Genomic DNA, 56,070 nt, shown 5'->3' on the forward strand with positions numbered 1-56,070 from the left:
ACCGCATGTATGCCCTGGCCCTGCGCATCTCGCCCGAGCAGCTGCGCGCGGTCGCCAGCCAGCTCTATGCCGAAATGCTTCGCGGTGGCTACACCCAGGTCTGCGAGTTCCATTACCTGCACCACCCCGCGCAAGGCCAGCACTTCGAAGACGAATTGGCGATGGCCTGGGCCTTGGCCGAGGCGGCCGAGGACGTCGGCATCGGCCTGACGCTGCTGCCGGTCGTCTACACGCGCAGCGGTTTCGGTGTGAATGCGTCGAACACGGACCTGAGACCCGACCAGCACCGCTTTGCCGCCGATGCCGACTGGGTCTGGCGCGCCAGCCAGCGCGTCTTGGCCGCCGGCCTGCCGCGCGTGAATGCCGGCGTGGCCTTGCATTCGCTGCGCGGCGCCTCGCCGCGCGACATCGCCCGCCTGCGGGATCTGGCCGGCGCGGCCGACCTGCCCATCCACATCCACGTGGCCGAGCAGACGGCCGAGGTGGCCGACTGCCTCGCTGCGACCGGCCGCCGCCCCATCCAGTGGTTGGCGGACGAGGGTCATCTGGATCCGCGCTGGCAGCTGGTCCATGCCACCCATGCTGAACCGGCCGAGATCGAGTCCGTCGCCCGCAGCGGCGCCGGCATCGTCATCTGCCCCGGCACCGAAGCCAACCTGGGTGACGGCCTGGCCGACCTGCCGCGCTGGCTGGCGGGTGGGGTGCCGCTGACGGTGGGCTCGGACAGCCAGGTCACGCGCGGCTGGGTGGAGGAGCTGCGCTGGCTGGAGTACGGCCAGCGCCTGACCTTGCGCCAGCGCAATGTCGCGTCGGCGCCGGACAGCCAGCCGTCCAGCGCGGCCAGGCTCTTCGATGCTGCCGTCCAAGGTGGCGCCCGCGCTGCCGGTTTCGCGGCCTGGGGCCTGACGCCCGGCGCCCGCGCCGACGCCCTGGTGCTGAATCGCGACGCCGATGCGCTGCGTGGCCTGCCCGACGAAGCCTTGCTGGATGCTGTCGTCTTTGGCAGCAACGGCTCGCCCTGGCAGTCGGTCTGGGTGGCCGGCCGGGCCCGGCCGTGGCGGGCCCCCACCCGGGTGGGGGATGCCTTCGAGGCAGCCATGCGTGAGCTGTGGTCGCCTGACGCCACCCCGGGGGCTTGAGCCCCTTGGCGGCCGCCTGACAAAGGACTAGGCTCGCGCCACGACCTCTAATAAATCACGCCGCTGTGATCATTCCTGGGTCGACAGGCTGCGGCTGCGAGGGACGACGGTGCCGCCCGTTGCGGCTTGCGTTCGTGGTGAGGAGTGGCGATGAAGCTCAGCAATTTCACGATCAAGGCGCGGCTCTATGCACTGGCGGGCCTCGCCATCGCGGCGATGCTGGTGATCGGCCTGCACGGGCTGTGGAGCCTGTCGCTGGCCAAGGCGAAGTTCGTTCACTACCTCGACAACGACGTCGAGTCTCTGACTCAACTGGCCCACATACGCGCCGGCGTCGGCAACCTGCGGCGCTACGAGAAGGACTTGCTCATCAACCTTGCGGACGCCAAGGCCGTCGAGCGCTACCGCAAGGAATGGGGCGAAACCTATGAGAAGGTTTCTACCAGTCTGAACAAGGTCGCCAAGCTGGACATCGCGCCCGACGTCAAGCAGATGCCGGCCGAGCTCATCAAGCTGTTGCAGGACTACCGCAGCGGCTTCAACGGCATTGCCGAGCGCGTGGCCAAGGGCGAATTCAGCGACACCGCGGCGGCCAATCAGGCGATGGAGCCGATCAAGGGCACGGTGCGGTCGATGGACAAGTCGCTCGCCGAGATGACCGAGAAGGTCGACAAGCATTCGGCCGAGGAGGTTGCGGTGCTCGACCAGCAGGAGAAGGCCATCCGCATGGACCTGACGCTGGTCATCATTGGCGGTGTGCTGGTCATCGGCACCTACACCTTCTTCAACATCCGCTCCATCCTGGAGCCCCTGGCCCGCGCCATCCTCAGCGCCCAGCGCATTGCCGGTCGTGACCTGAGCCAGCCCGTGCGGGCCGAGGGCCGCGATGAGACCGCCGCGCTGATGCGCGGCGTGCAAGGCATGCAGGACTCGCTGGCCGAGGTTGTCACCGGCGTGCGCAGCAGCACCGACAGCATCGCCACCGCCTCACGCGAGGTGGCCATCGGCAGCCAGGATCTCAGCAACCGCACGGAGCAGGCCGCGTCCAACCTGCAGGAGACGGCCTCGGCAATGGAGGAGTTGACGGCCAGCGTCACGCACAACGCCGAATCCGCGCGCCAGGCCAACAGGCTGGCCACGGACGCCGCCGAGGTGGCGCGCCGCGGCGGCGCGGTGGTGGACGAGGTCGTGCAGACCATGGGCCGCATCAGTGCGTCGTCAACCAAGATCGGCGACATCATTTCCGTCATTGATGGCATCGCCTTCCAGACCAATATCCTGGCGCTGAACGCGGCSGTGGAAGCSGCGCGKGCSGGCGAGCAGGGCCGYGGSTTTGCCGTKGTYGCYRGCGARGTGCGCACGCTGGCCCAGCGYTCGGCCGRGGCCGCCAAGGAGATCAAGGGCTTGATCCTCAGCAGCGGCGAGAGCGTGGACAGCGGCACCGCGCTGGTGGCCCGCGCGGGCCAGACCATGCACGAGATCATTGACGCCATCGCGCGGGTCAGCTCCATCGTGTCAGAGATCAGCCTCGCCACCGGCGAACAGAGCACCGGCATCGGCCAGATCGGCCAGGCCATCGCCAGCCTCGACCAGATGACGCAGCAAAACGCCGCGCTTGTCGAAGAATCCGCCGCGGCGGCCGCCAGCCTGCAGCAGCAGGCCGACGACTTATCTCAATCAGTGGCCGTGTTCAAGCTGAGCTGACGGCGCCTTCTTTTCCTTCCGGCTGCGCCTTTTTCTTTCGGCTGACGCGCTGAATGAAGTCGTCCACCACCTCGTAGAGCACCGGGATCACCAGCAGGCTCAGGAAGGTGCTGGTGATCAGTCCGCCGATGACGACGATGGCCATCGGCGCGCGAAAGCTCGGGTCGGTGCCGAAGCCCAGCGCGATGGGCATCATGCCTGCGCCCATGGCCAGCGTCGTCATGACGATGGGCCGGGCGCGCTTGTGGCAGGCATCCAGCAGCGCCTCCAGGCGCGTCAGCCCCTGCTCGCGCTGGGCGACGATGGCGTATTCCACCAGCAGGATGGAGTTCTTCGTCGCGATGCCCATCAGCATGATCATGCCGATCATGGCCGGCATGGACAGGTCGGTGCCGGTCACGAACAGCGCCAGGATGGCACCCGGGATGGACAGCACCAGGGCGCCCAGGATGGTCACCGGCTGCACCCAGGCGTGGAAGAGCAGCACCAGCACGACGTAGATGCAGGCGACACCCGTGCCCATGGCCAGCGCAAAGCCCTGGCCGAGCTCGGCAAAGGCCTCGGCGTCGCCGATCTCGGCCTTGCTGACGCCCGGCGGCAGGTTGGCGATGCTGGGCAGGGCCGCGGCGGCCGCTTGCACTTCGCTGAGCGGCATGCCATTCAGCTCGATCTCGAAGTTGACGTTGCGCAGGCGGTCGAAGCGGTCGATCTGGGCCGGCCCGCTGGTCAGCGTCAGCTCGGCGACCTGCTGCAATGGCACGGGGCCATGCGTGCCCGGCACGGTCAGCTGGCCGAGCAGGGCCAGGTCGGCGCGGGCCGCGTCGGGCAGGCGCACGACGATGGGCACCTGGCGCTGGCTGAGGTTGAGCTTGGGCAGGAACTGGTCGTAGTCGCCGGCCGTGGCGATGCGCAGCGTGTCGGCAATCGCCGCGGTGGACACGCCCAGGTCGGCCGCGCGCGCCGCGTCGGGGCGCACGATGAGCTCGGGGCGTTGCAGGCTGGAGCTGCTCGTCACCTGGCCGATGCCGGGCAGGGCGCGCAGCTCCTTCTCGACCTTGGCCGCATGGGCCGCCAGCGCTTCGCCGTCCTCGCCGGCCAGTACGAGCTGGTATTTGTCGTTGGAGCCGCCGAAGGTCACCTTGATGCGGGCGCCGGCGATGTTCTCCAGCTTCTCGCGCAGCTCGCGCTCGATCTGCTGCTTGCTGATGCCGCGGCGCTCGTGGCGCGCCGTCAGGTTCAGCGTGAGGGTTGCCTTGCGGACCTCCGCCGCACCGCTCATCGCGAACGGGTCGCCCCCTGCGCTACCGCCGCCCACGGCCGTGTAGACCAGCCTGACCTGCTTGTGCGCGGCCGCGGCGGCGCGCGCCTGCTCGGCTATTGCCGCAGTCTGCTCATACGTGCTGCCCGGCGGCAGCTCGATGCTGATCTGGGTCTGGCTCAGGTCGTCCGGCGGGATGAAGGCGCCGGGGATGGCGCCCATGAACAGCGGCGTGCAGGCGGCCACGCCGAAGACCGCGGCGATGGCCAGGGTCTTGCCCTTGTGCGTGAAGGCCCAGCGCGCCCAGCCCAGGTAGGTCGCCATCCAGAACGGTTCCTTGTGAGCCTTCTTGGGCGCCTTCAGGATGTAGGCGGCCATCATCGGCGTCAGCATGCGGGCGACGACCAGCGAGAAGAACACGGCGATAGAGGCCGTCCAGCCGAACTGCACGAAGAATTTGCCGACCACGCCGCTCATGAAGGCGGTGGGCAGGAAGACGGCGATCAGCGTGAAGGTGGTGGCGATGACGGCGAGGCCGATCTCGTCCGCCGCCTCGCGAGCGGCTTCCAGCGGCGTCTTGCCCATCGTCAGATGGCGCATGATGTTCTCGATCTCGACGATGGCATCGTCCACCAGCACGCCGATGACGAGGGACAGCGACAGCAGCGTCACGACGTTCAGCGTGAAGCCCATCCAGTACATGATGAGGAAGGCCGGAATGGCCGACAGCGGCAGCGCCACGGCGCTCACAAACGTGGCGCGCCAGTCGCGCAGGAACAGGAAGACCACCAGCACGGCCAGCGCCGCGCCTTCCAGCAGCAGCTTCATGCTGCCGTCGTAGTTCTCGATGACGGGGTCGACGAAGTTGAAGGCCTCGGTGACGGTGATGTCGGGGTGGGCGGCCTTGAGTTCTTCCAGCGCGGCGCGGATGCGCTCGGCCACGTCGACCTCACCGGCCCCCTTGGCGCGCACGATCTCGAAGCCGACGACGGACTTGCCGTTCAGGAAGGCGCCGGCGCGTTTCTCGCCCAGGGTGTCGGTCACGGCAGCGACCTGGTCCAGCCGCACGTGGCGGCCGTCCGGCAGCGGGATGCTCAGCGCGGCCAGCTCGGCGGCCGTCTGCACGGTGGCGATGGTGCGCAGCGACTGCTCGGAGCCGCCCAGCGTCGCACGGCCGCCGGGAGCCTCCTGCTGCACCTGCTTCAACTGGCGCGACACATCGGCGGCGCTGACGCGCAGGGCCAGCAGGCGGCTGGGGTCGATCTCCACGCGCAGCTCGCGGCTGACGCCACCGACGCGGGCCACCGAGCCCACGCCGCGCACCGACAGCATGCGCTTGGTCACCTGGTTGTCGACGAACCAGGACAGGGCCTCGTCGTCCATGCGGTTGCTTGAGACCGTGTAGGTCAGGATGGGCATGCCCGACAGATTCATCTTGGTGATGACCGGGTCGCGCAAATCGGCCGGCAGGTCGGCGCGCACCTTGGCGACGGCGTCGCGGGTGTCGTCCAGGGCTTCCTGCAGCGGCTTCTCGAGGCGGTACTCGACGGTGACGGTGGCGATGCCGTCCTGCACCTTGGTGTAGATGTGCTTGACGCCTTGGGCCGTGGCGACCGAGTTCTCGATCTTGCGGGCGACCTCGGTTTCCATCTGCGCGGGTGCTGCGCCTGGCAGCGAGGCGCTGACGACGATGGTGGGCAGTTCGATGTCGGGGAACTGCTGGATCTTCATCTGCTTGAAGCCGTAGAGGCCGGCCGCCGTCAGCATGATRAAGAACATGATGGCCGGCACCGGGTTGGCGATGGACCAGCGGGAGACGTTGAACATGGTGGCGTCTCCTTACTGCGCCACGCGAACCGTGTCACCGTCTGCGAGGAAGCCCACGCCCGACTCGACGACGGCAGCTCCTGCGGCGAGACCTGACTTCACCTCGACGCGGTTGCCTTCGCGGCGGCCGAGCTGCACCTTCTGCTCGCGCACCTTGCTGCCGTCGAGGCGGAAGACATAGCTGAAGCCGTCGCGCAGCAGCACGGCTGTCTGCGGCAGCGTCAGTCCCTGGCTCTCGCCGAGCACGAAGTCGCCGCGGGCGAACAGGCCGGCACGCAAGGCCTCGCCGGCCTTCAGGTCCACATAGACCAGGCCGTTGCGCGTCTGCGGGTCGATCTGCGGTGCGACGCGGCGGATGCGACCTTCCAGCGCCGGTGCGCCGCTGGGCTGCACACGCACCGTCTGGCCGACCTTGAGCTGCGCCAGCTCGGCGCCGGGCACCTCGGCGCGCCACTCCAGGCGGCCCTGGCGTTGCAGGCGGAACAGCTCCTGCCCCGGCTGCACCAGGGCGCCCGGCGTGGCGACGCGAGCGCTGATGACGCCGTCGTCAGGCGCGGTGATCTGCGTGTACGACAGGCGCAGCTGGTCGGCCTGCACGCGGGCCTTGGCCGCGGCGACGCGCGCCTGCGCGGCGGCATCGGCGGCCAGGGCCTGGTCGATGGCCTGGGGCGACAGCGCCTCGCTGCCCTGCAGCGTCTTGACGCGCTCGGCCGTCTGATGCGCCTCACGGGCTGAGGCCTCGGCCTCCAGCAGCGCGGCCTTGCTGGCGGCGAGATCCGTCTCCAGCGTGCCGGGGCTCAGGCGGGCGAGCAGCTGGCCCTTCTTGACGCGGTCGCCCACGTCGACCAGCAGCGCGGCCAGGCGCTGGCCGCCGATCTCGGCGCCGATGATGGCCTCCTGCCAGGCGGCGATGGAGCCCGTGCCGGCGAGGGTCTGAGGCCAGGTGCCGGCCTGGGCGACGACGCGCTTGACGGTCAGCGCCGCCTTGGGCGCCGCGCTGGCGGCGTCAGCGGCGAATACGGGGCTGGACAGGGCGGCGACGAAGGCGGCCGCGAGGGCGACGGTCAGTGCGGCGGTCAGGAAAGGAATGCGGATCTTCATGGCGTTCAGCGCGCGGAGGCGGTGTTCGAGTTCGTCGTAGGGGCGTCGGGTGTCCAACCGCCTCCGAGGCTGCGGTACAGGCGAATCCAGGCCAGCGCGTGCTCGGCGCGCACGCTGAGCACGGCGTCGTAGGCGGCCAGCGCGTTGCGGAAGGTGGTGTTGCGCTGCACGCCGCTCTGCAGGCCGGCCTGGGCCTGGGAGAAGGAACGCAGGGCGATGCCCTCCCATTCACGCTTGACGGCGTCCACCTCGCGCTCGCGCTCGGCGCCGGCGGCCACGCGTTGCAGGGCCTCCTCCACCTCGGCGACGGCCATCTGCCAACGGGCTTGCAGGGCCGCGGCAGCTTCGTCGGCGGCGGCCTGGGCGCCTTCGGCACGGGCCTTGCGCTGGCCGCCGTCAAACAGCGGCAGGCTCAGGGACGGGCCGACGGCCCACATCGAAGCGCTGCTGCTGGCACCGCCGACGCGCAGCCGCGACTCGCCGGCCAAGGCGCCGAGGCTGAGCTGCGGCCAGCGCTGGGCCTCGACGCTGCGCTGCTGCTGGGTGGCGGCCAGCCAGCGCTGGTGGGCGGCGGCGACGTCGGGGCGCTGGGCCACCAACTGGGCGGGCAGGGCGCTGACGTCAAAGCCCGGCGCCTTGGGCTGGCTGCGGCGCAGCTCGAACTTTTCGTCGGCGATGGCCGGCGGTGCCAGCTCCTTGGCCAGGGCCTGGGCCTGCTCGCCGCACAGCAGGGCCAGGCTCTGCAGCGCGATCTGGGCCTCGGCCCGCCACTGGCTGCGAGCGGCGGAGGCCGCGGCGCGTTCGGTGTTCAGGATGGCCGCGTCGCTGGCGCTCATCAGGCCGGCCTTCTGCTGCTCGCGCGCCCAGCCGGCAATCTGTTCGGCAAACCGGGTGTCCAGCGCCGTGGATTCCTCGTGGCCCTGGGCCAGGCGCAGTTGCACATAGGCCTGGGCCACGTCCGCGGCCAGGCTGACGCGTGCGGCATGCCAGTCCGACGTCGCGGCCTGGGCCTGCAGGTTCTCGGCCGCCGCGGCGGCGCGCTGGCCGCCGAAGAGGTCGATCTCCCAGCTCGCGTTGAACTGGGCGCTGCCCTGGCTGCTGATGCCGGGGACGGCGTTGAGGTTGCGACCGCGCTGGGCCTGGGCATTGGCCGTCAGCTGCGGCAGCAGGGCGGCACGGGCCTGGGTGGCGCTGGCCTCGGCCTGGCGGCGGCGGGCGGCGGCCTGGGCCAGCGTCGGGCTGCCGCTCTCGGCGCGCTCGATGAGGCGGGCCAGCTGCGGGTCCTCGAAGGCCGCCCACCATTGGGTCAGTGCCGCCGTACTGCCGCCGTGGGGCAGCGGCGAGCGCCAGGCGGCGGGGACGGCCGTGGCGGCCGGCGGCGTCGCGGTGGGCGCCGTCATGCAGGCGCTCAGCAGGGCCAGCAGAGGGGCGGCGAGGATTTTTCTTGGGGGGATCATTTCAGTTGTCCATTGCGTGTTCGCGGTACCTGAAGAGGGGGTATTCCGGGCCGAGCGCTGGGCCGCTCCCGAGCCGGCCCGCGCTGGCGATGTGCTCGCGGCTCAACGCCGCGGGCATCGCCGTCCCCACGGGGGCTGAGGCCGGACACGGCGAGTCCTGTGGACTCGCCGTGCCTGCCGAAGCGCTGCGGCCTCTGGCCGCAGCGCGGTCCCGGTCAGACGCACCGCGTTCAGCGGTGTGCGGCTGGACGAGGGGCTTCATGTTTGGTGCGTTCGTAGGCGACCAGGGCGCAGCCCCAGTCGGCGAGGCGGGCGCAGGTGTGCTCGAGCAGGGGGTCGTCGGCCAGCAGTTCGGGGTGGAAGGCGTCCAGCATGGGTCGGGTCATGGAGTAGTCGTGAGCCATGGCCTGCAGGCCCATGGCGAGCTGGTGGATGGCGGCCGTCGGCGCGTCCAGGCCGGCGTGGCGCGCCAGCAGGCGGGCGAAGCGGTCGAAGATGGGCCCGACTTCCTGCGCCACCGTCTGCATGAAGATGGGGCTGGGCGCCTGCATCTCGCGGAAGAACATCTGGGCGCTGCAGGCGCCATCGTCGAACAGGAAGGGCTGCAGGAAGCGGCGGATGGCCTCGTGCAGGTCCAGCCCCGGGTCATCGAAACCGGTGAGCTGTTGCTGCAACTCTTGCACCGGCAGGCGCAGCACCTCGCGGTAGAGACCGTCCTTGTCAACGAAGTGATAGTGGATGGCACCCGGGTTGACGCCCGCGGCGGCGCAGATCTCCCGCGTCGGCACGGCGTCGAAGCCGCGTTCGCCGAACAGGCGCATGGCCTCCCGCAGCAGGCGCTCGCGCGGCGGCAAGGGTGCGGACGAGGAGGGATTCACAGCACGCATGGGGCTGGACTGTAAGGCCAACCAAGCGCTTGCTTGGTCGCGTTTTGTATCGTTTCTTATCGACTGGCGACTGACGGCGCGCCAAGCAAGGCATCAGATGGGCTCCGCCGGCAGGGGGTGCTTCCGGCACGGGAACGGTCTTTGCCGGCCTGCACAGGCGGCGTCGGCCGCGCCGCGCTGCCAGGTGATGGCAGCGTGAACCGCTTCATCAACCTTGGAGAGTTCATCATGAGCAGGAAATTCAACCCCTTGTCGACGACCGTTGCGCTGGCGACGGCCGCCCTGGTGATTGGTGTCGCCGGCTGCGCGTCCACGCGCTCCAGCGATGAAACCGCCGGCCTGTCGCGCGACGCCGATACGACCCCGACCCTGGCCGAGGCCACGCCCACCAATCCGCTGGACACGACGAGCCAGCCCAATCCGGTGGACACGACAACGACAGTAGCGATGCCCGCCGAGACCCCGGCTCCTGCGGCGCCTGTGGCCAGCATCGAGCCGCAGCCTGCCACGACAACGACTAGCGAGGCCTCGCCACCGATCTCGCCGGCGACGGATGTCAGCGCCGCACCGCCCATGCCGGCTCAGACRCAGCCCAGCACGCCCGCCTACCCAAGCAGCACCGACACCACGACGTCGAGCACGACCACGACGACCACGACCGACACATCGACCAGCAGCAACGCCGATCAGGCGCTGGCACCGCGCCGCGACCGCCACTGAGGCGGAACGTGCTTAGGGTGCGAGCGCTTGGGTGAGCGCTTGCGCCGGCCTCAGCGAGCCGACATCGATGCCGCGCCAGTTGCGCAATTGCAAGTGGCTGTAGCTGCGTAACAGCTCGTCTTCGATCTTCAGCAGGCCTTGGGCGACCGCGGCAAAAGCCGCTTCGGCCGCGCGGGCGGCCCCGTCGTCGATCTTCAGCGCGATGCCCAGGCCCAGTTCCGGCAGCGCCGCGCAGTAGACGCCCTCGGCGCCGATCTTGCAGAAGACGCGCTCGCCGAAGGCCTGCATGACGCGGGTGTCGAAGCGGTCCGTGCCGCCCACCATGAAGGGCGCTATCGCAGCGGCCTGGCGCAGCCTGCGCGCGGCCCGGGCGTTCGCGTCGGACAGTCCCTGGCCGGTGCCACAACGCGCGAAGGCCAGCGCCAATGAACGCAGTGGCAGCGCAAAGGTCGGGATGGAGCAGCCGTCGATGCCGCGCGGTGCTTGCTCGACGTCCACGCCCGTTGCGGCTGACAAGGCGGAAGACACCTCGCGCATCACGGGATGTTCAGCCGCGACATAGCCGCGCGCGAATTCGGCCGGCTCGGCGCCACCATTGCGCGCCATCAGGCAAGCCACGCAGACAAAGCCGCTGTGCTTGCCCGAGCAGTTGTTGTGCAGCGGCGTCGCGACCTCGCCGCGCGTCGCCATGCCGCGCAGCACCGGCTCGCGGCTGGGCCATTGCGTGCCGCATTCCAGCGCGTCGGCCGTCAGCCCCAACTTGGCCAGCACGCCGGCGGCCGTCGCCACATGCTCGGGCTCGCCGCTGTGCGAAGCGCAGGCCAGGGCCAATTCTTCATTTGTCAGGCCGAAGGTCTCGGCCGCGCCGCTGGCCACCAGCGGCAGGGCCTGCAGCAGCTTGACCGCCGAGCGCGGGAAGATGGGCCGGTCGATATCGCCCAGGGCCGTGTGCACGGCGCCCGAGGCGTCGACGATGGCCAGGGCGCCGGCATGGCGGGACTCGACGGTGCTGCCGCGCAGGACTTCGATGAGGACGGGGTTCATGGGCCGCTCGGACGGTAGGCAAAGGCGCAAGCCTAAACCGCCTGCGCAGCCTCCGGCAGCTTGGCCACCACCTTGATCTCGAACTTGAAGCCGTACAGCCAGGTCACGCCGATGCCAGTCAGCGTGGGGTAGGGCGCCTCACCCCAATACTCGGGCACGATGGCCCAGATCTTCTCGAAGTTGGCCTCGGGGTCGACGATGTAGACGGTCACGTCTTGCACGTCCGCGAAGCTGCAGCCGGCAGCGGCGAGCACCGCGTTGAGGTTGTCAAAAGCCAGCCGCACCTGAGTCTCGAGGTCGGGTTCGGGTGAACCATCGGGCCGGCTGCCCACCTGGCCCGACACGAACAGCAGGCCGTTGGCGCGCACCGCCGGCGAATAGCGGTTGTGCTCGTACAGGGCCTGGCGGCCGGCGGGGAAGACGACGTCGCGTCGGGTCATGGCAATCTCCGTAAGAAAACGATGACTGCACTCTAGGCAACGGCTCTTTTTCGAGCTAGACGCTGCGGCGGACACCACTGTTTTGCCGCATTGGACAATCGCGACCCAAGGAGGGCGCGATGGACCGCTTCGATGCCATGCAGGCGTTCGTGCGAGTGGTGGAGGCGGGCAGCTTCACCAAGGCGGCCGATGCGCTGCAGCTCAGCCGCACGCGGGTGACCCAGCTGGTGCAGGAGCTGGAGGCGCGGCTGCGCGTGCGCTTGCTGAACCGCAGCACGCGGCGCGTGCAAGCCACCGCCGACGGTGCCGCCTACTACGCACAGGCGGTGCGCCTGTTGGCCGAGCTGGACGAGGTGGAGAGCAGCCTCGCCGGCGCGTCGGGCGTGCCGCGCGGGCGCCTGCGTGTCGACGTGCCCAGCCCGCTGGCGCGGCTGGTGCTGGTGCCGGCCTTGCCGGGCTTTCACGCGCGCTATCCGGAGCTGGAATTGGAGCTGGGCGTCAGCGACCGCTTCGTGGATTTGATCGGCGACAACGTGGACTGCGTCGTGCGTGGCGGCGAGCTGGCCGACCCTTCGCTCGTGGCGCGCCGTGTCGGCGAGCTGCAACTCGGCGTGTTTGCGGCACCGGCTTACCTGGCGCGCGCCGGCGTGCCGTCCCACCCGCGCGAGCTGGAGGGCACGCACCACCGCGTCGTGGGCTATCGCGGCGCCCGCGCCGGCCGCCCGCTGATGTACGCGATGACGCACGACGACGAGATCGTGGAAGTCGCCGGCCGAGCCACGCTGACGGTGGACGACGGCAATGCCTACCTCGCCGCCGGGCTGGCCGGCATCGGCCTGCTCTGGTTGCCGCGCTACATGGCCGATGCGCACGCCGCCGCCGGTGAGCTGCGGCCCGTCTTCGAGGACTGGCGCCTCGCGCCAATGCCGCTGTACCTGGCCTACCGGCCCAACCCCCATGTCAGCGCGCGGCTGCGGGTCTTCATCGATTGGGTCGTCGCGCTGCTGGCGCGGCAACTGCCACGCTGACGGCCTCAGAGCGGCGCGGCGACGGTGAAGCGCGCGCGCAGATGGCGCGGCTGCTCGATCTCGTCGGCGATGGCCACGGCCAGGTCGGCCACCGTGATGCCGGCGGGGGCGTCACCCGCCATCAGCAACTGCTCGCCGCCGACGCGGTAGTTGCCGCTGCGCTCGCCCGGGGCCAGCAGGGCCGGCGGGCTCAGCAAGGTCCAGTCCAGCTGGGTGTTGCCGCGCAGGGCGGTCAGGTGGTCGCGCGCCGCACGGGCGCCGGGGACGATGTTGGCCGGCACATGGCTGGCGAAGTCCGGCGTGTCGACCAGTTGCACGCCGGGTGCGACGAACAGGCTGCCCGCGCCACCGACGACGAGCAGGCGCTTGACGCCGCTGGCTTCCACGCCCTGCGTGATGGCGGTCGCGCCGCGCAGGAACTTGTCGTAGAGCTCGGCCTCGTTCCAGCCCGGGTTGAAGGCCGACACGACGGCGTCATGGTCGCGCACGGTGGCCGCCACGGCCTTGGCGTCGTAAGCGTCGCCAACGACGGCGGTCAGCCCCGGGCGCGCTTCCAGCTTGGCGGGGTCGCGCACGAGGGCGGTGACCTGGTGGCCGCGTTGCAGCAGCTCGGCGAGGACGGCAGTGCCAACGAATCCGGTGGCGCCGATGAGAGCGATGTTCATGAGGTTCTCTAAAGGATTGAAAGCGATGGATGAACGATATGGGCTTCACGATCCGGCGATAAGACGGTAAAAATCGCCAAGACCTTGAAGTGGTGCTTAAGGATGGACKAGCTCAAGCCCTTTGCCGTATTTGCCGAAACGGTCGCCGCCGGCTCCATGAGCGCGGCCGGGCGGCGTCTGGGCATGAGCGCTTCGGCTGTCAGCCAGACGCTGCGCACGCTGGAGCGCCAGATGGGCGTCACGTTGCTGCACCGCTCGACACGCAAGCTCGCGCTGACCGAGGCCGGCGAGCGCTGCTACCCGCATTGCCTGCGCCTCGTCGAGGCGGCTCGCGCGGCGGCCGAATCGCTGGCCCAGGCGCGCGATGCGCCCAGCGGTGAGTTGCGCGTCGCCGCACCGGTGGGCTTTGCGGCCCATATCGCCCAGGCCCTGGCGCCGGTGCTGGCCCAGTCGCCGCAGCTGCGGCTGCGCCTGCTGGTGGACGACGCCATGATCGACCTCATCGACGCCCGCATCGACATCGCGGTGCGCGTCGGCCAGCTCGCCGATTCCAACTGGCTGGCGCGGCCACTGTGCGAGGTCGAGATGGTGCTGTGCGCCGCGCCCGCCTATGTCGAGCGCCATGGACAACCTGCGACGCCCGCCGATCTGCCCGGTTTAGACTGGCTGGCCTGGGCCGCCGAGACGCAGGACGCCGGCGACGCCGCGCCGGCCATTGCCCTGCTGCTGCACGGCGCCAGTGGCGAAAGCCAGCGTCTGCAGGTGCCCGTGCGCATCGCCAGCAACAACCACGTGGCCCTGCAGCAGATGTGCGAGCAGGGTCTGGGGATCGCCCGCCTTGGCTATGCGGACGTGCTGGCCCAGCTATCCCGCGGCACCTTGGTGCGCCTGCTGCCGCAATGGCGCTTCATGCCGATGCCGGTGGTGGCCGTCACGCCTAAGCGCGAGGGCGAGCCGGCCAAGGTGAGGGTGGCGATCGAGGCGTTGAAGCGGTATTTCGCGACGCTGCTTACCTGTCCCTAAATGAATTTCAAGAATGAAATTGCCATCAAGATGATGGAACAAAGCAAGGCGCCACCAAGAAAGATGGATACCGATTGCCAGAGGTTGTATTTCTCAAGCAGAAATCCTGGAATCAGATGAGGGCTCTCTTTGGCGGCGGCCGAAATGGCGTCACGACTCTTTGGAAGCGGCTTACCAATCGCACTCATGTGGTCATGCAGTGCCTTGGCACTTTTCTCCATTGGCAAGCTGCATAGATATTGAACGATCGCCCCGCAGATGAACCAATGTTTGGCGAAGGCCGCTAAAGGAGTTTGAACGGCCGCATAGAACGCAAATGCCAATAGAAAAAAAGTAGCGAATCCAGCCAGGGTCAAGTTCGTAGAGCCTATCTTCACTGAATATCTCGCGCTGTAGAGGGCTGATTGAGATGGGGAGACGCGGACGAATGGAGATGCTTGCGCGCAACCCGAAATTGCGTGATGAGCATGGCGGCTCTGCCGGAATCTAGTGCCGCCAGATCCTCAATCCACGTGCACCCGATTCCGCCCACTCCGCTTGGCCGCATACAGCGCCTGGTCCGCCCGCAGCAGCAGGCTGTCGCCCTGATGCTGTTGCGGCGCGCCGCCCGAGATGCCGACGCTGATGCGCACCAGCAGGCCGGGCGTGACGGCGGCCCAGTCGTGCTCGACGACGGCCAGGCGCAGGCGCTCACAGATCTCGGCGGCCTGTTGGGGGGCGATGCCCACCAGCACGGCCAAAAACTCCTCGCCACCGATGCGGGCCAGCAAGTCGGCGCTGCGCAGGCGGTGGCGCAGCAACTGGGCGAGCTGCTGCAGCACGGCGTCGCCGACGGCGTGGCCATGGGTGTCGTTGATGCGCTTGAAATGGTCGACGTCCAGCGCAGCGACGCTGATGACCTGGTTGGCCATGCGCGCGCCCTCCACCAGCAGAGGCAGGGCGAACTCGGCGTGGCGGCGGTTGTGCAGGCCGGTCAGCACGTCCTCGTGGGCGGCGCGGTCCAGGGCCATGGCGTGCTCGCGCAGGCGCGCCTGCTCGGTCTCGAGATGCACGGCGCGGGCGCGTTCGCGGCGGGCGTCGGCGGTGGCGCTGTCGGCGCGGGCCTGGGCCTGCTCGACCTGGTCGCGGATCAGGATGACCTCGGTCTGCAGCACGAGGTTGTCGCGCGAGATCTGGCGGTCCAGGCCGACGAGTTCCTCCAGCCAGACCAGGGCCTCGCGGTATTGGCCGCAGGCCTTGTAGGTCTCGTACAGCGAGCGGATCAGCAGGCGGCGCAGCTTCGGCGGCGGCTCCGCAGCGGCCTGCAGCAGCGCCTCCAGGATGCGTGCGGCCTGCAGGGGCTCGCCCTTCAGGCGCAGGAAGACGGCGCGCTGTGCGTCGGCTTCGACGGCCAGCGTGCGGTAGCCGTGGTCGTGGGCGAGATGGCCGAATTCGTTGAGCAGCGGCAGGGCGTCGTTCAACAGGCCGCCCGCGAGCAGCGCGTTGACCAGGTTGGACACGGCCACCGCCACCTGGAAGGGGCTGCCGGACTGGCGGGCCAGCACGGTGGCTTGATCCGCGGTGCGGCGGGCACTGGCTACGGCGTCGGCCAGGGCTGTGGCGTCGCCCAGGGTCCGGGCCTCCTCGACGCGGCGCAGCCAGAAATAGGCCAGGTTGTTGTGGCAGGAGAACAGCACCTCGGCACAGTCGGTGCGGGCGGCGATCTCCAGCGCCTGCCCGGCCGATGCACAGGCCTGGACGGGGTTGTCCAGGCTGGAATAGGCGACGCCGACGCGGTTCAGCGCCCAGGCTTCGCGCACCGGGTCGGCGGCGCGGCGTGCGGCGGCCAGCGCCTTCATGCCCGACTCCAGCGCCTCGCGGCCCATCAGCAGTTGGCCGTAGACATAGCACTGGCTGGTCAGTGCGTCGGCCAGCAAGCCGTCGTCGTCCAGGCGTTCGGCCAGGGCCAGCGCCTCCGTCGAGCAGCGCGCGCTCGCCGTCAGCTTGCCCAGGCGCGGATATTGGTGCGCCAGCAGGGCCAGGGTTTCGGCGCGCCGGCGCTGTTGGGCCGGCGGGCAGGTCAGCAGCAATTGCTCCAGCGCCTCGCTGGACGTTTCATAAGCCCCGGCTGCGGCGCGCAGGCGTGCGGCGGCAAAGGCCTCGTCGAATGCGGCGGCGTCAAAACCGCGGTCTTCGGCAGGCAGGGTGGGGAGGTCGAGGAGGGCTGACATGGAACCAGCCGATTCTGCCTAGGCCCAGAATGCCGGGCATGACGGACATCGCTGTTTTCGGGGTTGACTTCACGAGTGCGCCTCGGGCAGCCAAGCCAATCCGGGTCGCCGGCGGCCAGCGGCATGGCGCCATCGTCCGCCTTGCTGGCCTGGTAGCGCTACACAGCCTGGACGAGTTTTCCAGCTGGCTGGTCCGGCCGGGGCCCTGGGTGGCCGGTTTCGACCTGCCTTTCGGTCTGCCGCGTGAACTCGTCGAGCACCTCGGCTGGCCGACCGACTATGCCGCGCTGATGGCCCATTACGCGGGCCTCGCGCGGGCTGACATCCGCGACAGCTTTGCCGCCTTCTGCGACGCGCGCCCGGCCGGCGCCAAGTTCGCCCACCGCGCCTGCGACGGCCCGGCCGGCGCCAGCCCCAGCATGAAATGGGTCAACCCGCCGGTGGCCTGGATGCTGCATGCCGGCGTGCCGCGGCTGATTGCGGCGGGCGTGCATCTGCCGGGTCATCTGGCGGGCGACCCGACCCGCGTGGCGCTGGAAGCCTACCCGGGGCTGCTGGCACGCGAGCTGATCGGCCGGCGCTCCTACAAGAGCGACACCAAGGCCGCGCAGACGCCGGAACGGCTGATCGCGCGCAAGGACATCGTCGAGGGCCTGGAACAGGGCCGCACGCGGCTGGGCCTGCGCTTGAAGCTGAGCCATGCACAGCGCGACGACCTGGTTGCCGATGCGAGCGGCGACAGCCTGGACGCGGTGCTGGCGATGCTGCAGGCGGCCTGGGCGGCCGAGCAGCCGGACCATGGCTGGCCGCAGGGCGCGGACCCGATCGAGGGGTGGATCGTCAGCGCGTGAAATCGCTTGCCGCCGCGCCGCCGGCCGTTGTGCAGAAGATAACTGGACGACTCGACGGTTGTTCGACTTTTCGGCTATCGCACCGGCTTGATGGTGCTTAAGATCGAATCGAGCCTGCCGATCTGCAAGCTCGCGAGTCGAACCTCTTGATGTTTTTGGAAGGACCATCCAATGAACCTCTTACGTCGCTTGATCTTGATCGGCGCTTGCAGCGCCGCCATGGGTGCCGCGTCGGCCGCCGACCCCGCGCGCGGGACGAAGGACGAAGCCAAGGCCTTGGCCGAGGCGGCCGCCGCGCATGTGAACAAGGTGGGTAGCGAGCAGGCGTTCAAGGACTTCGCCGATGCCAAATGGCATCCGAAGGACATGTACGTGTTCGCGCAGAGCATGGACGGCGTGATGATCTATCACGGCGCCAACGAGAAGCTCGTCGGCAAGAACTTCAACGACGTGAAGGACTCCACCGGCAAGGAGTTCAACAAGGAAATGATCGCCGCCGCCAAGAAGGGCGCCGGTTGGGTCGACTACCAATGGGTGCACCCGGCCACGAAGAAGATCGAGGACAAGACCAGCTACGTCGTTCGCATCAACAAGCCGGAGGGCTTCGTCGGCGTCGGCATCTATCGCTGAGAAGCGATAGCGGCATGGATCGGCCGGATCGTGGGTCTTACCGGGAGCCATCGTGTTCAAGAACCTGAATGATTTGCCCGTGGCCGCGAAGGTCGCATTGGCACCAGTGCTTGTGGTGGTGTGCCTGCTCGTTTCCTCGGGTTCGGCTTACCTGACCAACGTGCGAACGGCCCATGCAGTCGAGTTGATCGCCAGCCAGGGCCTGCCAAGCGTCGCGGAGACCAGTGCCTTCAGCGAGCGGGCGATGCTGGCTTACGGGCTGATCATGCAAAGCCTGGCCTATGAGGGGGCGGGCATGAAGGCAGAGGTCATCTCGCGCCTTGATGCGCAGATCCCTGAGGTCTTCCGAGGCATGCACGCTGACATCGCGCGCATGAGGGCTGCAGCCGCGCAGCGGCCGCAGCTGGCGGAGCGCTTCGATGCCATCGAGGCTGCCCTCGCGAAGCTGGAGAAGGCCACCGCCGGCGCGCTGGACATGAAGAGTGGCGGCCTGGCGGCTTCGGCGATGTTTATGACGGGTGCAGAAGGGGCCTTCGCAGAACTGAAGAAGCAGGCCGCCGTATTGACGGAAGAGCAGCTGACTTCCGGCCGGGCGCAGGCGGCGGCGGCGACGGATGCCGTCGCCTTCGGCAACCGCCTGACCATCGGGCTGGCCGCGGCCGCATTGCTGCTGTCGGCCGTCGTGATCTGGGTGTGCGTCAACGTCATCACCGGCCCATTGCGCCGGGCATTGGATATCGCGCGGGACGTGGCGGGCGGCAACCTGCGGCGGCATGAGATCCAGGCCGGGCGCGATGAGACGGGGCAGGTTCTCCGTGCACTCGATCAGGTGTCGCTGCAGTTGAGCCAGACCATCAACAACATCCGTGAAGCGGCCGACCAGATTGATACGGCGTCTGGCGAGATCGCGCAGGGCAACCAGGACCTGTCCATGCGCACCGAGCAGACCGCCGCGGCCTTGCAGCAGACGGCAGCCACCATGGCGCAGCTGGCCGAGGCCATCCGCACGAATGCTGCGACGGCGCAAGAGGCCACGCGCATTGCATCCGATGCCTGGGCCTTCGCGCGCGAAGGAGGCACGGCCGTGGACGCCGTGGTCCAGACGATGCAGGGTATCAACGACCAGGCCAAGCGGATCAGCGAAATCATCGGCGTCATCGATGGCATCGCATTCCAGACGAACATCCTGGCGCTCAATGCAGCGGTGGAAGCCGCGCGCGCCGGCGAGCAGGGCCGCGGCTTCGCGGTGGTGGCTCAGGAGGTGCGTGCGCTGGCCGGGCGGAGCGGCGTGGCCGCCAAGGAGATCCGCACCCTCATCGGCGACTCGGTGAACCGGATCAGCGATGGCTCGCACAAGGTGCAGCATGCCGGCCAGACCATGCAAAAGATCGTCGCCTCGATCGAGCAGGTGTCCACCATGGTGACCGAGATGTCTTCCGCCAACGCCGAGCAGGCTTCCGGCTTCGAGCAGGTGAACGTGGCGGTCGGCCGCATGGACCAGGCGACACAACAGAACGCCGCGCTCGTGGAGCAGGCTGCGGCGGCTGCGGAGTCGTTGAAGCAGCAATCCAGGGAACTGATGCGGACCATCCAGGTTTTCACGATCACGTGAGGTGACGGGAGGTCACGACTTGGCCTGCGGCGCCTGACCTGTTACTCGGGCCTGCCGCGACGCGAACCGGGTTCGTCACTCAGAATGCGACTTGCCCCGTCGGGCAAACAGAGGACGCCTCGATGCAATCCTTGGAACATGCAGCATTGGGCACCCACCTGAAGCGTCGGCGCGGCGCTATTCTGCAGGCATGGCGGATGGCGGTGACGTCTGACCCGGCACTGACCAGTGGGGCCGCGCTGCCTCGGGCCCAGCTCCACGACCACATTCCAGCGCTGTTGGTCAACTTTGAGCGCAAGCTGGCCGGCGGCGAGATGGCGGCGGACGTGGACGATGACGAGCGCCATCAGGGCGACGCCGCAGCCCACGGCTTGCACCGTTGGCAGCAAGGCTTCGACCTTGGCGAGGTGACACGCGAACTCGGGCGCTTGAACGAGTGTGTCGTGGTGGAGCTGGAGGACTACGCGGCCGCCAACTCCGGGCTCCACCTCGCGGTGATGGCCGAGGCGCGCAGGATCTGGGCGCAGCAATGCGGTGACGCCATCAGCGCCAGCGTGTCGCAATATTTCCAGCTGCAGCAGATCGAGGCGAGCAGCCATATCCGCGATCTCGAACAGGCCCTGCAGTCCTTGCGCGAGCTGGAGCAGGAGCGCGCCAGCCTGTGGCAGCAGGCGGCGCATGACCTGCGCGGCAGCCTCGGCGTCGTGGCCACCGTCACCGCGGGCCTGGCGTCGCCAAAGGCGTCCGAGCCGATGCGCGGCGGCTTTTTGCGCCTGCTTGACCGCAACGTCGGCTCGCTCAGCCATCTACTGAACGACGTGACCAGCCTCGCCCGCCTGCAGGGCGGCCTCGAACACCGCAACCTGGAACTCGTCGATGCCGCCGCGGTGCTCGGCGCGCTGTGCGAAGACCTGCAGCCGCATGCACAGGAGCGCGGGCTCTACCTGAAGTTCAACGGGGTCGCCGCCTTGCCCGTGGAGGGCGACGCGGTCAAGACCCGGCGCATCGCCCAGAACCTCGTGATCAACGCGATCAAGTACACGCGCAGTGGCGGCGTCACGGTCAGTTGCGGAGACTGTGCGTCTGGCGACATGGAACGCTGGTTTCTCGAGGTCAGCGATACCGGGCCGGGCTTTCACGCCGGGCCCGGCTCGCAGTTGGCGGGCGCGCTGGAGGAAGCGACCGACCAGGCCAAGCAGGTCGTGGCCGACCACGCCACGGGCGCGATCACGCATGTCAGCGTGGACCTGGCTGACGTGCATCCCTCGCCGGAAGACGCGCGGCCGGTCCAGCAGCAACCGGGCGAAGGCATCGGGCTGTCGATCGTCAAGCGCCTTTGCGATCTTCTGGATGCGACCACCGAGCTGCAATCCCAGGGCGGTGTCGGCACGACCTTCCGCATCCTGCTGCCCAGGCGGTACGACGAAGGCTCGGCAAAGTAGCCCGCCCGCACCGGCATCGGCGTGCCGGTCGCGAGTGCAGAGTCCCAGCGCCGGTGCGAGCGCGAAAGGCCTCATCGCAAGCCGACCTGCCCCTTCCATGCATTCAGGATCTTGGCCCGGTCCCACGCCCGCCCGGCCTTCATCGTCCACGCCACTTCAGGCAAAGCTGGCTTGGCCGCATCCAGCGGCGCGACGAAGGCAATGAGGTCGGCGCGCAGGCCAGGGGCCACGCGGCCGACATCGGCCGTGCGGCCCAGATAGGTCGCGCCGTTGGATGTCATGACCTTGACCGCCGTCGCGGCGTCAAAGCCGGCTTCGCGCAGCAGCTCGAACTGCCGCAATGACGACCAGCCGGGAATGACGCCGCCATAGCCCGTCGGATCGGTGCCGGCGACGAGCAGGCCGCCAGCGTCGTGGAAGCGCTTCTCCCAAATCATGTTCTTCGCAAGGATGCGCCCATGCGGGTTGGGGCCACCGCGCTGGATGGCGGTGTAGCGCAGCACGTACTGCTCGCGCAGCTGCGGCATCAGCAGGTCCAGCGCCGCGGCCGGGGCCATCGGGCGGCCATACGAGAAGGTCTCGAAGATGGTCAGCGTCGAGGTGAGAGCCACCTTGCGTTCGATCATCTGGCGCTGCAGGGCGGACATGCGCGGGTCGTCGACGGCCAGCGCGTCGAGGGACTTCGGCACTGCGTCGCCGCTCGGGCAGGCGTCGGCCTGCTTGCCTTCGACGAAATCGCTGGCCGCGAAGAAGCCATGCTCCAGGTTGTCGATGCCCATGGCCGTGGCTTCAGCGTAAGTCACCGCACACAGGTGGGCCGTGACCTTGGCCTTGCGCTCGTGCGCAGCCTTGACGATCGCGTCGAGCTGCTCGCGCGTCAGGTGCATATAGCCCTTGTACGAGGTCGCGCCGACATCGGCCCAGTAGCCCACCTGGCGCACGGCGTCATCGGCCGATGCGAGCCGCGGCACCTGCGCGACGAAGGCCTGGATGCCATTCAGAAAGGGCGCCGTCACGTCGAGGTCGGGGCCCGGCGCGGTGCCGGCCTTGATGTCCTTCCAGGTGTTGAGGTCGGCATAGGGGCTCATGCTGCCGGCCGTACGCATCGTCGTCACGCCGCCAGCGAGATACAGCAGTGGGAAGCTCTGGAAGAAGGCACCGTAGCTGCCGCGCTCGGTCGGGTAGAAGAGGTGTTCGTGCAGCAGCACGAAGCCGGGCATCAGCGCGCCGCCGGCCAGGTCCTTCACCAGCGCGCCGGCCGGGGTCTTGAGCTCAGCATCGGGCCTCACGTCGGCGATGCGGCCGTCGCGAATGAGCACGCTCATGTGCTCGCGCGGTGCCCCGCCCGTGCCGTCGAACAGCTGGGCATTTCGCAGCAGGGTGACGGGCGCGTTGAAGAGGGTGTAGCGCTCGGTGTCGCCCGGCACTGGCGGCGCTTGCGCGAAGGCCTGCAGGGCGAGTGAAAGCGCGAGCAGGGTGAGTGGCCTTTTCATGCGCCGCATCCTCGCATGCGCGAGCGGTCTCACAGGTCGGCGATGCGCTCGTGTTCCCCAGCCAGAGCGAGATGGCTGACCAGAGGCAGGCCCGGCCCCCAGGCGTGGATGAGCCAGCCGGCGGGCTCCAGCGCCAGGGCCAGCGGTGCGTCGGGCGCGAGGTCCAGTGCGACCTGGTGGGCGGTGGAAGGCGCGCTGATGACCGCGGCATGGGCGATGCGGCCCAAGGTCATGCGGTGCAGATGGCCGCAGACGACGCGCTGCACCTGCGGGTGGGCAGCGACCAGTGCCTCGAAGCTGGCGAGGCCCGCTTGCAGCGACATCGCGTCCATGGCCGCGAGGCCGGTGGCGTGCGGCGGGTGGTGCAGGGCGACCAGCGTGGGCATGTCGGGCCGCTCGGCCAGCAGGGCCTGGGCCTGCGCCAGGCGCGCATCGTCGAAACCGCCTTCGGGCCGACCGGGCATCAGGCTGTCGAGCACGACGAGTCGCAGCGGGCCGGGCAGGTCTAGCGCGTACTGGATGGCCGTCGCGCCGGGTTTGCCGCGGTGCACGCGGGTCAGGCCCGCGAAAGCCTCCTGCAGCGGGCCGCGTGCATCGTGGTTGCCGGGCAGCAGCGCGAGCGGCAGGCCCGCATCGACCAGCGGCATCAGCAGCTCGCGCAGCTGCGCGTACTCGGCTGGGTGGCCGGCATCGACAAGGTCGCCACTGACCAGCACGGCCACCGGGCGCGGGCGGATCTGCAGCACGCGCTCAACCGCGTGGCGCAGCGCTGCAGCGGTGTCGACGCGGCCGGAGATCAGCCGGCCCGGATGAGTGATGTGCGGGTCGCTGAGCTGGACCAGCAGATAGGGCGTGGCGTCCATACTTGTCAGCGCCGCCCGGCCGTCCGAAGGCGTTGACACACCCCCTCGGGGGGCAGAGAGCGAAGCGAGCGTGGGGGCTTCATCTCGCGCCTACTTGCGCATCAGCGTCGACTTGCCGAACAGGCTTTCGATCAGGTCCACCGCCACCAGCGCCGTCTTGTTCTTCTCGTCTAGCGCCGGATTGAGCTCGACGAGGTCCAGCGAAGCCATGCGSCCGGTGTCGGCGATCATCTCCATSMMCAGMTGCGCCTCGCGGTAGGTCGGGCCACCACCGACCGTCGTGCCGACGCCGGGCGCCATGACGGGGTCGAGGAAGTCGACGTCGAAGCTGACGTGCAGGTGGGTGTTGTCGTCCAGCGTGGCCAGGGCCAGCTCCATGGTGTGGCGCATGCCCATCTCGTCGATGAAGCGCATGTCGAACACCTCCAGGTCGTGCTCGTGCACGAAGGCGCGCTCGCCCTCGTCGACGCTGCGGATGCCGATCTGGCGGATCCATTTCGGTGAGATGGCCGGCACATGGCCGCCGATCTCGATCAGCTCCTTGGGACCGAAGCCGCACAGGCAGGCCACCGGCATGCCATGGATGTTGCCACTGGGCGTGAGTTCGCTGGTGTTGAAGTCGGCATGGGCGTCCAGCCACAGCACGCGCAGCTTCTTGCCGGTGTCGCGGCAGTGGCGGGCCACGGCGCTGATGGAACCCAGGCCCAGGCAGTGGTCACCGCCCAGCATGATGGGCAGGCGGCCGGTCTTGAGTTCGGCGTAGATGGCATCGTGGGTGGCCTGGTTCCAGGCGACGACTTCCTGCAGATGGCGGTAGCCGTCGGTCGGCGGCAGCCAGGGGTTGGACGGGCCGGCCAGGTTGCCGCGGTCGATGACGTCCACGCCGCGGGCGCGCAGCGCCTCGGCCAGGCCCGCCACGCGCATGGCCTCGGGGCCCATGCTCGCGCCGCGGGCGCCGGCGCCGATGTCGGTCGGCACACCGATGAGGGAGACGTTTCTGAGTTTGGTCATGGCGTTGAGGGGCTGGCGAGTTCAGGAGCGGATTCGAGGATGGCCCAGGCTTCCTCGGCCGTCTCGACGTAGTGAAAGAGCTGTGCGTCGACGGGATTGATCATGCCGGTCTCGATCAGCAGCTCGATGTTGATCAGCTTGGTCCAGAACTCGCGGCCGACCAGCAGGATGGGACGCGGCCGGCTCTTCTTGGTCTGGATCAGCGTCAGCGTCTCGAACAGTTCATCCAGCGTACCGAAGCCCCCGGGGAAGCACACCAGGGCGACGGCGCGCATCAGGAAGTGCATCTTGCGCAGGCCGAAGTAATGGAAGCGAAAGCACAGCTCCGGCGTGATGTAGGGGTTGGGGTACTGCTCGTGCGGCAGCACGATGTTCAGCCCGACGCTCTTGCCGCCGACGTCGTAGGCGCCGCGGTTGCCGGCCTCCATGATGCCGGGGCCGCCGCCGGTAGCGACGACGACATGATTGCCGCGCTCGGTACAAGCGGCGGTGGCGATCTGCGCGAAGCGGCGCGCTTCCTCGTAATAGCGGCTCATCGCCAGATGGCGGCGCGCTCGTGCCGCGCCGGCTTCGTCGCCGCGGTCCTCGGCCACGGTCAGCAGGGCCTGGGCGGCCTCTGCCGACAGGATGCGGGCGCTGCCGAAGATGACGATGGTGGATTTGACGCCCTGCTCGTTCTGCATCAGCTCGGGCTTCATCAGCTCCAGCTGCATGCGCACGGCGCGCATGTCCTGGCGCAGCAGGAAGGTCTCGTCCTTGAAGGCCAGGTTGTAGGCGGCGCCCGGGCCGTCGTAGTCGGGGTGAGGGGGCAGGTCGCGGCACTCTTCCTTGGCGGTCGGGAAGTTGCGCGTCGGGACGTCGGTGGGCTTCATGGGGAAAAAGGATTGTGGGCAGGTCGGGACGGAATTTTCCGCCCCATTCAGAGGCGTTCGCGGGATTTCATCCGCCGCAGACGGAGCATTCGGGGTCGCGCTGCATGGCGATCTCGCTCCACTGCATGCGCCGGCCGTCCAGCATCAGCAGCCTCCCGGCCAAAGGCTCGCCCACGCCGGCCAGCAGCTTCAGCGCCTCGGCGGCCTGCATGGCGCCGATGATGCCCACCAGCGGTGCGAACACGCCCATGGTCGAGCAGGCCACGTCCTCGAAGCCGGATTCGGGTGGGAACAGGCAGGCATAGCAGGGCTGCTCTCGCGAGCGGCTGTCATAGACGCTGATCTGGCCGTCGAAACCGATGGCCGCACCCGAGACCAGCGGCTTGCCGTGGCGCACGCAGGCGGCGTTGACGAGGTGGCGGGTGGCGAAGTTGTCGGTGCAGTCGAGGACGACGTCTACGCGCGGGACTTCCTCGTCGAGCAGGGCGGCATCGGCCTTCTGCGCGAGGGCGCGCACCTGCACGCCAGGGTTCAGCGCGGCCATGCGGGCGGCGGCCGAGTCGACCTTGGGTTTGTCGAGGCTGCTCATGTCGTGGGCGATCTGGCGCTGCAGATTCGTCAACGACACGGTGTCATGGTCGACCAGCGTGATGCGGCCGACACCGGCCGAAGCCAGATAGAGGGCCACCGGTGAGCCCAGGCCGCCGGCGCCGATGACCAGGGCGCTGGCGTCAAGCAAGCGCTGCTGGCCCTCGATGCCGATCTCGTCGAGCAGCAGATGGCGGGAATAGCGCAACAGGTCGTCGTCGTTCATGGCGTCAGGATAGCCCTGGCAGCGCAGGATTTGCCGGCCCTCGCGACACTGGCGGGATGAAGTCCGCGCCCCATGTCGCCCCGCTCAGCCCCGCGCTGACGCTGCTGCTTGCCACCGCCACCGGCCTGGCCGTTGCCTCCCTCTACTACGTGCAGCCGCTGCTGGGCCTGCTGTCCGAGCAGTTCGGCGTCGGCAGCGCGGCCATCGGCCTGCTGCCCACGTTGACCCAGCTCGGCTATGCGGCGGCCATTCTGCTGCTGTCGCCGCTGGGCGATCGTTTCGATCGGCGCCGCATCATTGCGGTCAAGTCCGTCGCCCTGGTTGCCGCCCTGGCTTGCGCTGCGCTGGCGCCGGGCTTTGCAGCCTTGTGCATCGCCAGCGTGGCCATCGGCCTGACGGCAACGCTGGCCCAGGACATCGTGCCGGCAGTGGCCACGCTGGCGCCCGAGGCCGAGCGCGGCAAGCGCGTGGGCCAGGTCATGACGGGCCTGCTGCTGGGCATCCTGCTGTCACGCGTGGCCAGCGGCTCGCTGGCGGCGGTGGCCGGCTGGCGCGCCGTCTACGCGGTGGCGGCGCTGGCCGTGGCGGCGTTGATCCCGCTGCTGTGGCGCGGCCTGCCGCACTTCGTGCCGGCGACGTCGGCGGGCTATGGCTCGCTGCTGCTGTCGATGGCGGGACTGTGGGCCCGGCATGCCCCGTTGCGCCGGGCTGCGCTGGCCCAGGGCCTGCTGAGCGTGGCCTTCAGTGCCTTCTGGTCGACGCTGGCCCTGGTGTTGGCGGGGCCGGATTTCGGCCAGGGCAGCGCGGTGGCCGGGGCGTTCGGCCTGGCCGGTGCAGCGGGCGCGCTGGCAGCACCGCTGGCCGGTGGCGTGGCGGACAAGCGCGGCCCGCAGGCCGTCATCCGCGTCGGCGCGCTGCTGGTGTTCATCGCCTTCACCGTGCAGGCGCTGGCACCGGCCTCGCTGTGGCTGCTGGTGGGCGTGGCCGTGGTGTTTGACCTGGGCGTGCAGGCCGCGCTGGTGTCGCACCAGAGCGTGGTCTACAGCCTGGACCCGGCTTCACGCAGCCGGCTGAATGCCGTGCTCGTCAGCACGATGTTCGTCGGCATGGCCAGCGGCGCGGCGTTGGGCTCGGCCCTGCTGGCATCGTTGGGCTGGCGGGCAGTACCGGCCCTCGGCGCGGTGGCGGCCCTGGGCGCCTTGGCCGTGACCCGGCGGCGATGAGCGTCAGCCGAGCGCATCTTGCGCCGACGCCACTCCGTTGAAGAGCGTCTCGACCAGTTGCTCCGCCAGTTGCAGCGACAACGGCCGGTGGCCGACGAGCAGCCGGAAGAACAGCGGCCCGTAGATCATGTCGAGCGCCACGTCGATGTCGATGCCGGATTGAATCTCGTGCAGCGACATGCCGCGCTCGATGAGCTGGCGGCCGGCCTCGCGGCTCTTCAGGATCACCTGGTTGCGAAAGGCCTTGGCCAGTTCGCTGTCGGGGTCGGCGGAGGCCATGGTCAGCGTGATCTGGCGACCGCGCGGCGTGGCGAAGGTGGCGATGACGCCACGCAGATGCGCCCGCAGGCCGGCCTGCACGGAGTTCGCCCGTGAGACCGGTTCATCCGAGGCCGGGTGCGCCATGAAGGCGGCCATCGCGAGGTCCTGGGCATTGGTCCAGGTTCTGTAGATCGTCGGCTTGCTGACGCCCGATTCGGCCGCCACGCGCTCGATCGTCAGCCGGCCCAGGCCCTCCTCGATCAGGATGCGGTAGGCGGTCGCCAGCGCGAGGCGGCGCGCCTCCTCGCTGGGCGGGCGGCCGGGCTTGCGCGGTGGTGTCGGATCGGTTGCTTGACTCATTACGTGACGTATCGTAATCTAATTCGACACCACCGGAGATTCATCATGCCCGCAGTCGGCACTTCACCCGACAACCTGTCGCCCTACCTTGTGGTTCGGGGTGCTCAGGCCGCCATCGACTTCTACGTCCAGGCCCTGGGCGCCAGCCTGGACTTCAAGCTGATCGATCCGTCCGATGGACGCATCGGCCATGCCGAGCTGCTGTTCGGCGCCACACGGGTCTTCATTGCCGACGAGTATCCTGACTTCGGGGCCGTCGGGCCCGAGACGATCGGCGGCTCCCCGGTCAAGTTCCACCTCGACGTGGCCGATGCCGACTCATTCGTTGCGAACGCCGTGCGGCACGGCGCCACCGTCCTGCGTGCCGTCAAGCTCGAGTTCCATGGCCACCGCAGCGGTCTGATCGCCGATCCCTTCGGCTACAGCTGGTTCGTTGCGAGCAAGGCGGAGGAGGTCAGCGTCGACGAAATGCAACGCCGCTGGGACGCGATGGTCGCGGGGAGCCCGTCATGACAACCGCGCCCGCCGATGGCGAGGTGCTGCGGGCATTCCAGGCGCTCGAAGACCGCTTCAACGATGCCATGGTCAGCAACGACGTCCAGCGCATCGCCCAATGCATCTCCGAGGACTGGACCCTCGTGACGCCGGAGAAGGGGCCGATCTCGCGCGAGGCCATCCTCCATGCCATAGCCAGCGGCATGCTGACGCACGATTCGATGACCAAGCAGGTGGTGCGGGCCAGCGTGTACGGCGACATGGCGGTCGTCACCGGGCGGGGCAGCAACACCGGCACTTTCAGGGGCGAGCCCATCAGCGCCGATGAATGGATCACCGATGTCTACCGCCAGGTGCAGGGACAGTGGCGCTGCGTGCTGACCCATCTCGCCCCTGCCGGCTGAGGAGGGGCGTGGCACCGGTTGGGCAAAAAAAGAGGGCCTCGCGAGAGGCCCCTGTGCTTTTTGAAGTCAGGACTCTTTGTAGTTATTCCGTCGTCTTGGCTTCGGCCTTGCGCTCGACAGCCGACTTGGACGCAATGACCGGTTGACCCTTGAGCTTGTTCAGCGCCTGCATCAGCGGGAAGTCTTCCGTCGAGCCGAACTCGGGCAGGGGCTTGGGCGGCTCGGCGCGCTTGGCGTACTCGGCTTCCAGCTTCTGGCGCGCTTCCTCGCGGGCCTTCTGGCGGGCTTCGTTTTCGTCCTCGGGGCCGTTGTTCAGATGCTTTTCGAGGTCGGCCTCACGCATGCGCAGCGCGGCGAAGACATTGCCCTCGGCGGTTTCGTCCAGCAGCACGTCGGGCACGATGCCCTTGGCCTGGATGGAGCGGCCGCTCGGCGTGTAGTAGCGCGCCGTCGTGATCTTCAATGCCGTTTCCGGGCCCAGCTGGCGCACGGTCTGCACCGAGCCCTTGCCGAAGGTCTGGGCGCCCATGACGGTGGCGCGGTGGTGATCCTGCAGGGCGCCGGCGACGATCTCGCTGGCGCTGGCCGAGCCTTCGTTGACGAGCACCACCAGCGGCACGTTCTTCAACGCGGCGGGCAGGCGCTTGATCGGGTCGTCGCTGCTGCGGCGGCGGTAGTCGTCGGGGCTGGCCTTGTAGCTGGCCTTGGATTCGGCGATCTGGCCGTTGGTCGACACGACCTCGACGTCCTTGGGCAGGAACGCCGCCGAGATGGCGATGGAGGCATCCAGCAGACCGCCCGGGTCGTTGCGCAGGTCAAGCACCAGGCCCTTGAGATGGGGCTCCTGCTTGTAGATCTCTTCGAGCTTCTTGGCGAAGTCGTCGACGGTGCGATCCTGGAACTGGCTGACGCGGATCCAGGCATAGCCCGGCTCGATGACCTTGGCACGCACGCTCTGGACCTTGATCTCCTCGCGCACGATGGTCACGGGGAAGGTGCGGTTCTCGGCCTTGCGGTAGATGGTGAGGCTGACCTTGGTCGACGGGTCGCCGCGCATCTTCTTGACGGCCTGGTCGATGGTGAGGCCGCGCACGGCGGTGTCATCGATGCGGCTGATCAGGTCGCCGCTCTTGAGGCCGGCGCGGAAGGCGGGCGAGCCTTCGATGGGGGAGACGATCTTGACCAGGCCGTCTTCCATGCCGATCTCGATGCCGACACCGACGAACTTGCCGGTCGTGCCTTCACGGAATTCCTTGAAGGTCTTCTTGTCAAAAAACTGGGAGTGGGGGTCCAGGCCAGACACCATGCCGGCGATGGCGTCGTTGATCAGTTTCTTTTCGTCGACGGATTCGACGTAGTCGCTCTTGACGAGGCCGAAGACGGCCGCGAGCTGCTGCATTTCGTCCAGCGGCAGGGGGGACAGGGTACTGCGCGCATTGGCCTGCAGCTGCATGGTGGTGAGTGCACCTGCGACGGCACCGAGGGCAACCCAACCGGCGACTTTCAATCTGGAGCTCATGTAGCCGAGTCCTCTATCAACGTGGTTCCCGCCAAAAACAGCTTGACAGGTGCGGCCAGTTTAGCCGGGGGGGCTTTCGATGCTGTATCGATTTACCTGCTGGAAACCCTTCAAATCGGGTGCGCAGTGATGGAATGCGCGGGCGTTACTTCTCGTGCGCCCTGACGAAAGGCACTCGTTACGAGGCGTGCCCATCAGCAACTCAGCTTCTGGCCGGCCAGGCGGCAGGTCGACAGCGGCTGGCCCAGGGCGTCCAGCGCCTGCAGCTGCCAGCCCTCGGGCGTGGCCGTCAGCAGAGACAGGCCGAAGTCCGTGTGGATGCGTACCGTCTCCAGTCGGGCGCCGGGCAGCAGTTCGTGCTTCAGGGCCGCGGCGTCGTTGACGTGGCCTGATGCGGCCGAACCGCCGTTGCCGACGACGAGGGTGACCGGATGATTGCTCGCGAAGCCCAGGGCCTGGTGCATGTGGATGTGACCATGAAGTGTGGCCTGCACGCCTGGCGGGAAGAGGCGGCCGGGTGCCGCGTCCTGCAGCAGCGGCGTCAGGCCCGATCGGGCGGCGCGGGGCGCGCCGATCGGGCTGGGGCTGAAGGCCAGGCTGGGATGGTGGCTGGCAAAAAGGCTCTGGGCGCTGCCCTGGGCCAGCTCTGCGACGCGGTCGAGCTGCTGGCGCCAGCGGGCCCAGGCGGGGGAATCCCGGGGCGGCGTGCGGCTGCCGATCTCCGAGGAGTCAAAGACGATGAGCTGGCTGCGCGGCGACAGCGGCACGGGGAAGGGCGCGGTGAAGTCGCCCTCGTTGACGCCTGGGCCGGCGGGCTGGCAGGCACGCGCCGGACCGGTTTCGGCGTCCAGATAGCGCAGCCAGCCCTGGCCGGCACGGGCGCAGGCCTCGTGGTTGCCGCGCACGAAGACCCAGGGCGCGGCGGCCAGAAGGGCCTTGGCGGGCTGGAAGAAATCGGCCTGCCAGGTGTCGTCGCCATAGCCCCAGGGGCTGCCGGCGCAGACGGCCATGCCGGGCGGGCAGGGGCTTTCGCGGTAGTGGTAGTCGCCGACGTGGATGACGAGGTCGGGCTTGAGCCTCAGCGCCAGGGCCAGCACGCGTGGGAAGGGCCAGTCCGAGGCGTCGTTGCAGCCCTGGAAGTCGCGGTCCGAGGCCTTGAGGCGGCAGCCGGTGTCGCCGATGACGACGATGCGGCGGGCTTCGGCAGTGGGGGCATGCAGCATGATGTCGTCCACCTGCACGCTGGCCGCATCGGCGGGCCAGGGCGCCTCGCAGGCACGCAGCGTGAAGTGCGTCGGCTTGCGCTCGGGCTCCTTGTTGCCCGCGGGCGGCGGCTCGTCGCCGGGGGCGCTGCGTTCCTGCATGGCGGTGACGCTGCTGCCCCAGCGCAGCGTGGGGCAGCTGGCTTCGCCCGTCAGCGCACGTACAGCCCAGGCCGGCCCGGCGACGGCCTGCACCCAGGCTTGCTGCAGGCCAACCGGCGGCGCCGCAGCGGGCAGCGGTGGAGGAGGGCTGGCACAACCGGCCAGCACGAGCAGGGCGGCCAGCCACGGGAAACGCGCGCGATGAATCATGTCTCGATCAACTGTGTGAGCGGCGCGAGATTAGCGCCCTCGCGGCCCGCGCGAGCCGGTAGATTGCCGGCCACCCCCAAACTTCGGCGCCCGTCATGCCCCTTGCCTGCCGTTTCACCCTGCTTGCCTTGGCCCTCTGCTCGTCGRCCTGGTCAGCGCAGATCGGCGTCATCCCGCCGGCCCAGCCATTGACGGCCGAACGGGTCGCGGCGCTGCCGGCGACTGAACGCGGGCCCTGGGTGGCCTATCTGGCCCGCTCCGACGCCCAGCGCGCCGCCGACCGCGCCGCGCTGGCGGCCGAGCGCAAGGGGCTGACGGCCTGGCCCGCGCCGCCCGAGGGCGGTCATGCCGAGGCCAGCATGCCGCTGGACAAGCCCGCCGCCTGGTATGCCGGCGACGCGGCCCTGGCCGTGGCCCGCAACGTCCTGAGCTTCCAGACACCCGCCGGCGGCTGGGGCAAGAACCAGCCGCGCGACCGCGCGCCGCGCCTGCCCGGCCAGGCGTTTGTGGCCGACAACAACTCCAAGCGGGCAACGCCGGGCGACTTCGACCTGGCCCAGGACGCGCAGTGGAGCTATGTGGGCACCATCGACAACGACGCCACCATCACCGAGATCCGCTTCCTCGCCCGCGTGGCGGCCCAGCAGCCCGGCGCGCCCGGTGCCGTTTACCGCCAGGCGGCCGAGCGCGGCCTGCGCTACCTGCTGGCGGCGCAGTTTCCCAACGGCGGCTGGCCCCAGGTGTGGCCGCTGCAGGGCGGCTACCACGACGCCATCACGCTGAATGACGACGCCGTCGTCGAAGTGGCCGAGCTGATGGGGGCTGCCGCGCACGGTGAGCTCGACTTGGGTTTCCTGCCAGCCGCGTTGAAGGCCGACGCCGCGGCGGCACAGGCGCGCGCCGTGCAGCTGCTGCTGGCCACGCAGATCCGCATCGACGGCAAGCCGACGCTGTGGGCCCAGCAGCACGACGCGCTGACGCTGGCGCCGGCCTCGGCGCGCAACTACGAGCCGCCGGCACTGAGCAGCGGCGAGAGCGCGCGGGCGCTGGGCTATCTGATGAGCCTGCCCGACCCGTCGCCGGCGGTCGTCGCCGCGGTGAAGGGCGGCATCGTCATGCTGCGTGCCCTGGCCGTGCGCGACCGCGCCTTCGTCAAGGTGGACGACGCGCGCCGGCTGGTGGTGCAGCCGGGCGCCGGCCCGCTGTGGTCGCGCTTTTACGACCCGGCCACGCTCAAGCCGGTGTTCGGCGACCGCGACAAGAGCCTGCACGACGACGTCAACGACCTCAGCCTGGAGCGGCGCAACGGCTATACCTGGTGGGGGACCTGGCCGGTGAAGACGCTCGCGGCCTACGAAGCCTGGGCCGCCAGGTGGGTCAGGAGTCCTTCCTGAGCTCGAAGCGCTTGATGTCGCCGACGACGAACAGGTAGCAGCACACGGCCACCAGCGCGTTCGCGGCGACGAACACCAGGGCCGCGTTGAACGAGCCCGTGCCCTTGATCAGGTAGCCGATGACGATGGGCGTCGTGATGCCGGCGGTGTTGCCGAAGGTGTTGAACAGCGCGCCGGACAGCCCCGATATTTCCTTGGGCGAGGTGTCCGAAACGACGGCCCAGCCCAGCGCGCCGAGGCCCTTGCCGAAGAAGGCCAACGACATGATGGCGACGACGACCACGGCGCTGTCGACGTAGTTGCACAGGATCATGCTGGTGCTCAGCAGCATGCCGATGACGATGGGCGTCTTGCGGGCCACGGTCAGTGTCTTGCCGCGGCGCAGCAGCCCGTCAGAGATCAGCCCGCCGAGCACGCCGCCGGCGAAGCCGCAGATGGCCGGCAGCGCCGCGACGAAGCCTGCGTTGAGGATGGACATGCCGCGTTCCTTGACCAGGTAGACGGGGAACCAGGTCAGGAAGAAATAGGTCAGCGTCGTGATGCAGTACTGGCCCACGTAGACGCCCATCAGCATGCGGTTGGAGAGCAACTGCTTGATGTAGCCGAGCTTGGGGGACTCCGGCGCGAAGCTGCGGCTCTGCGTGCCGGGCTGGTCCATGTTGACCAGGGCGCCGCCGGCGGCGATGTGGTCCAGCTCGGCCTGGTTGACGCCGGGGTGGGTCTTGGGCGTATAGACGGTCTTGAGCCAGACGGCGCTGACCACGATGCCCAGCAGGCCCATGACGACGAAGACGGCCGGCCAGCCGTAGCTGTGCGTGATCCAGCCCATCAGCGGCGCGAACAGCACGGTGGCGAAGTACTGGGCCGAATTGAAGATGGCCGAGGCCGTGCCTCGCTCGGCGGCCGGGAACCAGGACGCGACGATGCGGCCATTGGCGGGGAAGGACGGCGCCTCGGCCGCGCCGACCAGGAAGCGCAACGCGAACAGCACGACGACGGCGGTCGTCGCCGTCGCGGTCAGGAAGCTGATGCCGCCCTGCAGCAGCGTGAACACCGACCAGACGAAGATGCTGGCGGCGTAAACCTTCTTGGAGCCGTACCGGTCCAGCAGCCAGCCGCCCGGCAGCTGCGCGATGACATAGGACCAACCGAAGGCCGAGAAGATGAAGCCCATCGTCACCGAGTCGATGCCCAGGTCCTTGGACAACGCCGGGCCGGCGATGGACAGCGTCGCGCGGTCGGCGTAGTTGATCGTCGTGACGATGAAGAGCATCGCCAGGATGGCGAAGCGCTTCTTCGTTCGCGTGACGCTGGCGGCGTGGGCCAGGGTGGCGGTGGCGGTATTCATCGGTTGTCTCCGGGCAATGCAGCGGCTCCGCCTCTTGCCGGGCGGTGGTGCCAAAGGGGTGGGATCAGGCTTGGGTGTAAGCCGTCTTCACGGTTGTGTAGAACTCAGCCGCGTGGCGGCCCTGCTCGCGCGGGCCATAGCTGGAGCCCTTGCGGCCGCCGAAGGGCACGTGGTAGTCCACGCCTGCGGTGGGCAGGTTGACCATCACCATGCCGGCCTGCGAATGGCGCTTGAAGTGGGTGGCGTATTTCAGCGAGGTCGTCGCGATGCCGGCGGCCAGGCCGAACGGCGTGTCGTTGGACAGGGCCAGTGCGTGCTCGTAGTCGCGGGCCCGCAGCACGCTCACGACCGGGCCGAACACCTCTTCGCGGTTGATGCGCATGGAGGGCGTCGTGTCGGTGATGAGGGCCGGCGTCAGGTAGAAGCCCGGTGCGCCGTCGGCATTGGTCTCGATGCGCTCGCCGCCGTGGGCCAGCTTGCCGCCCTCGGTCTTGGCGATGCCGATGTAGTCGGTGTCCTGGCCGAGCTGGCTGGCGTCGACGACCGGGCCGATGTCGGTGCCGGCCTTGCGGGCGTCGTCCACCTTCAGCGTCTTCATCTTGTCGACCATGGCCGCAACGAAGCGGTCGTGGATGCCCTCGGTGACGATGAGGCGGCTCGACGCCGTGCAGCGCTGGCCGGTGGAGAAGAAGCCGCTGTTGACGGCGGCGTTGACGGCCACGCCCAGGTCGGCGTCGTCGAGCACGATCATCGGGTTCTTGCCACCCATCTCGAGCTGGAACTTGGCCATGCGCGCCACACAGGCGGCCGCGACCTTCTGACCTGTGGCGACCGAGCCGGTGAAGCTGATGGCCGCCACGCGCGGGTCGTTCAGCAGCTTCTCGCCGACGACCGAGCCGCGGCCCATGACGAGGTTGAACACGCCCGCTGGCAGGCCCGAGCGCGACAGGATTTCGGCCAACGCCCAGGCCGATCCCGGCACGAGGTCGGCAGGCTTGAAGACGACGCAGTTGCCCCAGGCCAGGGCCGGTGCGATCTTCCAGGCGGGAATCGCGATGGGGAAGTTCCACGGCGTGATGAGGCCGACGACACCGACGGCTTCGCGCGTCACTTCCACGCCGACGCCGGGGCGCACGGAGGGCAGGCTCTCGCCGCCCGGGCGCAATGCCTCGCCGGCGAAGAACTTGAAGATATAGCCGGCGCGGCCTACTTCGCCGATGGCCTCGGGCAGGGTCTTGCCCTCCTCGCGGGCCAGCAGGTCGCCGAGCTCGGCACGGCGGGCCAGGATCTCGGTGCCGACGGCGTCGAGGATGTCGAAGCGCTGCTGCGGTGTCGACAGGCTCCAGGCCGGGAAGGCCGCTGTGGCGGCCGTGATGGCCAGTTCGGCTTGCGCCGCGTCGGCTTGGGCGTATTCGCCGACCAGGTCGCGCGTGTCGGAGGGGTTGATGTTGCGCGAGACGGCGTGGCCGTCCAGCCATTCACCGGCGATGAGGTTCTTGTGCATGTCTACTGCCTTGTCGGTTGTTCAACGGTCCAGGGCCGGGCGCTTCGGGTTGAAGGTCCAGCCAGGGATCAGGTATTGCATGGCGATCGCGTCGTCGCGCGCGCCAAGCCCATGCTGCTTGTATAGCGCATGGGCCTTTTCGACCTCGACCATGTCCAGCTCGACGCCCAGGCCCGGCTTGGCTGGCACCTTGACATGGCCGCCGACTATCTGCAGCGGCTCCTGGGTCAGGCGCTGCCCATCCTGCCAGATCCAGTGCGTGTCGATGGCCGTGACCTTGCCTGGCGCGGCGGCGCCCACGTGGGTGAACATGGCCAGCGAGATGTCGAAGTGGTTGTTGGAGTGCGAGCCCCAGGTCAGGCCCCAGTCGCGGCAGGTCTGCGCCACGCGCACGCTGCCGGCCATGGTCCAGAAGTGCGGGTCGGCCAGCGGGATGTCCACGCTCTGCAGCGACAGCGCGTGCGAGAGTTGGCGCCAGTCGGTGGCGACCATGTTGGTGGCCGTGGGCAGGCCGGTAGCGCGGCGGAATTCGGCCATCACCTCTCGGCCCGAGAAGCCATCCTCGGCACCACAGGGATCTTCCGCATACGCGAGAACGCCCTTCATGTCGCGCATCAGGCGGATCGCGTCCTTCAGCAGCCAGCCGCCGTTGGGGTCCAGCGTCACACGCGCGTCGGGGAAGCGCTCGTGCAGCGCGCGGATGGCCTCGACCTCCTCGTCGCCGCGCAGCACGCCGCCCTTGAGCTTGAAGTCGTTGAAGCCGTAGCGCTCGCGCGCTGCCTCGGCCAGCTTGACAACGGCTTCGGGAGTCAGCGCCACTTCATGGCGCAGGCGGCTCCAGGCGTCGTCGGCGCCGGGCTCGCTGTTGTACGACAGGTCGGTTTTCGTGCGGTCACCGACGTAGAAGAGATAGCCCAGCATCTCGACCGCATCGCGCTGCTGGCCTTCGCCCAGCAGGGCCGCGACCGGCACGCCCAGGTGCTGGCCGAGCAGGTCCAGGAAGGCCGACTCGATCGCGGTGGCCGCATGGATGGTGGTGCGCAGGTCGAAGGTCTGCAGGCCACGGCCGCCGGCGTCGCGGTCGGCAAAGGACTGGCTGACCTTCTGCAGCACGCCCTGGTGGCCACCGATGGGCTGGCCCACCACCAGCTGGCGCGCGTCCTCCAGCGTCTGGCGGATCTTCTCGCCACCGGGCACCTCGCCGACGCCGGTGTTCCCGGCGCTGTCGGTCAGGATCAACAGGTTGCGGGTGAAGAAGGGCGCATGCGCGCCGCTGAGGTTGAGCAGCATGCCGTCGCGCCCGGCGACGGGCACAACGCGCAGCTCTTTGATGACGGGGGTCGAGGTCATGTCAGTACTTCAAAGATGTAGTGCCCCACCAAGTGGCACCCATGGAACTGGCTCTGCCAGGTTATCGGGTGCTGCCAAGGCCAGAGGCCTTGTCCTTCGCTAGGCACAAACAGTCCTCAGGACTGTTTGTGTCCGAGCTCAGCCCCCTTGAGGGGGAGGCGCGTCAGCGCCTCGGGGGTGGGCTCAATCTGCGGTGATCTTGCGTTCTTCGATCACTTTTTTCCAGCGTGCGAACTCGCTCGCCTGGAAGGCGGTGAACTGCTCGGGCGTGTTGGCGACGACCTCGAAACCCTGCTCCAGCAACTTCGGTTTGATGTCCGGCGAGTTCAAGGTCTTGACGATGCCGGCATGCAGCTTGGCCTTGATGTCGGCGGGCAGGCCCTTGGGCGCGGCCACGCCTTGCCAGGAGTAGACCTGCAGCCCCTTGATGCCCAGCTCGTCCATGGTGGGCACGTCGGGCTGCACCGGCGAGCGCTGGGCGCTCGTGATGCTCAGCGCGCGCAGCTTGCCGGCCTTGATCTGCGGCAGCGCGGTGTTGATGTTCATGAAGCTGGCATCCACCTGGTTGCCGAGCAGGTCGGTCATGACCGGGCCGCCGCCCTTGTAGGGGATGTGCAGGCCCGACGTGCCAGTCTGCAGCCAGAACAGCTCGGCGGTGATGTGGTCGCTGCTGCCGTTGCCGCTGGAGCCGAAGCTCATCTTGCCGGGGTTGGCTTTCTCATAGGCCAGCACGTCGGCCATGCTCTTGTGCGGCGACGCGGCGGGCACCACCAGCACGTTGGGCGCCTGCACGGCGACGGTGATGTAGTCCAGGTCCTTGGTTGGGTCGTACTGCAGGTTCTTCAGCAGGTGCGGGCCGATGACCAGCGGGCCCAGCGACGAGACGAGGACGGTGTAGCCGTCCGGCGCCGCGCGCTTGACCATGCCGGTGCCGATGGTGCCGCCCGCACCGCCGCGGTTGTCGATGACGAAGCTGCCGCCGAGGGTTTCCTGCAGCTTGTTGCCCAGCAGACGGGCGATGGCGTCGGTGGAGCCGCCGGGCGGGAAGGGCACCAGCAGCGTCACCGGCTTGGCGGGCCAGGCCTGAGCCAGCGCTGCGGTGGTGGCAGCGGCGCCGAGCAGCAAGGCGGTCAGCAGTTTCTTCATGGCTTGTCTCCAGTGGGTCTTGTGGAATGGCTTATTGCGGGCCGAGCTTGGAGATCAGCGCGCCGAGTGCGTCGACCTCGGCTGCAGCCAGGTCCGACAGTGGCGGCCGCACCGGCCCGGCCGTGTGGCCCACCAGCGTCGCGCCGGCCTTCACGATGGACACGGCATAGCCCTCGCCCTTGTTGCGCAGCGCGACGTAGGGGATGAAGAAGTCGCGCACGAGGCGGTTGCAGGTCTCGGTGTCGCCCGCGGCGTGGGCGTTGTAGAACTCCATCGCCGTCTTGGGGATGAAGTTGAAGACGGCGGACGAGTAGACCGGGCAGCCCATGGCCTTGTATGCGCCGGCAAACAGCTCGGCGGTGGGCAGGCCACCCAGATAGGCGAAGCGATCGCCCAGCGTCTGGCGGATGGAGACGAACTTCTCGATGTCGCCGAGACCGTCTTTGAAGCCGATCAGATTGGGGCAGCGGTCGGCCAGCACCAGCAGGCTTTGCGGCGTCAGCTTGCAGGCGCCACGGTTGTAGACGACGACGCCGAACTTGACGCTCTTGCAGACGGCCTCGACGTGATTGATGAGGCCTTCCTGGCTGGCTTCGGTCAGGTAGTGCGGCAGCAGCAGCACGCCCTGGGCGCCAAGGCGCTCAGCTTCCTGCGCGTACTGGACGGCCACTCGCGTGCCGCCACCGGCGCCGGCCAGGATGGGCGTGCGGCCGCGGCAGGTGTCCAGGGCCACCTTGATGATGTCGCTGTACTCGCCCGGCTCTAGCGAGAAGAACTCACCCGTGCCGCCCGCCGCGAACAGCGCCGACGCGCCATACGGCTGCAGCCACTCCAGACGCTCGGCGTAGGGCTTAGGCGCGAAGTTCAGCTGCGCGTCGAAGTCGGTCAGCGGGAAGGACAGCAGGCCGGCTTCGAGGACGGCTTTGAGTTCTTGGGGCGACATGGGAGGGTCTCCGTTCGGTGTTGGGATGACTGAAGTTGTAGGTCATCGTACAACTTGGATCAAATCCACAATCACTAGGGATAACCCTTGGAAACCATTTTTAATGGTCAGCCGGTTTCGGCCTGGGCCCTGCGGCGGCGTTCGCGGCTGTTGGAGAGGTGGGTGCGCATGGCCGCACGAGCCGATTCGGCATCCTGGCTGGTGATGGCGTCGAGGATGCTTTCGTGCTCCGCGTTGACGCGCCGCATATAGGCCAGCCGCTCCGCACTCATGTCCGCCACCGGCTCCAGCCGGGCACGCGGAATGATCTGGGCCCCCAGCGTTGCCATCAGGTCGGCGAAGTGGCTGTTCTGCGTCGCGCGGGCAATCTCCAAGTGGAACTGGAAGTCGGCGGCCACCGAGTCCTGGCCGGCTTCGACGGCGGCAATAACTGCGTCCAGCGCCTTGCGCAGGGCAATGAGGTTGTCGGCCGTGCGCCGCTGCGCTGCCAGGCCGGCCGCCTCCGTCTCGAGGCCGATGCGCAGTTCCAGCACGGCGATGACGTCCTGCAGCGTGCTGAACTGTTCCGGCGTGATCTTGAATGACGGCCCGTCGCCAGGCCCGAGCACAAACGTACCGATGCCGTGCCGCGTCTCGACCAGGCCAGCCGCCTGCAATTTGGAGATGGCCTCGCGCACGACGGTGCGGCTGACCTCGAACTCGCCCATGATGGCCGCCTCGGTCGGCAGCTTGTCGCCGGCCTGCAACTGGCCGGCCCGGATGCGGTCTCCGAGCGAGTCAACCAGTTCGAGGGCCAGCGTGCGCGGCCGGCGGCGGGCGAGGGGGGCGTGCATTCGCGGGTTTTCCCGGAGTTTTGAAATGATTGCGCCGTCTAAAGTGACGGAAGTTGTACGACAACTAGACGACGTACAACAACTTCAACTGTAGCAACGCCTCGGCAACCCATGACTGCTGTTTCCCCCCGTCCGCCCCTGACGCTGCGCATGCGCATTGAGGACAACGTCGCCATCGTTGCCAACGACGGCGGCCTGGCCGAAGGCACCGTGCTGCCGGACGGCATCCCAGGCGCGGGGCTGGCGCTGCGCGACAAGGTGCCGCAGGGCCACAAGGTCGCGCTGCGCGACATCGCCGAGGGCGAAGTGGTGCTGCGCTATGCCGTGCCCATCGGCTATGCGTTGAAGGCCATTCCCGCCGGCAGCTGGGTGCACGAGCGCCTGCTGCAGATGCCCGCCGCACGTGCGCTGGAAGGCCTGCCCATCGCCACCGTGAAGCCTGCTGTCGTTGAACCACTGGACGGCTACACCTTCGAGGGCTACCGCAACAAGGATGGCTCGGTCGGCACGCGCAACATCCTCGCCATCACGACGACGGTGCAGTGCGTGGCCGGCGTCGTTGCCCAGGCGGTCGCGCGTATCAAGGCCGAGCTGCTGCCGCGGTATCCCAACGTGGACGACGTCATCGGCTTGGAGCACAGCTATGGCTGTGGTGTGGCCATCGACGCGCCGGATGCCGTCATCCCCATCCGCACGCTGAAGAACATCTCGCTGAACCCCAACTTCGGTGGCGAGGTCATGGTCGTCAGCCTGGGCTGCGAGAAGCTGCAGCCCGCGCGCCTGCTGCCGCCAGGCTCATTCCCGATCACCGACGAACGCGACCCGGCCAGCGGCCCCGAAACCATTTGCCTTCAAGACGACGTGCACGTGGGCTTCATGTCCATGCTCGAAGACATCCTGCAAAGTGCCAAGCCTCACCTGGAGCGCCTGAACGCCCGCAAGCGCGAGACCGTACCGGCCAGCGAACTGGTCGTCGGCGTGCAATGCGGCGGCAGCGACGCCTTCTCCGGTGTGACGGCCAACCCGGCGGTGGGCTTCTGCGCCGACCTGCTAGTGCGCGCTGGCGCCACCATCATGTTCAGCGAGAACACCGAGGTGCGCGACGCGGTGGAGCAGCTCACCAGCCGCGCCGCCACGCCCGAGGTGGCGGACGCCATCATTCGCGAGCTGGGCTGGTACGACCGCTACCTCGACCGCGGCCGCGTCGACCGCTCGGCCAACACGACGCCCGGCAACAAGGCCGGCGGCCTGTCCAACATCGCCGAGAAGGCGATGGGCTCCATCATCAAGAGCGGCAGCTCGGCCATCTCGCATGTGCTCGCTCCCGGCGACAAGCTCAAGCGCGACCAGCGCGGCCTCGTCTACGCCGCCACGCCTGCCAGCGACTTCATCTGCGGCACGCTGCAGCTGGCCGCCGGCATGAATCTGCACATCTTCACCACCGGCCGCGGCACACCCTATGGCCTGGCCGAGTGCCCGGTCGTCAAGGTCGCCACGCGCACCGACCTGGCCCGCCGCTGGCACGACCTGATGGACGTCAACGCCGGCCGCATCGCCGATGGCGAGGCGACGATTGAAGAGACCGGCTGGGAGATGTTCCGCCTGCTGCTCGACGTCGCCAGCGGTCGCAAGAAGACCTGGGCCGAGCACTGGAAGCTACACAACAGCCTGGTGCTGTTCAACCCCGCGCCTGTCACCTGAAATAACGCTGCCCCTCGCCCAGTCTTGCCCTGCTAAACGCGGGCAAGCCCAGTCGGTCTTGCAGACCGCGCTGCGGCTCGCGCCGCAGCTCTTCGGCAGGCACATGCCGCCCACTGGGCGCCATGTGTCCGGCCTCAGCCCCCGAGGGGACGGCGATGCTCGCGGCATCGAGCCGCGAGCACATCGCCAACCGGGCCGGCTAGGGAGCGGCCCGGCGCTCGGCCCGAAGACCGCGCCGTCCACGATGTGCACCCTCTCGTTCTATGCTTGGTCGCCATGACGACCCAGCAGCAACCGACAGTGGACCCAGCCGAACCCGGAACCGCGCTTGAAGGCGTGACGCAGGTAGTCGCCGAGCCCTTGCGCTTCAAGGCCAGGCTCGCCATCGGCGAGAACGCCTACAAGTCCCTGCGCATGATCAACCGCACCCGCGAGGTCTGGGACGTGCTGGGTGCCGCGGGCGCGGGCGCGGCCGTCGTGAAGTCGGGTGTGCTGGGCATCGGTGCCGCCACCACGCCCATTGGCTGGGTGGCGCTGGCTGCGCTGGCCTCGGGTGGCGCCTGCTACGGCCTTTACCGATGGCTGGGCGATACCAAGGGCTCGCGCGTCATCGAGATCCCCAAGTTCCTGAACACGCCGCTGGACACGCTGGGCCTGGCCCTCTTCGACCTCATCGCGCCGCTGGCGCTGCGGCTGGCCGCGGTGGATGGCGGCATCGAGCCCGCCGAGCGGGAGGCGCTGGTGCAGCACCTGGTGGACGACTGGGGCCTGGACGCCAGCTTCGTCACGCGGGCCATCGCACAGATCGAGCCAGGCGTGATGCAAGGCTCGGTCGAGGAGATGGCCGCTGAGCTGTCGGCCTTCCTGCATGCCAACCCCGACTGCAACCACAAGGCCATCGCCACCGATCTCGGCCAGTTCCTGCGCCGATTGCTGGAGGCTGGCGGGCCGCTGTCCGAGGCCGAGGAGGCGGCATTGGCAGCCAGCCTGACGCTGTTGCTGCAAGAGCCTGACGGCCCGCTCACCAAGGCCTGGGTCACCGCCAGGTCGGGCGCGGGCAAGGCGGCCGAACAGCTGGGCGCTTCGGCCAAGGAGGCGGCCGGCTGGACGCGCGAGCGCCTGCCTTCGCCCGAGGAGCTGCAGGCCGCGGCCGGCACCGCAGCGACCAAGGCGTGGCATGGCGCCAGGTCGGGGGCTGAGCAATTGGGCACGTCGGCCAAGGAAGCCGCTGACTGGACACGTGAGCGCTTGCCATCGCCCGAGCAGTTGCAGGCCGCGGCCGGCACAGCCGCGACGCAGGTCCAGCAGTCCGTGCAAAAGGCCGCCTCATGGGCTCAAGACAAGCTGCCCGCCGCAGCCCAAGTCCAGGAAGCGGCCAAGCGCTCGGTGAGTTTTGCCAAGACCGGCATTGAGCGAATCAGGAAGCGGTCTGGCCGCTGAGACGCCGCGCGGCAATTGAGTTCCTGTAGGTCGGGGCCTGCAAGCCTGTGTGCCGATGTCCGGCACCGTGGTCGCGCCATGCTGGCAGTATGGTCTCACCGAAGAACGGGAGAGCCCCGAACGATGAGTGCTGAACGCCACCCCCTTGCCGGCAAGCCCGCGCCACCCGATGTCCTCATCGACGTCGAGGCGTTGCGCGAAGCCTATTTTTCGCGCCAGCCCGACCCGAGCTGCGCCGAACAGCAGGTCAGCTTCGGCACCTCGGGCCACCGCGGCTCGGCTCTGGATGGCTCGTTCAACGAATGGCATGTGCTGGCCATCACGCAGGCCATTTGCGACCACAGGAAGCAGAGCGACATCGCGGGCCCGCTCTTTCTGGGCGCCGACACGCATGCGCTGTCCGAGCCCGCTGTGCTCAGCGCACTGGAGGTGCTGGTGGCCAATGGCGTGGACGTGATGCTGGCGCCGGCGGGCCAGTTCACGCCGACACCGGCCGTGTCGCTGGCTATCCTTGAATACAACCGCGGCCGCGAAGGCTGGCAGCGCGCCGACGGCATCGTCGTGACGCCCTCGCACAACCCGCCGCGAGATGGCGGCTTCAAATACAACCCACCGCATGGCGGGCCGGCGGGCAGCGACGTCACGGCGGGCATCCAGGCGGCTGCCAACGAGTATCTGAAGCATTCGCTTGAAGGCGTCCTGCGCAAGGACGCCGAGCGGGCGCTCACCACGTCGGCCTGCCATGAGTACGACTTCCTCGGCAGCTATGTGGCGGCGCTGGGGCAGGTCATTGATTTCGACCTGATCCGCGCGGCCGGCCTGCAACTGGGCGTGGACCCGCTGGGTGGCGCGGGTGTGGCCTACTGGCCCGCGATCGCCGAGCACTACCGCCTGCCACTGACGGTTGTCAGCAACGAGGTGGATCCGCGGTTCGCCTTCATGACGCTGGACTGGGACGGCCAGATCCGCATGGACCCGTCATCGCCCTGGGCCATGCAAAGGCTGACGAGCCTGCGCGATCGCTTCGACGTGGCCTTTGCCTGCGACACCGACCATGACCGCCATGGCATCGTCACCCGCAGTGCCGGTCTGATGCCGCCCAATCACTACCTCAGCGTCGCCGTGGACTATCTGTTCCGCCACCGGCCCGGCTGGCGCGCGAACGCGGCCGTCGGCAAGACCGTCGTCACGACGGCGCTGATCGACCGCATTGCGCGGCGCCTGGGCTGCCCGCTGTTCGAGGCGCCCGTCGGCTTCAAATGGTTTGCGCCCGGCCTGGCTGAAGGCAGCCTGGGCCTGGGCTGCGAGGAGAGTGCGGGCGCATCAATGCTGCGCCGTGATGGCCGCGTGTGGACGACCGACAAGGACGGCATCGCCGCCGCGCTGCTGGCGGCCGAGATCACGGCGCGCACCGGCAGCGACCCGGGGGTGTATTACCAGGGCCTGACGGCGGCCCTCGGCACACCGCACGCCGACCGCGTCGAAGGCCCGGCCACGCGCGAGCAGAAGGCCAGGCTGGCCGCGCTGACGGTTGCGAACGTCCAGGCGACGACACTGGCAGGCGAGCCCATCACTGCGGTGCTGAGCAGTGCGCCGGGCAACGGCGCGGCGATCGGTGGCATCAAGGTGTGCACGGCCAGTGGCTGGTTCGCCGCGCGGCCGTCGGGCACCGAGGACATCTACAAGGTCTATGCGGAGAGCTTCCGCGACGAGGCGCATCTGCAGCTGCTGCTCCAGGAAGCGCGCGGCGTGGTAGACGAGGCGCTGGCTGCGCCTTGATCAGGCAGCCGCGAGTTCGGCCACGCCTTCGCTGACGAAGACGCAATCGCCGTCCTGGAACACACGCACTTCACCGGCTGTGAACGCCTGCCAGGCCTCGCCATGGGTCAGCGGCTCCGTGGAGACCAGCGCCATGCGGTCAGCCGGGTTGTTGACGGTGGCCAAGTCCACGCTCAGGTCGCCATCGCGCAAGGAGACGTGGCCGAAGGGCGGGCGGCGCTGCAGCCAGTGCAGCTTGGTGGACGCATGCGCCAGCATGGCGCGGCCATCGGTCAGCAGCAGGTTGAAGCGGCCGTGCTCGGCGATCTCGTGGATCCAGGGCGTCAGCGTTTCGGCCAGTTGCTGCCAGTCGGGCGGCTGGTTGCCAAAGCGCTGCTGGAGCTTCTGCATCAACCAGCAGAAGGCTCGTTCGCTGTCGGTCTGGCCGGCCGGCGTGAAGCTCCCGTCCAGCTGGGGGTGAAAGTCCTTCAGGTCGCCGTTGTGCGCGAAGACCCAGGTGCGACCTGCCCAGTCGCGGCGAAAGGGGTGGCAGTTCTCCAGGGTGCGGGCGCCCTGGGTGGCCTTGCGGATGTGGGCGAGGATGTTGCGTGCCTGCACCGGGTGGTGGCCGAAATGACGCGCCAGTTCGGATTCGGCCGCCGGGCTGTCCTCAACGGTGACTTCGCAGCGCTCGCCGTCGTGGAAGGCCACGCCCCAGCCGTCGACATGGTCTGCGGTGCGCCCGCCGCGGGCGGCGAAGCCGCTGAGGGAGAAGGTGGCGGCGGCCGGCTGGCGGCTGTTGAGGGCGAAAAGCTCACACATCGGTGGTGGCGGAAGCTGTCGGTACGGGTGGCAACGCTGCAAGTCTGCAGGCCGATGACACAAAACCCAACAAAGCTTTTGTCATGAGCTCATGCCTGTGCGGGTTCTCACGTTTCGCGGGCGCGCCGCAGGGCGTTAGGCTGGGCTGTACCACCTTCAGGAGACGCCCGTGCCGAAGTGCCTTGTTCCCGTCGCAGCTCTGCTGCTTGCACTGACCGCAAATGCCCAGGAAACGGCCTGGCCGTCCAAGCCCCTGCACTTCGTCGTGCCCTTTGGCCCCGGCGGCGCCAACGACATCGTGGCGCGCACGGTGGCCGAAGCCACGGCCAAGCAGCTGGGGCAGCCGATCATCATCGAGAACAAGCCCGGTGCCGGCTCCATGATCGGCGCGGCCTATGTGGCCAAGGCCGCGCCGGACGGCTACACCTTCCTGACGCCGGCGGCCGGTGTCATCACCAATGCGCTGATCAAGACACGCATGCCCTATGCCGAGAACGACCTCGTGCCCGTCGTCATGATGGCCGTCAGCCCCTCGGTCGTCGTCGTGCCGGGCGACTCGGCCATCAAGGATCTGAAGGGCCTGATCGCGGCGTCCAGGAAAGGCCAGGGGCTGAACTTCGCGACGGCCGGCACCGGCAGCACGCCGCATTTCGTGGCCGAGATGCTCAAGCTCAAGGCCGGCGCCAAGCTGCAGATCGTGCCCTTCAAGAGCGGCTCCGAAGGCATGGCGGCCGTTGTCGGCAACCAGGTCGATGCGACCTCCGAGGCCAGCCCCGTCGTGCTGTCGATGGTGAAGGCCGGCAAGCTCAAGGCCATCGCCTCGACGTGGAACCGTCGCATCGCGGCTTTGCCCGACCTGGCCACCGCCCAGGAGCAGGGCTTCAACGACGTTTTCATTGGCCATTGGTCGGGCGTGTTCGCGCCCAAGGGCACGCCCGAGGCCATCCTCGACAAACTCAATGCGGCCGTGAATGCGGCGCTGAAGACGAGCGAGCTGCGCGCCAAGCTCATCCCGCTGGCCATCGACCCGACGGGCGGCAGCCGCGAGGACTTCCGCAAGTTCCTGGTGGCTGAGAAAGCCCGCCTGGCACCAGTGGCCAAGGCGGCGCAGATGAAGGAAGACTAGCGGTCGGCTTCGACGAGGGCGCGCATCGCGGCCAGCAGCACATCCGTCGCTTCATCCGGCGTCAGCAGTTCGGCGCTGACGAAGGCGCCATTGACGAGCAAGGCCAGCTGAGCGGCGAGTGCCTTCGGCGCGCGTGCCTTCAGGCGTTGGGCGATGACTGTGAGGCGTGACCGCAGCGCCTGCATGTGCGCGCGCGCCACGCCGCGAGCCGGGTGATCCTGCTCGGCGAACTCGGCCGCCACATTGATCTGCGGGCAGCCCCGGTAGTTGGCGCGGCCCAGGCGCTCGCCGATCCAGCGCATGTGCGCTTCCAGCTCGGCCTTCGCGTCGCTCGCGTTCTCCGCGGCGACCCGGTCCCAGGTCGCCCAGAAGTCCACATCCTCGCGCTCCAGGAAGGCCACGATGAGGTCGTCCTTGGTGCGGAAGTGGCGGTACAGGCTGCTCTTGGCCACGCCGGCCTGCTCGATGACCAGATCGATGCCGACCGCGCGAACGCCGTTCTTGTAGAACAGCTCGGACGCCACGCCCAGCAGTCGCTCGCGGACGTTCTGGGCTTCGGGGGCAGTTTCAGCAGGCATGTTCATCACGGCGGTCGATTCGGTGTTGACACGATACAGACCATTCTGTATCGTTCAAAGAACAGACAGGTCTGTCTCGTTTCAAAAGGATGATCATGAGCAAGGATTTGGGCAAGAAGGCGATCGCGGTCTACGGTGCCGGCGGGCACACCGGGCGATTCGTCGTCAACGAGGCGCTGAGGCGTGGCTTGAAGGTTGTGGCGATCGGGCGGGATGCGTCGCGACTGCCGGCTGGCGTGGAGGCGCGGGTCGCGACCATTGACGACGCGGCCGCGCTGGACGCGGCACTGCAGGGCTGCGGCGTGGTCATCAACTGCGCCGGGCCGTTTCTCGACACGGCGGCGCCGGTCATCGAGGCCGCCCTGCGCGCTGGCTGCGGCTATATCGACGTGACCGCCGAGCAGGCCAGCGCTGAAGCCGTCTTCGAGAACTTCGATGCCCGGGCTCGCGTGGCTGGCGTCGCCATCATTCCGGCGGCGGGCTTTTACGGCGGGCTGGCTGACCTGCTGGCGACGGCGCTGATGGGCGACGGCGCCGTGCACGACCTGGCCATCGCCATCGCGCTGGACCACTGGTGGCCCACCGAGGGCACCCGCAAGACCGGTGAGCGCAACCAGGTGCCGCGCGTTGTGCTGCAAGGCGGCCAGATCGTGCGCATGCCGACGCCCGCGGCGCAGCGCGATTGGGCGTTCAGCGCTGAGCACGGTGAGCAGACCATGGTCGAGCTGCCCTTCAGCGAGGTCATCACCATCGCCCGCCACCTGCGCGTGCAGAACCTGCGCTCGTGGCTGACATCGTCGTCGCTTCAGGAGATCCGCGACACCGCCACACCGCCACCCGAGGCCGCCGACGCGCAGGGGCGTTCAGCGCAGCGCTTCGAGATGGTCGTCCAAGCCGGCGAAGGGGCGAGCGCGAGAAAGGCCATCGCCCATGGCCAGGACATCTATGCGGTGTCGGCGCCGCTGGTGGTGGAGGCGGCCGAGCGCATGCTGCAGCCATCCTTCGAGCGCAGCGGTGCGCTGGCCCTGGGTGAAGCCTTCGACGCCAAGGACTTCCTTCAGTCGCTCAGGGACGTTGAACTGCAATTGGGCTGAGGAAAGGCGCCAGCCAGCGCATCTGCGGCTTGTCGAGGCCGTCGGCGGTGGGTTCCAGCGACAAGAAGTAGTCGCCCCAGGTCGGGCCGCCGGCCCACCACAGCCAGCCGTCCCAGACGTCGGCATTGGCCTGCAGATGCTTGAGCGCGCCGGTCACGGCCTGCTCGCAGACGGCATTGGCGCCGCCGCCCAGCTCACCCAGGATGGCGCGGCGCTTGTTCTTGCGCAGCCATTCGGTGAAGCGCTTGAGCCGCTCCGCGCCGATCTCGGGGCTGACGCATTCGGGGCTGGTGCCGGAGCCGTCCTTGTCGAAGTACTGGTGCACTTCGAAGACCATGCGGTCCAGCGGGTCGCTCACCTTGCCCATGACCTCGGCGTTGGGCGTGCCGTACCACTTGGACTCGAACCAGCTCCAGGCACCGGTGTAGCCGTTGCCGGGCACGGTGATGAGGTTGGTCGCGCCGGTCTTGCGGATGGCATCGATGGCGGCCTGGGCGGCCTGGCCCCAGGTCTCGGTCGGCATGTTGCGCGGCTCATTGACGAGGCCGAACTGCACTTTCGGGTTGTCCTTGAACTGCAGGGCCAGGCGCCGCCAGAAGTCGGCAAACGCGGCGATGGGCACCTCGGGCTTGCCGACATGCACCTCCTTGTAGGCCGCGTAGTTGTGCGGGTCCAGCAGCACATGCAGGCCGCGGGCGGTCGTGCCGTCGACGAACTCGCGCAGGCGAGCGAGTTCCGTCGGGTCGAACTCGCCGTTCAACACCGGCTGCAGGCGCTCCCAGCGGAAGGCGATGCGCATCAGATTCATGCCCTTGGCCTGGAAGTAGGCCGTGCTGGCGACGCTGGGATAGACGAAGTCCTTGCCATAGATGCCGGGGAAGGGCAGCTTCTCGCCCCACTCGGCGCTGGACAGGCTGATGCCGCGCCAGGGCAGCAGTTCGGCCGCGCAGACGCCCTGGACGAGGGACGCCAGCAGGCAGGTGGTGGCGAGGTGTCGCAGCTTCATGGATCAGTCCTTCGTCAGGGTGGTGCCGTACAGCGCCTGGACCAGGTCGGTCCGCCAGGCATGGGCTTGCGGGTCATAGAGGCCGAAGCCCGAGGCCAGTTCCCAGTACATCCAGGGCAGTTGGCGGGCGGCCATCTCGGCGCGCATCGCCTTCAGGTAGCGCACCCGGGCGCCGAGTGCCGCGCGGCTGTAGGCGCCGAACTCGCCGACCACCACGGGGTAGCCCAGGCGCTTGCCTTCGTTGGCGGCCAGGTCCAGGCCTTCGCGGATCTTGGCCAGCTGGGTGGCGTCACAGCAATCCACGCCCACGGGCGGTGAGGGGCTGACCCATTCCGCACCCTGATGGGTGAAGGTGAATGGCTCGTAATGGTGGACGGTGAGCAGCAGGTTGGCGTCGGCCGGCAGCTGCAGCTTGGACAGCGCCCAGGGACTGTTCCACTGCACCGGGCCGATCATGACGATGCGGTTCGGGTTGCTGGCGCGCACCACGCGCAGGGCGCGCGAGGCCAGGGTGTTCCAGTCGGCCTCGAGCTTGTTGTGCGGCTCGTTGTAGAGCTCGAACACCAGGCCCGGCCCGGCATTGGCGAAGCGCTCAGCGATCTGGCGCCACATGGCCAGGAAGCGCAACTGCACCACGTCCGCCGCGACGCTGGCTTCGCCCGCCTCGACGGCATCGCCATCGAGCTGGTGGTAGTGGTGCATGTTCAGCACGACGGTGACATTGCGCGCGAGCAGCTTGGTGACGATGCCTTCGACGCGGGTCATGAAGGCCGCGTCGATGGTGGCTGCGGCATCCAGGCTGGCGTGGTTGCTCCAGCGCACCGGCAGGCGCACCGCCTGGCTGTAAGACGGGCTGGCGCTCGGGCCGACGAGCTGGATGAATTCGTCTTCGACCTTCAGCCCCCAGGCGCCTTCGCTGGGCGCTTCCAGCATGCTGCCGAAGTTGATGCCGCCGCCCAGCGCCGCGGCGGCGGTGCGGGCCTGTGCCGAGGCGCCGGGCGGTGTCCCGGACGGCGTGGTCGGGTAGGCGGCCCAGGGGTCTGTGGGCGTGGGCGGTGCCGGCTCGGCGGCGGCACCACCACCTCCGCCACCGCAGGCAGCAAGCAGCGCGATCAGCAGGGCAGTGGCAAGGCGGCCCATGGCGTCAGCCCCGCGCCGGCGGTTGCACGCCGAGCGCGGCCAGCACGTCCTGGCAGGCACCCATGGTGTGGTAATCGGTCTTGCCGGCGGGACTTTTCTCGTCGGTGACTTTGCTGTTGTCGGGCGCGAGGATGCGATACCAGGCGCCGTGCTCGTGGTCGACGAAGTGCTGCCAGGCATAGGCCCAGAGCCGGTCGTACCAGGCCCAGTACGCGTCGTCGCCGGTGCGTACGGCCAGCCAGGCGGCGGCGGCAAGGCTTTCGGCCTGGACCCAGAAGTATTTGTCGGCGTCGCACACCTTCATGTCGGGCGCCGGGCCGCTCCCAAGGCCGGCGTGTCCCCCTCGGGGGGACGACTGCGTACCCGCAGGCGGGGGGCGCCATGATTCGTCCGGCGCGAAGCCATAGACGAGGCCACCGTGAACGCCGTCCCAGCCGCGCTGCATGGCGGTGTCGAAGAAGTGGCGCGCCGTCGGCACCAGCCAGCCGGGTGCCGCTGCGCCCAGACGACGATCCAGCATCAGCAGCAGCTTGGCCCACTCGGTGAGGTGGCCGGTCTGGAAGCCCCAGGGCCGGAAGATGTTGGTCTTGTCGTCGCGGTTGTAGTCCCAGTCGGGTGTCCAGTCGGTGTTGTAGTGCTCCCAGACGAGGCCGCCCGCGAGCGCCGCCTGGCGTTGGGCGATGGACGTGGCCAGGGTCAGCGCACGGTCGAGGTAGCGAGATTCGCCGGTGGCGGCGTGAGCGGCCAGCATGGCTTCGCAGGCGTGCATGTTGGCGTTCTGGCCGCGGTAGGGACCGATGCCCCAGTCCGGCGTCGCCTCGTCGGCGTAGAGGCCGTGGGCGGGTTCCCAGAAGTGCTGCTCCATCAGTTCGAAGGTGGCGGCGATGCCTTCGCGCGCGCCGGGCACGCCGGCTTCTGTGGCGTGCGAGTTGGCCAACAGCACGAAGGCCAGGCCGTAGCAATGGTTGGCGCCGTCGAGCACCGTGGCGCGGCCGTGTTGCCAGTCCAGCACCCAGGCATAGCCCCCTTGCGGCTGAGCATGGACCTGGTTGACGAAGGCCAGTGCGTGCGCGACGTCGTGAACAGGTCCGCCAAACCAGCGCCAGGCCAGCGCGTGGTTGAAGACGAAGCGCGTGCTGCTGACGAGGTGGCGSGTGCGSCGGTCGTAGATCGTGCCGTCGTCCTTGAAGAACTGGAAGCAGCCGCCGGTTTCGTCGCGCGCACGCGGCGCGTAGAAGTCCAGCGTGTGGCGCATGTGCGCCCACAACGCTGCGGGCTGGCGCATGTCGGGAACTGGGATCATTTCAGCACCTCGTCTTTCAGGAAACGGGTCAACTCGTCGGCCATCAAGGCATGCACGTCGATGCGCGGATGGGCCCAGGAGAAGGCCTCGAAGCGGTAGGACCAGACCTTGGCGTCGCCTTCCGCGCGCAGCGTCTGCATGGCGCCCAGCACGGCACGCGGGATGGCGGGTTGTTCGCGTGGCGCCGACATGCCGCCCATCAGCAGCACGATCTTGGCTTGCGGGTAGCGCGCGCGCAGGCCGCGTACGAAGGCGAGATAGCGCGGGCCGAAGTCAGCGGCGATGGTCTGGCCCTTCGAAGCCGGGAAGCCATGGTCGTTCTGGCCGAGGTTGAGCAGCACGACGTCGGGGGCGCGTGCTTCGGGCGGCGCGACCGGTGCGTCCAGCCGCGGTGCATAGCGGTTCCAGACCTCGGGCATCAGCAACTGGTCCCAGGTCGCCGTGATGCCGATGCCGCTGACGGCAATGCCGACGTAGTCCGCGCCCAGCCTGGCAGCCGTCACCGCGCCATAGGCTCGCGTGCCGTCGTGGCTGGACATGTCGGCGTACTGGTCTTCGCCGATGTCGCCATTGCATGCGCCTGCGGTGATGGAGTCGCCATAGAACTCGAACTTGAGCGGGCGCAGTGGCGGAGGGTCGAGCAGCCTGCCGCCTTCGGCCAGACGCAGACCCAGGAAGAGGCTTTCAGCCTGCGAAGCCTCGGTGCGCTTGACGAGGCGCAGCTCGTGTTCTCCGGTCGTCAAGGGCAGCCGCCAGTCGGCCGGCCCGTCGCTGCGCAGTGCCAGTGCGTGGCGGCGGCCGTCGACCTCGACGGTGAAATGGTTGATACCGCCGCGCGACGGTGCCAGGCGCAGCGTGAGCTGGTCGCCGGTGAAGCGGGCGCGCAGCTCGCTGCCGCTCCACGCCAGCAGCTTGCCGCCGGGCGCGCTGCCGATGCGGCCGATCCAGCGCAGCTTGGGATCGTCCGCGGCTATCAGGCCTGGCTTGCTTGACGGCGCCTCGCGCACGAAATCGCTCGGGTGGAGTTCGGGCGGGAAGATGCCGGCCGACATGACGGCCAGCAGGCTCGCCGGGCGGCCGCTGCCGGTCCATTCGTCCTTCTTCACGCGCACGTGCAGCAGGTGGGCGCCGGGCTCCAGCTCGCGACCGACGACGGCGTAGTGCCAGCCGAGGTAGCCCTTGCGTTCCGGCACCTGGCCGCGGAGCGTGACGACAGGCCCGTCGTCCACCCAGGCTTCGAGGTTGCGGTAGTGCTCGCTTTCGGCGTGGAAGACCGCGACCTCGCGTCCCCAGACGAGAAAATGAGCCTCGGCATCGTCGACCTTGCTGACCCAGCCGGGCTGCTGGCCGGTCCACTCGGGATGCACCTCGCCGCCACGCTCGAAGCCATGCACCTGGTAGGGCTTGAGGGTCTCGCCGGCCAGCATCCGCGTGAACTCGTGAGCGCGCCCGTAGACGGGCTCGGGCGGCGGCGCGGGCGCGGCGACCGGCCCGCGGGCGGCTGCCCGCAGTGTCTCGGCCAGCGCAAGCGCGATGCGCTGATGGCCGGTGGCGTTCGGGTGGACGGGCTCGTCGTAGAGAGCCGCCCAGCGGTCTTCGCCGGCATCGACGCGGGCCTGCATCCAGCGGCCGAAGTCCAGCGCGGCGAGGCCGTAGTGAGCGGCCAGCTTCAGCTGCGCATCGACCGCGTCGCGCGCCTGGTTGCCCTGCTGCGTCAGGCCGAGCACGACGACCGCGGGCGGCTTCTTGGAAGTCAACAGTCGGCGCAGGATGGCTTCATAGCTGCTGCCGCGCACGGCCGGATCCAGCCACTGGTCGTTGACGCCGAACTCGACGATGACCAGGTCGGGCGACTTGTCCAGCACCTGCGTCTGCAGCCGCTGCACACCGGCGGCCGAGTCGGTGCCGCTGACGCCGGCGTTGACCAGCTTGGCCTTCGGTCCCAGCGATCTGGCGAGTAGTGCGGCCCAGCCTCGTTCACGCGGCGGCTGGGCGGCGTAGCCGGTCGTGATGGAGCCGCCGATCGTCGCGAGCGTGATGGTCTCGCCGGCCTGAAGCCGTTGCATGACACCTTGCAGTCGAGCGTCGGCTTGTCCGGCCGCCGGCAGCATCAGAGACAAAGACAACGCAAATCCTTTCAGCAAATTCATGTCAGCCTTTGGTAGCGCCCGCTTGCAGCCCGGCGACGAACTGCTTCTGGAAAACCAGGAAGAGCACGACGGCCGGCAGCGAGGCGAGCAGCGACCCCGCCATCAACACGGCGGCCGATTGCGGGTTGAAGCTCAGGTCGCCCGCCATCTTGCCGAGTTGCAGCGGCAGGGTCAGCGTGGCCGCGTCGTTGACGACGAGCAGCGGCCACAGGAAGTTGTTCCACTCGCCCACCGCCACCGGGATGGCAATCGCCGCCAGAGCTGGCCGCAGCATGGGCAGCACGACGCTCCACCAGATGCGCAGCGTGCCGGCGCCGTCCAGGGTCGCGGCGCTGATGAGTTCGTCGGGCACGCTCAGCATGGCCTGGCGGAAGTAGAAGACGACGAAGGCTTTCGCCAGGCCCGGCACCAGCAGGGCGGCGTACGTGTTGATCCAGCCCAGCTGCGCCACAGTGACGAAGTTGGGCACGATGGTGACTTCCCACGGCAGCATCATCGACACCAGCAGCGCGCGGAACAGCCAGCGGCTGCCGGGGAAGGGCCGCTTGGTCAGCACGAAGGCGACGAGGGACGCGGCCAGCAGGCTGACGACCGTGACGACGATGGTGACGAGCAGGCTGTTGGCATAAAAGCGCAGGAAGCCGTGGCCCTCGACCTGCACCTGCAGGATGCCGGCGAGCTTGGTCGGATCGGCCGTGGTACCGGCCCAGTCGGGGTTGAAGAAGTTGCGCGAGGTCGGCGCCTGCGGCAGCAGCGTGGGCGGCTGGCGCAGCAGCTCGGCCACGGTCTTGAAGGCGCCGGCGGCCATCCAGTAGTAGGGCAGCAGCATGGCGGGCACCAGCAGCCACAGCGGTGCCTGGAGGATGCGAGTCCACTTCATCGCCCGCCCTCCCGGCCGATCAGCTTGAGGTTCAGCCAGGTCAGGCCGAACAGCAGCGTCGTCAGCACCCAGGCGGCCGCCGAGGCCAGGCCGAGGTCGAGCTGGCGAAAGCCCCGGTCGAAGAGATAGGTCACCAGCATCAGCGCCGAGTCCAGCGGGCCGCCGAGCGTCTCGACCGCGCCGTAGAGCAGATAGGGCTCATAGAAGACCTGGAAGCTGGCGATCATGCCGGTCACGCTCACATAGACCAGCGTGGGGCGCAGGTTGGGCAGCGTGATGTGCAGCAGCTGCTGCCAGCGTGAGGCGCCATCCAGGCGCGCGGCCTGGTAGAGCTCTTCGGGGATGGCGCGCAGGCCGGCGACGAAGATGACGAGGTTGTAGCCGAGCACCGACCAGACGCCGACGAGGACGAGGACGGGCATCGTCCATTGCGGGTCGCCGAGGAAGCGCGCCGGCTCCAGGCCGACGGCCGCGCGGATGCTGTTGAAGAGGCCATAGGCCTCGGAGTTGGCCAGCCACTTCCAGGCCGAGATGGCGCCGACGCCGCCAGCGACGGCTGGCAGGAAGAAGGCCACGCGCACGCACTGGTGCAGCCGCGAGTTGCTGCCGAAGTTCAGCGCCAGCAGC

The 56,070-nt window shown here is 68.7% G+C and carries 49 protein-coding genes and 1 pseudogene (1 of these 50 only partly in view); 18 read left to right on the top strand and 32 right to left on the bottom strand.

Features of this window, described 5'->3' with window-relative positions; genetic code table 11:
* Positions 1–1,139, top strand: a 1,139-nt coding sequence (locus ACXJKJ_RS14760) for an amidohydrolase family protein (RefSeq protein ID WP_457390666.1), incomplete at its 5' end; no start/stop codon positions are given.
* A gap of 150 nt (positions 1,140–1,289) precedes the next feature.
* Positions 1,290–2,843 carry a methyl-accepting chemotaxis protein gene (locus ACXJKJ_RS14765; protein WP_457390668.1) on the top strand — a complete coding sequence of 518 codons (1,554 nt, stop codon included), beginning with the start codon at positions 1,290–1,292 and terminating at the stop codon, positions 2,841–2,843.
* On the opposite strand, the gene ACXJKJ_RS14770 is transcribed toward ACXJKJ_RS14765, so the two are convergent.
* The 4 genes from ACXJKJ_RS14770 to ACXJKJ_RS14785 all read right to left on the bottom strand — a co-directional run bounded on the left by ACXJKJ_RS14770 (position 2,830) and on the right by ACXJKJ_RS14785 (position 9,373).
* A complete protein-coding gene (locus ACXJKJ_RS14770) occupies positions 2,830–5,928 on the bottom strand; it encodes an efflux RND transporter permease subunit (RefSeq protein WP_457390670.1) in 3,099 nt (1,032 codons plus the stop codon). The genes ACXJKJ_RS14765 and ACXJKJ_RS14770 overlap by 14 nt on opposite strands.
* A gap of 12 nt (positions 5,929–5,940) precedes the next feature.
* A complete protein-coding gene (locus ACXJKJ_RS14775; RefSeq protein ID WP_457390672.1) occupies positions 5,941–7,029 on the bottom strand; it encodes an efflux RND transporter periplasmic adaptor subunit in 1,089 nt (362 codons plus the stop codon).
* A gap of 5 nt (positions 7,030–7,034) precedes the next feature.
* A complete protein-coding gene (locus ACXJKJ_RS14780; RefSeq protein ID WP_457390673.1) occupies positions 7,035–8,486 on the bottom strand; it encodes an efflux transporter outer membrane subunit in 1,452 nt (483 codons plus the stop codon).
* A gap of 230 nt (positions 8,487–8,716) precedes the next feature.
* Complete coding sequence (locus tag ACXJKJ_RS14785; RefSeq protein WP_457390675.1) at positions 8,717–9,373, bottom strand: TetR/AcrR family transcriptional regulator; 657 nt, start codon at positions 9,371–9,373, stop codon at positions 8,717–8,719.
* Between the two features lie 228 nt (positions 9,374–9,601).
* Here ACXJKJ_RS14785 and ACXJKJ_RS14790 point away from each other — a divergent pair, with 228 nt between their 5' ends.
* Entirely contained in the window at positions 9,602–10,093 is a 492-nt protein-coding gene (locus ACXJKJ_RS14790) for a hypothetical protein (protein WP_457390676.1), read from the top strand.
* 12 nt (positions 10,094–10,105) lie between these two features.
* On the opposite strand, the gene ACXJKJ_RS14795 is transcribed toward ACXJKJ_RS14790, so the two are convergent.
* Together ACXJKJ_RS14795 and ACXJKJ_RS14800 are read right to left on the bottom strand one after the other, a co-directional pair.
* Complete coding sequence (locus ACXJKJ_RS14795; protein ID WP_056204005.1) at positions 10,106–11,137, bottom strand: asparaginase; 1,032 nt, start codon at positions 11,135–11,137, stop codon at positions 10,106–10,108.
* A gap of 32 nt (positions 11,138–11,169) precedes the next feature.
* Positions 11,170–11,577, bottom strand: coding sequence for a RidA family protein (locus ACXJKJ_RS14800; RefSeq protein WP_056203999.1), 408 nt, complete (start codon positions 11,575–11,577; stop codon positions 11,170–11,172).
* Between the two features lie 119 nt (positions 11,578–11,696).
* Between ACXJKJ_RS14800 and ACXJKJ_RS14805 the strand changes: the two genes are divergently transcribed.
* Positions 11,697–12,605: a LysR substrate-binding domain-containing protein gene (locus ACXJKJ_RS14805; protein WP_457390678.1), complete on the top strand. Its 909-nt coding sequence runs from the start codon at positions 11,697–11,699 to the stop codon at positions 12,603–12,605.
* Positions 12,606–12,610: 5 nt separating this feature from the next.
* Here ACXJKJ_RS14805 and ACXJKJ_RS14810 read toward each other — a convergent pair whose 3' ends face one another.
* Positions 12,611–13,270 carry an NAD(P)-dependent oxidoreductase gene (locus ACXJKJ_RS14810; RefSeq protein WP_457390680.1) on the bottom strand — a complete coding sequence of 220 codons (660 nt, stop codon included), beginning with the start codon at positions 13,268–13,270 and terminating at the stop codon, positions 12,611–12,613.
* Positions 13,271–13,372: 102 nt separating this feature from the next.
* Between ACXJKJ_RS14810 and ACXJKJ_RS14815 the strand changes: the two genes are divergently transcribed.
* Positions 13,373–14,293, top strand: coding sequence for a LysR family transcriptional regulator (locus ACXJKJ_RS14815; protein ID WP_457390681.1), 921 nt, complete (start codon positions 13,373–13,375; stop codon positions 14,291–14,293).
* Here ACXJKJ_RS14815 and ACXJKJ_RS14820 read toward each other — a convergent pair.
* A complete protein-coding gene (locus tag ACXJKJ_RS14820; protein WP_457390683.1) occupies positions 14,290–14,649 on the bottom strand; it encodes a hypothetical protein in 360 nt (119 codons plus the stop codon). The genes ACXJKJ_RS14815 and ACXJKJ_RS14820 overlap by 4 nt on opposite strands.
* A gap of 147 nt (positions 14,650–14,796) precedes the next feature.
* Positions 14,797–16,503, bottom strand: coding sequence for a diguanylate cyclase (locus ACXJKJ_RS14825; RefSeq protein ID WP_457390685.1), 1,707 nt, complete (start codon positions 16,501–16,503; stop codon positions 14,797–14,799).
* Between the two features lie 38 nt (positions 16,504–16,541).
* Here ACXJKJ_RS14825 and ACXJKJ_RS14830 point away from each other — a divergent pair, with 38 nt between their 5' ends.
* From ACXJKJ_RS14830 to ACXJKJ_RS14845, 4 genes are all read left to right on the top strand, one after another.
* Positions 16,542–17,354, top strand: a complete 813-nt coding sequence (locus ACXJKJ_RS14830) for a DUF429 domain-containing protein (RefSeq protein ID WP_457390686.1) — start codon at positions 16,542–16,544, stop codon at positions 17,352–17,354.
* 171 nt (positions 17,355–17,525) lie between these two features.
* Positions 17,526–17,984: a cache domain-containing protein gene (locus ACXJKJ_RS14835; protein ID WP_457390688.1), complete on the top strand. Its 459-nt coding sequence runs from the start codon at positions 17,526–17,528 to the stop codon at positions 17,982–17,984.
* A gap of 52 nt (positions 17,985–18,036) precedes the next feature.
* Complete coding sequence (locus ACXJKJ_RS14840; protein ID WP_056203985.1) at positions 18,037–19,596, top strand: methyl-accepting chemotaxis protein; 1,560 nt, start codon at positions 18,037–18,039, stop codon at positions 19,594–19,596.
* 146 nt (positions 19,597–19,742) lie between these two features.
* Entirely contained in the window at positions 19,743–21,038 is a 1,296-nt protein-coding gene (locus ACXJKJ_RS14845) for a sensor histidine kinase (RefSeq protein WP_235532101.1), read from the top strand.
* Positions 21,039–21,109: 71 nt separating this feature from the next.
* Here ACXJKJ_RS14845 and ACXJKJ_RS14850 read toward each other — a convergent pair whose 3' ends face one another.
* The 6 genes and pseudogenes from ACXJKJ_RS14850 to ACXJKJ_RS14875 form a co-directional block, all read right to left on the bottom strand.
* Entirely contained in the window at positions 21,110–22,531 is a 1,422-nt protein-coding gene (locus tag ACXJKJ_RS14850; protein ID WP_457390689.1) for an amidohydrolase family protein, read from the bottom strand.
* A 29-nt stretch (positions 22,532–22,560) separates the two neighbouring features.
* Positions 22,561–23,394 (bottom strand): phosphodiesterase, encoded by an 834-nt coding sequence (locus ACXJKJ_RS14855; protein WP_457390691.1) that lies wholly within the window; start codon positions 23,392–23,394, stop codon positions 22,561–22,563.
* 90 nt (positions 23,395–23,484) lie between these two features.
* Positions 23,485–24,405, bottom strand: a complete 921-nt coding sequence (rocF, locus tag ACXJKJ_RS14860) for an arginase (protein WP_457390693.1) — start codon at positions 24,403–24,405, stop codon at positions 23,485–23,487.
* On the bottom strand, positions 24,402–25,277 hold the full coding sequence (locus ACXJKJ_RS14865) for an LOG family protein (protein WP_457322566.1): 876 nt from the start codon (positions 25,275–25,277) through the stop codon (positions 24,402–24,404). Before ACXJKJ_RS14865 ends, rocF begins: the two co-directional genes overlap by 4 nt.
* Positions 25,278–25,324: 47 nt before the next feature.
* Positions 25,325–25,357, bottom strand: a pseudogene (locus ACXJKJ_RS14870) (hypothetical protein).
* Positions 25,345–26,091, bottom strand: a complete 747-nt coding sequence (locus tag ACXJKJ_RS14875) for a HesA/MoeB/ThiF family protein (protein ID WP_457322568.1) — start codon at positions 26,089–26,091, stop codon at positions 25,345–25,347. The pseudogene ACXJKJ_RS14870 and the gene ACXJKJ_RS14875 overlap by 13 nt, the downstream one beginning before the upstream one ends.
* A gap of 56 nt (positions 26,092–26,147) precedes the next feature.
* Here ACXJKJ_RS14875 and ACXJKJ_RS14880 point away from each other — a divergent pair, with 56 nt between their 5' ends.
* Positions 26,148–27,314: an MFS transporter gene (locus ACXJKJ_RS14880; RefSeq protein ID WP_056203961.1), complete on the top strand. Its 1,167-nt coding sequence runs from the start codon at positions 26,148–26,150 to the stop codon at positions 27,312–27,314.
* A gap of 3 nt (positions 27,315–27,317) precedes the next feature.
* On the opposite strand, the gene ACXJKJ_RS14885 is transcribed toward ACXJKJ_RS14880, so the two are convergent.
* Positions 27,318–27,935 (bottom strand): TetR/AcrR family transcriptional regulator, encoded by a 618-nt coding sequence (locus ACXJKJ_RS14885; RefSeq protein ID WP_457353762.1) that lies wholly within the window; start codon positions 27,933–27,935, stop codon positions 27,318–27,320.
* Positions 27,936–27,980: 45 nt separating this feature from the next.
* Between ACXJKJ_RS14885 and ACXJKJ_RS14890 the strand changes: the two genes are divergently transcribed.
* Together ACXJKJ_RS14890 and ACXJKJ_RS14895 are read left to right on the top strand one after the other, a co-directional pair.
* Positions 27,981–28,448 carry a VOC family protein gene (locus ACXJKJ_RS14890; protein ID WP_056203956.1) on the top strand — a complete coding sequence of 156 codons (468 nt, stop codon included), beginning with the start codon at positions 27,981–27,983 and terminating at the stop codon, positions 28,446–28,448.
* The gene (locus ACXJKJ_RS14895) at positions 28,445–28,834 is read left to right on the top strand and encodes a nuclear transport factor 2 family protein (protein ID WP_457322576.1); all 390 of its coding nucleotides are present in this window, start codon (positions 28,445–28,447) and stop codon (positions 28,832–28,834) included. The genes ACXJKJ_RS14890 and ACXJKJ_RS14895 overlap by 4 nt, the downstream gene beginning before the upstream one ends.
* An 82-nt stretch (positions 28,835–28,916) precedes the next feature.
* On the opposite strand, the gene ACXJKJ_RS14900 is transcribed toward ACXJKJ_RS14895, so the two are convergent.
* Together ACXJKJ_RS14900 and ACXJKJ_RS14905 are read right to left on the bottom strand one after the other, a co-directional pair.
* A complete protein-coding gene (locus ACXJKJ_RS14900; protein WP_056203945.1) occupies positions 28,917–30,353 on the bottom strand; it encodes a S41 family peptidase in 1,437 nt (478 codons plus the stop codon).
* Positions 30,354–30,547: 194 nt separating this feature from the next.
* Positions 30,548–31,927, bottom strand: coding sequence for a metallophosphoesterase family protein (locus ACXJKJ_RS14905; RefSeq protein ID WP_056203944.1), 1,380 nt, complete (start codon positions 31,925–31,927; stop codon positions 30,548–30,550).
* Between the two features lie 95 nt (positions 31,928–32,022).
* On the opposite strand from ACXJKJ_RS14905, the gene pelA reads away from it, so the two are divergent.
* Entirely contained in the window at positions 32,023–33,321 is a 1,299-nt protein-coding gene (gene pelA, locus ACXJKJ_RS14910) for a pectate lyase (RefSeq protein WP_457390695.1), read from the top strand.
* Here pelA and ACXJKJ_RS14915 read toward each other — a convergent pair.
* The 6 genes from ACXJKJ_RS14915 to ACXJKJ_RS14940 form a co-directional block, all read right to left on the bottom strand.
* The gene (locus ACXJKJ_RS14915) at positions 33,305–34,669 is read right to left on the bottom strand and encodes an MFS transporter (RefSeq protein ID WP_457390697.1); all 1,365 of its coding nucleotides are present in this window, start codon (positions 34,667–34,669) and stop codon (positions 33,305–33,307) included. The genes pelA and ACXJKJ_RS14915 overlap by 17 nt on opposite strands.
* A 64-nt stretch (positions 34,670–34,733) precedes the next feature.
* Positions 34,734–36,173, bottom strand: coding sequence for an aldehyde dehydrogenase family protein (locus ACXJKJ_RS14920; protein WP_457390699.1), 1,440 nt, complete (start codon positions 36,171–36,173; stop codon positions 34,734–34,736).
* A 21-nt stretch (positions 36,174–36,194) separates the two neighbouring features.
* Positions 36,195–37,523, bottom strand: coding sequence for a glucarate dehydratase (gene gudD / locus ACXJKJ_RS14925; protein ID WP_457390701.1), 1,329 nt, complete (start codon positions 37,521–37,523; stop codon positions 36,195–36,197).
* Between the two features lie 183 nt (positions 37,524–37,706).
* On the bottom strand, positions 37,707–38,669 hold the full coding sequence (locus ACXJKJ_RS14930; protein WP_056203927.1) for a Bug family tripartite tricarboxylate transporter substrate binding protein: 963 nt from the start codon (positions 38,667–38,669) through the stop codon (positions 37,707–37,709).
* Between the two features lie 31 nt (positions 38,670–38,700).
* On the bottom strand, positions 38,701–39,612 hold the full coding sequence (gene kdgD / locus ACXJKJ_RS14935; protein ID WP_056204504.1) for a 5-dehydro-4-deoxyglucarate dehydratase: 912 nt from the start codon (positions 39,610–39,612) through the stop codon (positions 38,701–38,703).
* Positions 39,613–39,719: 107 nt separating this feature from the next.
* Entirely contained in the window at positions 39,720–40,445 is a 726-nt protein-coding gene (locus ACXJKJ_RS14940) for a FadR/GntR family transcriptional regulator (protein WP_457390703.1), read from the bottom strand.
* A 111-nt stretch (positions 40,446–40,556) separates the two neighbouring features.
* Between ACXJKJ_RS14940 and garD the strand changes: the two genes are divergently transcribed.
* The 3 genes from garD (at position 40,557) to pgm (ending at position 45,365) form a co-directional block, all read left to right on the top strand.
* Positions 40,557–42,146, top strand: a complete 1,590-nt coding sequence (gene garD, locus ACXJKJ_RS14945) for a galactarate dehydratase (RefSeq protein WP_457390705.1) — start codon at positions 40,557–40,559, stop codon at positions 42,144–42,146.
* A gap of 276 nt (positions 42,147–42,422) precedes the next feature.
* Positions 42,423–43,586, top strand: a complete 1,164-nt coding sequence (locus tag ACXJKJ_RS14950; protein WP_457390707.1) for a tellurite resistance TerB family protein — start codon at positions 42,423–42,425, stop codon at positions 43,584–43,586.
* A 123-nt stretch (positions 43,587–43,709) separates the two neighbouring features.
* Entirely contained in the window at positions 43,710–45,365 is a 1,656-nt protein-coding gene (pgm, locus tag ACXJKJ_RS14955) for a phosphoglucomutase (alpha-D-glucose-1,6-bisphosphate-dependent) (RefSeq protein WP_457390709.1), read from the top strand.
* Here the strand turns inward: pgm and ACXJKJ_RS14960 are convergent, their stop codons facing one another.
* Positions 45,366–46,166, bottom strand: a complete 801-nt coding sequence (locus ACXJKJ_RS14960) for a class II glutamine amidotransferase (protein WP_056203912.1) — start codon at positions 46,164–46,166, stop codon at positions 45,366–45,368.
* A 169-nt stretch (positions 46,167–46,335) separates the two neighbouring features.
* Between ACXJKJ_RS14960 and ACXJKJ_RS14965 the strand changes: the two genes are divergently transcribed.
* Positions 46,336–47,292, top strand: a complete 957-nt coding sequence (locus ACXJKJ_RS14965) for a tripartite tricarboxylate transporter substrate binding protein (protein ID WP_056203908.1) — start codon at positions 46,336–46,338, stop codon at positions 47,290–47,292.
* Here ACXJKJ_RS14965 and ACXJKJ_RS14970 read toward each other — a convergent pair.
* The gene (locus ACXJKJ_RS14970; protein ID WP_457390711.1) at positions 47,289–47,876 is read right to left on the bottom strand and encodes a TetR/AcrR family transcriptional regulator; all 588 of its coding nucleotides are present in this window, start codon (positions 47,874–47,876) and stop codon (positions 47,289–47,291) included. The two genes, ACXJKJ_RS14965 and ACXJKJ_RS14970, sit on opposite strands and share 4 nt — an antisense overlap.
* 89 nt (positions 47,877–47,965) lie before the next feature.
* Between ACXJKJ_RS14970 and ACXJKJ_RS14975 the strand changes: the two genes are divergently transcribed.
* Entirely contained in the window at positions 47,966–48,964 is a 999-nt protein-coding gene (locus ACXJKJ_RS14975; RefSeq protein WP_457390713.1) for a saccharopine dehydrogenase NADP-binding domain-containing protein, read from the top strand.
* On the opposite strand, the gene ACXJKJ_RS14980 is transcribed toward ACXJKJ_RS14975, so the two are convergent.
* The 6 genes from ACXJKJ_RS14980 to ACXJKJ_RS15005 form a co-directional block, all read right to left on the bottom strand.
* Positions 48,936–49,970, bottom strand: coding sequence for a glycoside hydrolase family 5 protein (locus ACXJKJ_RS14980; protein ID WP_457390715.1), 1,035 nt, complete (start codon positions 49,968–49,970; stop codon positions 48,936–48,938). The two genes, ACXJKJ_RS14975 and ACXJKJ_RS14980, sit on opposite strands and share 29 nt — an antisense overlap.
* Positions 49,971–49,973: 3 nt before the next feature.
* Positions 49,974–51,110 carry a glycoside hydrolase family 5 protein gene (locus ACXJKJ_RS14985; protein ID WP_457390716.1) on the bottom strand — a complete coding sequence of 379 codons (1,137 nt, stop codon included), beginning with the start codon at positions 51,108–51,110 and terminating at the stop codon, positions 49,974–49,976.
* A gap of 4 nt (positions 51,111–51,114) precedes the next feature.
* On the bottom strand, positions 51,115–52,413 hold the full coding sequence (locus tag ACXJKJ_RS14990) for an AGE family epimerase/isomerase (RefSeq protein ID WP_457390718.1): 1,299 nt from the start codon (positions 52,411–52,413) through the stop codon (positions 51,115–51,117).
* Positions 52,410–54,479 (bottom strand): GDSL-type esterase/lipase family protein, encoded by a 2,070-nt coding sequence (locus ACXJKJ_RS14995; protein ID WP_457390719.1) that lies wholly within the window; start codon positions 54,477–54,479, stop codon positions 52,410–52,412. Before ACXJKJ_RS14995 ends, ACXJKJ_RS14990 begins: the two co-directional genes overlap by 4 nt.
* A gap of 85 nt (positions 54,480–54,564) precedes the next feature.
* A complete protein-coding gene (locus ACXJKJ_RS15000) occupies positions 54,565–55,443 on the bottom strand; it encodes a carbohydrate ABC transporter permease (RefSeq protein WP_056203891.1) in 879 nt (292 codons plus the stop codon).
* On the bottom strand, positions 55,440–56,070 hold the 3' portion of the coding sequence (locus ACXJKJ_RS15005) for a carbohydrate ABC transporter permease (protein ID WP_457390722.1). 254 nt of this gene lie beyond the right edge of the window; the window shows 631 of its 885 coding nt (coding positions 255–885); the start codon falls outside the window, past its right edge; the stop codon is at positions 55,440–55,442. Before ACXJKJ_RS15005 ends, ACXJKJ_RS15000 begins: the two co-directional genes overlap by 4 nt.

This window comes from Roseateles sp. P5_E1, assembly GCF_054049335.1.

Coding starts and splice junctions, on each gene's coding strand:
- ACXJKJ_RS14885 (WP_457353762.1), bottom strand. CDS start 27,935: ATGAGTCAAGCAACCGATCCGACACCACCGCGCAAGCCCGGCCGCCCG.
- ACXJKJ_RS15000 (WP_056203891.1), bottom strand. CDS start 55,443: ATGAAGTGGACTCGCATCCTCCAGGCACCGCTGTGGCTGCTGGTGCCC.
- ACXJKJ_RS14960 (WP_056203912.1), bottom strand. CDS start 46,166: ATGTGTGAGCTTTTCGCCCTCAACAGCCGCCAGCCGGCCGCCGCCACC.
- ACXJKJ_RS14880 (WP_056203961.1), top strand. CDS start 26,148: ATGAAGTCCGCGCCCCATGTCGCCCCGCTCAGCCCCGCGCTGACGCTG.
- ACXJKJ_RS14890 (WP_056203956.1), top strand. CDS start 27,981: ATGCCCGCAGTCGGCACTTCACCCGACAACCTGTCGCCCTACCTTGTG.
- ACXJKJ_RS14980 (WP_457390715.1), bottom strand. CDS start 49,970: ATGAAGCTGCGACACCTCGCCACCACCTGCCTGCTGGCGTCCCTCGTC.
- ACXJKJ_RS14850 (WP_457390689.1), bottom strand. CDS start 22,531: ATGAAAAGGCCACTCACCCTGCTCGCGCTTTCACTCGCCCTGCAGGCC.
- ACXJKJ_RS14800 (WP_056203999.1), bottom strand. CDS start 11,577: ATGACCCGACGCGACGTCGTCTTCCCCGCCGGCCGCCAGGCCCTGTAC.
- ACXJKJ_RS14810 (WP_457390680.1), bottom strand. CDS start 13,270: ATGAACATCGCTCTCATCGGCGCCACCGGATTCGTTGGCACTGCCGTC.
- ACXJKJ_RS14805 (WP_457390678.1), top strand. CDS start 11,697: ATGGACCGCTTCGATGCCATGCAGGCGTTCGTGCGAGTGGTGGAGGCG.
- ACXJKJ_RS14920 (WP_457390699.1), bottom strand. CDS start 36,173: ATGCACAAGAACCTCATCGCCGGTGAATGGCTGGACGGCCACGCCGTC.
- pgm (WP_457390709.1), top strand. CDS start 43,710: ATGAGTGCTGAACGCCACCCCCTTGCCGGCAAGCCCGCGCCACCCGAT.
- ACXJKJ_RS14930 (WP_056203927.1), bottom strand. CDS start 38,669: ATGAAGAAACTGCTGACCGCCTTGCTGCTCGGCGCCGCTGCCACCACC.
- ACXJKJ_RS14900 (WP_056203945.1), bottom strand. CDS start 30,353: ATGAGCTCCAGATTGAAAGTCGCCGGTTGGGTTGCCCTCGGTGCCGTC.
- ACXJKJ_RS14875 (WP_457322568.1), bottom strand. CDS start 26,091: ATGAACGACGACGACCTGTTGCGCTATTCCCGCCATCTGCTGCTCGAC.
- gudD (WP_457390701.1), bottom strand. CDS start 37,523: ATGACCTCGACCCCCGTCATCAAAGAGCTGCGCGTTGTGCCCGTCGCC.
- ACXJKJ_RS14950 (WP_457390707.1), top strand. CDS start 42,423: ATGACGACCCAGCAGCAACCGACAGTGGACCCAGCCGAACCCGGAACC.
- ACXJKJ_RS14995 (WP_457390719.1), bottom strand. CDS start 54,479: ATGCAACGGCTTCAGGCCGGCGAGACCATCACGCTCGCGACGATCGGC.
- ACXJKJ_RS14915 (WP_457390697.1), bottom strand. CDS start 34,669: ATGAATACCGCCACCGCCACCCTGGCCCACGCCGCCAGCGTCACGCGA.
- ACXJKJ_RS14985 (WP_457390716.1), bottom strand. CDS start 51,110: ATGGGCCGCCTTGCCACTGCCCTGCTGATCGCGCTGCTTGCTGCCTGC.
- ACXJKJ_RS14970 (WP_457390711.1), bottom strand. CDS start 47,876: ATGAACATGCCTGCTGAAACTGCCCCCGAAGCCCAGAACGTCCGCGAG.
- ACXJKJ_RS14780 (WP_457390673.1), bottom strand. CDS start 8,486: ATGATCCCCCCAAGAAAAATCCTCGCCGCCCCTCTGCTGGCCCTGCTG.
- ACXJKJ_RS14830 (WP_457390686.1), top strand. CDS start 16,542: ATGACGGACATCGCTGTTTTCGGGGTTGACTTCACGAGTGCGCCTCGG.
- ACXJKJ_RS14795 (WP_056204005.1), bottom strand. CDS start 11,137: ATGAACCCCGTCCTCATCGAAGTCCTGCGCGGCAGCACCGTCGAGTCC.
- ACXJKJ_RS14895 (WP_457322576.1), top strand. CDS start 28,445: ATGACAACCGCGCCCGCCGATGGCGAGGTGCTGCGGGCATTCCAGGCG.
- kdgD (WP_056204504.1), bottom strand. CDS start 39,612: ATGTCGCCCCAAGAACTCAAAGCCGTCCTCGAAGCCGGCCTGCTGTCC.
- garD (WP_457390705.1), top strand. CDS start 40,557: ATGACTGCTGTTTCCCCCCGTCCGCCCCTGACGCTGCGCATGCGCATT.
- ACXJKJ_RS14975 (WP_457390713.1), top strand. CDS start 47,966: ATGAGCAAGGATTTGGGCAAGAAGGCGATCGCGGTCTACGGTGCCGGC.
- ACXJKJ_RS14825 (WP_457390685.1), bottom strand. CDS start 16,503: ATGTCAGCCCTCCTCGACCTCCCCACCCTGCCTGCCGAAGACCGCGGT.
- ACXJKJ_RS14865 (WP_457322566.1), bottom strand. CDS start 25,277: ATGAAGCCCACCGACGTCCCGACGCGCAACTTCCCGACCGCCAAGGAA.
- ACXJKJ_RS14775 (WP_457390672.1), bottom strand. CDS start 7,029: ATGAAGATCCGCATTCCTTTCCTGACCGCCGCACTGACCGTCGCCCTC.
- ACXJKJ_RS14905 (WP_056203944.1), bottom strand. CDS start 31,927: ATGATTCATCGCGCGCGTTTCCCGTGGCTGGCCGCCCTGCTCGTGCTG.
- ACXJKJ_RS14835 (WP_457390688.1), top strand. CDS start 17,526: ATGAACCTCTTACGTCGCTTGATCTTGATCGGCGCTTGCAGCGCCGCC.
- ACXJKJ_RS14940 (WP_457390703.1), bottom strand. CDS start 40,445: ATGCACGCCCCCCTCGCCCGCCGCCGGCCGCGCACGCTGGCCCTCGAA.
- ACXJKJ_RS14785 (WP_457390675.1), bottom strand. CDS start 9,373: ATGCGTGCTGTGAATCCCTCCTCGTCCGCACCCTTGCCGCCGCGCGAG.
- ACXJKJ_RS14855 (WP_457390691.1), bottom strand. CDS start 23,394: ATGGACGCCACGCCCTATCTGCTGGTCCAGCTCAGCGACCCGCACATC.